The organism is Halosimplex carlsbadense 2-9-1 (genome assembly GCF_000337455.1).
Lineage (GTDB): Archaea > Halobacteriota > Halobacteria > Halobacteriales > Haloarculaceae > Halosimplex > Halosimplex carlsbadense.
Genome location: NZ_AOIU01000031.1, coordinates 55,462 through 112,046, shown reverse-complemented (window position 1 = coordinate 112,046; position 56,585 = coordinate 55,462). Strand labels below are relative to the sequence as shown.

Annotated in this window: 52 protein-coding genes (2 of these 52 only partly in view); 22 read left to right on the top strand and 30 right to left on the bottom strand. The window is 69.2% G+C overall.

Going from position 1 to position 56,585, the window contains the following annotated elements:
* Positions 1-270 carry the beginning of a hydroxypyruvate isomerase family protein gene (locus C475_RS12905; RefSeq protein ID WP_006884284.1) on the bottom strand. It extends 528 nt beyond the left edge of the window, so 270 of the gene's 798 nt are visible here — the first part of the coding sequence; the start codon lies at positions 268-270; its stop codon lies off the left edge, out of view.
* On the bottom strand, positions 270-392 hold the full coding sequence (locus tag C475_RS25160; protein ID WP_268869915.1) for a hypothetical protein: 123 nt from the start codon (positions 390-392) through the stop codon (positions 270-272). The genes C475_RS12905 and C475_RS25160 overlap by 1 nt, the downstream gene beginning before the upstream one ends.
* Before the next feature lie 102 nt (positions 393-494).
* Between C475_RS25160 and C475_RS12900 the strand changes: the two genes are divergently transcribed.
* The 4 genes from C475_RS12900 (at position 495) to gfo6 (ending at position 5,347) form a co-directional block, all read left to right on the top strand.
* Positions 495-1,580: a mannonate dehydratase gene (locus C475_RS12900; protein WP_006884283.1), complete on the top strand. Its 1,086-nt coding sequence runs from the start codon at positions 495-497 to the stop codon at positions 1,578-1,580.
* 385 nt (positions 1,581-1,965) lie between these two features.
* Complete coding sequence (locus C475_RS12895) at positions 1,966-2,739, top strand: IclR family transcriptional regulator (protein WP_006884282.1); 774 nt, start codon at positions 1,966-1,968, stop codon at positions 2,737-2,739.
* A gap of 84 nt (positions 2,740-2,823) precedes the next feature.
* Positions 2,824-4,191 carry a glucuronate isomerase gene (uxaC, locus tag C475_RS12890; protein ID WP_049930617.1) on the top strand — a complete coding sequence of 456 codons (1,368 nt, stop codon included), beginning with the start codon at positions 2,824-2,826 and terminating at the stop codon, positions 4,189-4,191.
* An 88-nt stretch (positions 4,192-4,279) separates the two neighbouring features.
* Complete coding sequence (gene gfo6, locus C475_RS12885; RefSeq protein WP_006884280.1) at positions 4,280-5,347, top strand: D-xylose 1-dehydrogenase Gfo6; 1,068 nt, start codon at positions 4,280-4,282, stop codon at positions 5,345-5,347.
* Between the two features lie 30 nt (positions 5,348-5,377).
* Here the strand turns inward: gfo6 and C475_RS12880 are convergent, their stop codons facing one another.
* Both C475_RS12880 and C475_RS12875 read right to left on the bottom strand, forming a co-directional pair.
* Positions 5,378-5,872: an immunoglobulin-like domain-containing protein gene (locus tag C475_RS12880; RefSeq protein ID WP_006884279.1), complete on the bottom strand. Its 495-nt coding sequence runs from the start codon at positions 5,870-5,872 to the stop codon at positions 5,378-5,380.
* Positions 5,873-5,933: 61 nt separating this feature from the next.
* Positions 5,934-6,917, bottom strand: a complete 984-nt coding sequence (locus tag C475_RS12875) for an endo-1,4-beta-xylanase (protein WP_006884278.1) — start codon at positions 6,915-6,917, stop codon at positions 5,934-5,936.
* 166 nt (positions 6,918-7,083) lie between these two features.
* Here C475_RS12875 and C475_RS12870 point away from each other — a divergent pair, with 166 nt between their 5' ends.
* Together C475_RS12870 and C475_RS12865 are read left to right on the top strand one after the other, a co-directional pair.
* On the top strand, positions 7,084-9,552 hold the full coding sequence (locus C475_RS12870) for a glycoside hydrolase family 31 protein (RefSeq protein WP_006884277.1): 2,469 nt from the start codon (positions 7,084-7,086) through the stop codon (positions 9,550-9,552).
* Positions 9,553-9,937: 385 nt separating this feature from the next.
* Positions 9,938-10,945 carry an LLM class flavin-dependent oxidoreductase gene (locus C475_RS12865; protein ID WP_049930558.1) on the top strand — a complete coding sequence of 336 codons (1,008 nt, stop codon included), beginning with the start codon at positions 9,938-9,940 and terminating at the stop codon, positions 10,943-10,945.
* Between the two features lie 28 nt (positions 10,946-10,973).
* Here the strand turns inward: C475_RS12865 and C475_RS12860 are convergent, their stop codons facing one another.
* On the bottom strand, positions 10,974-12,740 hold the full coding sequence (locus C475_RS12860) for a glycoside hydrolase family 9 protein (RefSeq protein WP_006884275.1): 1,767 nt from the start codon (positions 12,738-12,740) through the stop codon (positions 10,974-10,976).
* A gap of 201 nt (positions 12,741-12,941) precedes the next feature.
* Here C475_RS12860 and C475_RS12855 point away from each other — a divergent pair, with 201 nt between their 5' ends.
* On the top strand, positions 12,942-13,691 hold the full coding sequence (locus C475_RS12855; protein WP_006884274.1) for a ThuA domain-containing protein: 750 nt from the start codon (positions 12,942-12,944) through the stop codon (positions 13,689-13,691).
* Positions 13,692-13,724: 33 nt separating this feature from the next.
* On the opposite strand, the gene C475_RS12850 is transcribed toward C475_RS12855, so the two are convergent.
* Entirely contained in the window at positions 13,725-13,967 is a 243-nt protein-coding gene (locus tag C475_RS12850) for a hypothetical protein (protein ID WP_006884273.1), read from the bottom strand.
* A gap of 119 nt (positions 13,968-14,086) precedes the next feature.
* The gene (locus C475_RS12845; RefSeq protein ID WP_006884272.1) at positions 14,087-16,228 is read right to left on the bottom strand and encodes a periplasmic substrate-binding domain-containing protein; all 2,142 of its coding nucleotides are present in this window, start codon (positions 16,226-16,228) and stop codon (positions 14,087-14,089) included.
* 88 nt (positions 16,229-16,316) lie between these two features.
* On the opposite strand from C475_RS12845, the gene C475_RS12840 reads away from it, so the two are divergent.
* The gene (locus C475_RS12840) at positions 16,317-18,017 is read left to right on the top strand and encodes a glycoside hydrolase family 2 protein (RefSeq protein ID WP_006884271.1); all 1,701 of its coding nucleotides are present in this window, start codon (positions 16,317-16,319) and stop codon (positions 18,015-18,017) included.
* Positions 18,018-18,587: 570 nt separating this feature from the next.
* Here C475_RS12840 and C475_RS12835 read toward each other — a convergent pair.
* Entirely contained in the window at positions 18,588-19,742 is a 1,155-nt protein-coding gene (locus tag C475_RS12835) for a Gfo/Idh/MocA family protein (protein ID WP_006884270.1), read from the bottom strand.
* Positions 19,743-19,745: 3 nt separating this feature from the next.
* Positions 19,746-20,711 (bottom strand): sugar phosphate isomerase/epimerase family protein, encoded by a 966-nt coding sequence (locus C475_RS12830; protein ID WP_006884269.1) that lies wholly within the window; start codon positions 20,709-20,711, stop codon positions 19,746-19,748.
* A 233-nt stretch (positions 20,712-20,944) separates the two neighbouring features.
* Here C475_RS12830 and C475_RS12825 point away from each other — a divergent pair, with 233 nt between their 5' ends.
* The 4 genes from C475_RS12825 to C475_RS12810 all read left to right on the top strand — a co-directional run bounded on the left by C475_RS12825 (position 20,945) and on the right by C475_RS12810 (position 25,383).
* The gene (locus C475_RS12825; RefSeq protein WP_006884268.1) at positions 20,945-21,805 is read left to right on the top strand and encodes a fumarylacetoacetate hydrolase family protein; all 861 of its coding nucleotides are present in this window, start codon (positions 20,945-20,947) and stop codon (positions 21,803-21,805) included.
* A 106-nt stretch (positions 21,806-21,911) separates the two neighbouring features.
* The gene (locus C475_RS12820; RefSeq protein ID WP_006884267.1) at positions 21,912-22,676 is read left to right on the top strand and encodes an IclR family transcriptional regulator; all 765 of its coding nucleotides are present in this window, start codon (positions 21,912-21,914) and stop codon (positions 22,674-22,676) included.
* A 361-nt stretch (positions 22,677-23,037) separates the two neighbouring features.
* On the top strand, positions 23,038-25,005 hold the full coding sequence (locus C475_RS12815) for a DEAD/DEAH box helicase (protein ID WP_152436409.1): 1,968 nt from the start codon (positions 23,038-23,040) through the stop codon (positions 25,003-25,005).
* Between the two features lie 66 nt (positions 25,006-25,071).
* On the top strand, positions 25,072-25,383 hold the full coding sequence (locus tag C475_RS12810) for a CGCGG family putative rSAM-modified RiPP protein (protein ID WP_006884265.1): 312 nt from the start codon (positions 25,072-25,074) through the stop codon (positions 25,381-25,383).
* 44 nt (positions 25,384-25,427) lie between these two features.
* Here the strand turns inward: C475_RS12810 and C475_RS12805 are convergent, their stop codons facing one another.
* Positions 25,428-25,658 carry a hypothetical protein gene (locus C475_RS12805; protein ID WP_006884264.1) on the bottom strand — a complete coding sequence of 77 codons (231 nt, stop codon included), beginning with the start codon at positions 25,656-25,658 and terminating at the stop codon, positions 25,428-25,430.
* 137 nt (positions 25,659-25,795) lie between these two features.
* Here C475_RS12805 and C475_RS23155 point away from each other — a divergent pair, with 137 nt between their 5' ends.
* From C475_RS23155 to C475_RS23895, 3 genes are all read left to right on the top strand, one after another.
* Entirely contained in the window at positions 25,796-25,975 is a 180-nt protein-coding gene (locus C475_RS23155; protein WP_152436408.1) for a hypothetical protein, read from the top strand.
* Positions 25,976-26,333: 358 nt separating this feature from the next.
* Positions 26,334-26,642, top strand: a complete 309-nt coding sequence (locus C475_RS12800) for a hypothetical protein (protein ID WP_006884263.1) — start codon at positions 26,334-26,336, stop codon at positions 26,640-26,642.
* 131 nt (positions 26,643-26,773) lie between these two features.
* Positions 26,774-26,929 carry a hypothetical protein gene (locus C475_RS23895; protein WP_161625196.1) on the top strand — a complete coding sequence of 52 codons (156 nt, stop codon included), beginning with the start codon at positions 26,774-26,776 and terminating at the stop codon, positions 26,927-26,929.
* Between the two features lie 48 nt (positions 26,930-26,977).
* On the opposite strand, the gene C475_RS12795 is transcribed toward C475_RS23895, so the two are convergent.
* Positions 26,978-28,729 carry a MutS-related protein gene (locus tag C475_RS12795; RefSeq protein ID WP_006884262.1) on the bottom strand — a complete coding sequence of 584 codons (1,752 nt, stop codon included), beginning with the start codon at positions 28,727-28,729 and terminating at the stop codon, positions 26,978-26,980.
* A gap of 157 nt (positions 28,730-28,886) precedes the next feature.
* Here C475_RS12795 and C475_RS12790 point away from each other — a divergent pair, with 157 nt between their 5' ends.
* Positions 28,887-29,600, top strand: coding sequence for a zinc ribbon domain-containing protein (locus C475_RS12790; RefSeq protein WP_006884261.1), 714 nt, complete (start codon positions 28,887-28,889; stop codon positions 29,598-29,600).
* On the opposite strand, the gene C475_RS12785 is transcribed toward C475_RS12790, so the two are convergent.
* Positions 29,597-30,502, bottom strand: a complete 906-nt coding sequence (locus tag C475_RS12785) for a PLP-dependent cysteine synthase family protein (RefSeq protein WP_006884260.1) — start codon at positions 30,500-30,502, stop codon at positions 29,597-29,599. The genes C475_RS12790 and C475_RS12785 overlap by 4 nt on opposite strands.
* 1,589 nt (positions 30,503-32,091) lie before the next feature.
* Between C475_RS12785 and C475_RS25155 the strand changes: the two genes are divergently transcribed.
* Together C475_RS25155 and C475_RS12775 are read left to right on the top strand one after the other, a co-directional pair.
* Complete coding sequence (locus C475_RS25155) at positions 32,092-32,220, top strand: hypothetical protein (RefSeq protein WP_268869914.1); 129 nt, start codon at positions 32,092-32,094, stop codon at positions 32,218-32,220.
* Between the two features lie 73 nt (positions 32,221-32,293).
* Positions 32,294-32,680 (top strand): TlpA family protein disulfide reductase, encoded by a 387-nt coding sequence (locus C475_RS12775; RefSeq protein WP_049930548.1) that lies wholly within the window; start codon positions 32,294-32,296, stop codon positions 32,678-32,680.
* Positions 32,681-32,757: 77 nt separating this feature from the next.
* Here C475_RS12775 and C475_RS12770 read toward each other — a convergent pair whose 3' ends face one another.
* Positions 32,758-34,917, bottom strand: a complete 2,160-nt coding sequence (locus C475_RS12770) for a thioredoxin domain-containing protein (RefSeq protein ID WP_006884257.1) — start codon at positions 34,915-34,917, stop codon at positions 32,758-32,760.
* A gap of 274 nt (positions 34,918-35,191) precedes the next feature.
* On the opposite strand from C475_RS12770, the gene purD reads away from it, so the two are divergent.
* Positions 35,192-36,505 carry a phosphoribosylamine--glycine ligase gene (purD, locus tag C475_RS12765; RefSeq protein WP_006884256.1) on the top strand — a complete coding sequence of 438 codons (1,314 nt, stop codon included), beginning with the start codon at positions 35,192-35,194 and terminating at the stop codon, positions 36,503-36,505.
* Positions 36,506-36,539: 34 nt separating this feature from the next.
* Here purD and C475_RS12760 read toward each other — a convergent pair whose 3' ends face one another.
* From C475_RS12760 to C475_RS12750, 3 genes are all read right to left on the bottom strand, one after another.
* On the bottom strand, positions 36,540-37,055 hold the full coding sequence (locus C475_RS12760; RefSeq protein ID WP_049930545.1) for a plastocyanin/azurin family copper-binding protein: 516 nt from the start codon (positions 37,053-37,055) through the stop codon (positions 36,540-36,542).
* A 234-nt stretch (positions 37,056-37,289) separates the two neighbouring features.
* Positions 37,290-39,926, bottom strand: coding sequence for a heavy metal translocating P-type ATPase (locus C475_RS12755; RefSeq protein ID WP_006884254.1), 2,637 nt, complete (start codon positions 39,924-39,926; stop codon positions 37,290-37,292).
* 116 nt (positions 39,927-40,042) lie between these two features.
* Positions 40,043-40,507, bottom strand: a complete 465-nt coding sequence (locus C475_RS12750; RefSeq protein WP_006884253.1) for a GNAT family N-acetyltransferase — start codon at positions 40,505-40,507, stop codon at positions 40,043-40,045.
* Positions 40,508-41,018: 511 nt separating this feature from the next.
* On the opposite strand from C475_RS12750, the gene C475_RS12745 reads away from it, so the two are divergent.
* The gene (locus tag C475_RS12745; RefSeq protein ID WP_006884252.1) at positions 41,019-42,173 is read left to right on the top strand and encodes a methyltransferase; all 1,155 of its coding nucleotides are present in this window, start codon (positions 41,019-41,021) and stop codon (positions 42,171-42,173) included.
* Between the two features lie 21 nt (positions 42,174-42,194).
* Here the strand turns inward: C475_RS12745 and C475_RS12740 are convergent, their stop codons facing one another.
* The 3 genes from C475_RS12740 to C475_RS12730 form a co-directional block, all read right to left on the bottom strand.
* A complete protein-coding gene (locus C475_RS12740) occupies positions 42,195-42,791 on the bottom strand; it encodes an AsnC family transcriptional regulator (RefSeq protein WP_006884251.1) in 597 nt (198 codons plus the stop codon).
* Between the two features lie 73 nt (positions 42,792-42,864).
* Positions 42,865-43,560, bottom strand: a complete 696-nt coding sequence (locus tag C475_RS12735; RefSeq protein WP_049930615.1) for a metal-dependent transcriptional regulator — start codon at positions 43,558-43,560, stop codon at positions 42,865-42,867.
* Between the two features lie 94 nt (positions 43,561-43,654).
* Entirely contained in the window at positions 43,655-44,221 is a 567-nt protein-coding gene (locus C475_RS12730) for a peroxidase-related enzyme (RefSeq protein ID WP_049930542.1), read from the bottom strand.
* 91 nt (positions 44,222-44,312) lie between these two features.
* Between C475_RS12730 and C475_RS12725 the strand changes: the two genes are divergently transcribed.
* Entirely contained in the window at positions 44,313-44,834 is a 522-nt protein-coding gene (locus C475_RS12725) for a metal-dependent hydrolase (protein ID WP_006884248.1), read from the top strand.
* Here the strand turns inward: C475_RS12725 and C475_RS12720 are convergent.
* Positions 44,831-45,082, bottom strand: coding sequence for an MTH865 family protein (locus C475_RS12720; RefSeq protein WP_006884247.1), 252 nt, complete (start codon positions 45,080-45,082; stop codon positions 44,831-44,833). The two genes, C475_RS12725 and C475_RS12720, sit on opposite strands and share 4 nt — an antisense overlap.
* Positions 45,083-45,197: 115 nt before the next feature.
* On the opposite strand from C475_RS12720, the gene C475_RS12715 reads away from it, so the two are divergent.
* Positions 45,198-46,682, top strand: a complete 1,485-nt coding sequence (locus C475_RS12715) for a PQQ-dependent sugar dehydrogenase (protein WP_006884246.1) — start codon at positions 45,198-45,200, stop codon at positions 46,680-46,682.
* A gap of 28 nt (positions 46,683-46,710) precedes the next feature.
* Here C475_RS12715 and C475_RS12710 read toward each other — a convergent pair whose 3' ends face one another.
* The 10 genes from C475_RS12710 to C475_RS12665 form a co-directional block, all read right to left on the bottom strand.
* The gene (locus C475_RS12710; protein WP_006884245.1) at positions 46,711-47,301 is read right to left on the bottom strand and encodes a DJ-1/PfpI family protein; all 591 of its coding nucleotides are present in this window, start codon (positions 47,299-47,301) and stop codon (positions 46,711-46,713) included.
* A 122-nt stretch (positions 47,302-47,423) separates the two neighbouring features.
* Positions 47,424-48,236, bottom strand: coding sequence for an HAD-IIA family hydrolase (locus C475_RS12705; RefSeq protein ID WP_006884244.1), 813 nt, complete (start codon positions 48,234-48,236; stop codon positions 47,424-47,426).
* Positions 48,237-48,324: 88 nt separating this feature from the next.
* Positions 48,325-49,806 carry a hypothetical protein gene (locus tag C475_RS12700; protein ID WP_006884243.1) on the bottom strand — a complete coding sequence of 494 codons (1,482 nt, stop codon included), beginning with the start codon at positions 49,804-49,806 and terminating at the stop codon, positions 48,325-48,327.
* Positions 49,803-50,564, bottom strand: coding sequence for an ABC transporter ATP-binding protein (locus tag C475_RS12695; protein WP_006884242.1), 762 nt, complete (start codon positions 50,562-50,564; stop codon positions 49,803-49,805). Before C475_RS12695 ends, C475_RS12700 begins: the two co-directional genes overlap by 4 nt.
* Positions 50,565-50,669: 105 nt before the next feature.
* Positions 50,670-51,113 (bottom strand): hypothetical protein, encoded by a 444-nt coding sequence (locus tag C475_RS12690; protein ID WP_006884241.1) that lies wholly within the window; start codon positions 51,111-51,113, stop codon positions 50,670-50,672.
* A 106-nt stretch (positions 51,114-51,219) separates the two neighbouring features.
* The gene (locus tag C475_RS12685) at positions 51,220-52,974 is read right to left on the bottom strand and encodes a PH domain-containing protein (protein WP_006884240.1); all 1,755 of its coding nucleotides are present in this window, start codon (positions 52,972-52,974) and stop codon (positions 51,220-51,222) included.
* A 5-nt stretch (positions 52,975-52,979) separates the two neighbouring features.
* Positions 52,980-53,660: a PH domain-containing protein gene (locus C475_RS12680; RefSeq protein WP_006884239.1), complete on the bottom strand. Its 681-nt coding sequence runs from the start codon at positions 53,658-53,660 to the stop codon at positions 52,980-52,982.
* A 96-nt stretch (positions 53,661-53,756) separates the two neighbouring features.
* Positions 53,757-54,731: an aldo/keto reductase gene (locus tag C475_RS12675; protein ID WP_006884238.1), complete on the bottom strand. Its 975-nt coding sequence runs from the start codon at positions 54,729-54,731 to the stop codon at positions 53,757-53,759.
* Between the two features lie 101 nt (positions 54,732-54,832).
* Positions 54,833-56,008 carry an ABC transporter permease gene (locus C475_RS12670; protein ID WP_006884237.1) on the bottom strand — a complete coding sequence of 392 codons (1,176 nt, stop codon included), beginning with the start codon at positions 56,006-56,008 and terminating at the stop codon, positions 54,833-54,835.
* Positions 55,992-56,585: the final stretch of an ABC transporter permease subunit gene (locus C475_RS12665; RefSeq protein ID WP_006884236.1), read on the bottom strand. Its footprint extends 1,515 nt past the window's final position; only the last 594 of its 2,109 coding nucleotides appear in the window; the start codon falls outside the window, past its right edge — the gene reads right to left on this strand; the stop codon is at positions 55,992-55,994. The genes C475_RS12670 and C475_RS12665 overlap by 17 nt, the downstream gene beginning before the upstream one ends.

The window sequence follows — 56,585 nt, the reverse complement described above, 5'->3', positions numbered from 1 at the left end:
GATATCGTCGACGGTCGTCTCGCGGTCGTAGGGGTTGACCGCCGCGGGGGCGTCGCGGTCGTCGATGTTCGACCCCGCGCCGGCGGCGAGGATACCGGCGATCTCGACGCCGTGGTCGTCCGCCGCGGCGCGGACGGCGTTGAGGTCGGCGCTCTCCCAGTCGAAGAACTCGACGGCGTCGACGCCCAGATCGGCGGCCCGTTCGATCCCGTCGGCGACCGTCTCGCCCTCGTCGGCGACGATCCCGGCGTTAGCAGCGAACTCGACCATCAGGCGATCACCGCCTGCGTGCGACCGCCGGCGTCGGGGCGGTCGAGGGACGGTCCCGCGAGTACGGGCTGACTGGTCGATATCGACGACGTGCGAGCGCGGTGCGCGGTGATCTGTGGCATAGCCCGAGCAAGCCTCGGGTGCCCCTTCAATCCACGCGTCGCGGCGGTCCGGTCCGGGACTCGGGTGGCGAGATTTATAACGCCGTATCCGGTACGGGGCGTATGGCGACCGACAACGACGAGCCGAGTTCGTTCGAGGACTTGCCGCTGCGCGTCGGCGCGGGCCAGTTCATGGACCCGGCGCCCGAACGTCTGCGATACATCAAACAGCTCGGTGCCGACGACGTCTTGCTGAACATGTACCAGGTCGACGAACCGGACTACGAACACATGCCCGACGACGAGCGGGTGCCGCTGACCGGCGACGGCGAGTGGTCCGCCGAGAACCTCCGGGAACTCCGCGAACGCGTCGAAGCGGAGGGCATGCGGCTCAACGCCATCGAGAACGTCCCCGTCTCCTTCTACGAGGACGTCATGCTCGACGGGCCGAACCGCGACGAACAGATGGAGAAGCTGAAGCGGACGATCCGCAACATGGGCGAAGCGGGCATCCCCGTCTTCGGCTACCACTGGGCGCCCGCGGGCGTCTGGCGCACCGGCTGGGCGACCACCCGCGGCGGCGCCGAGGTCTCCGTGTTCGACGCCGACGAAGCGGACGTCGACGAACTCACCCACGACCGGGAGTACACCGAGGAAGAGCTGTGGGACAACTACGAGTACTTCCTCGACGAGATCCTGCCCGTGGCCGAGGAGGCCGGCGTCACGCTGTGTCTCCACCCGAGCGACCCGCCGATGGAGCGACTGGGCGGGGTCCCCCAGCTGTTCCGTAACTTCGAGAACTTCAAGCGGGCGATGAACTACCGCGACAGCGACCACCACGGCCTCGACCTCTGTCTCGGCTGCTGGTCGGAGATGGGCGAACCGCTCGACGAGGTGGTCCGCTACTTCGGCGAGCGCGACGAGATCGTCTACGTTCACTTCCGCGACGTCTCGGGGACCGTCCCGAACTTCTCCGAGGACTTCATCGACGAGGGCAACTACGACGAGTACGAACTCCTCTCGCTGCTCGACGAGGTCGGCTTCTCGGGCATGATGATCCCCGACCACACCCCTCACCTGGAAGGTGACACCGACTGGGAACACCGCGGTCGGGCGTACACCATCGGCTACCTCCGCGGGATGCTGAAAGCGATGCGCGCCGAGCAAGCCGCCCGCGACGCCGGCGTCGAAGCCGTCGCTCAAGACTGAACCGACCCCCTTCCTCTCCGTCGGTCCCACGACTCGCAGTCGGCGCCCGCTCCCACAGCGGCCGTTCCGACTCGCGGCGACTATCGGTCGCGCGTCCTCAGGGCGGCCCGTGCCAGGGATCGGACGCCACCGTCCGCCACACACCTGTAAAACGAACGTCACGACATCCGTACACAATCGGTTCCACTATCGATGGAACGCCACTGGCACTAACGATCATTATATACAGCCCCGCTACGGGCCGGCGAACCCCTCCAGAAACCGGCCACGTGCGTGCTGATAACACACCATCTCCCCGAGATCGGAATACAGGTATACGACTGTAATGAGGGGGAGTCGTTCCACCATCAGTGGATTTTATCATCTGAGAGCCCAACAGTAACCTATGGGAATCACCGAACCGGGTGCGGGCGACACCGCGATCGGGGCCGTCGAGCGGGCCTTCGAAGTCGTCGGCGTCGTGCGCGAGCGGGGGACCGTGCGGATCGACGACGTGGCGACGGCGCTGGACATCCCCACGAGCACGGCCCATTCACATCTCGCGACGCTCGAATCCGTGGGGTACGTCGTTCAGGGCGAAGACGGCTATCGGCTGAGCTGTCGGTTCCTCCGCGACGGCGTCGCGGTCAGACAGCGGCGGAACGTCTTCCGCGCGACCAGGGCCGAGATCGAGGCGCTCGCCGAGTCCACGGGCGAGGTCGCCAATCTCGGGATGGAGGAGAACGGCCAGCGGGTCATCCTCTATCAGGCCGAGGGGACGGAGGCCGTCTACGACAACGCCCCGATCGGCGAACACACCGAGATGCACTGGACCGCCCTCGGCAAGGCTATCCTCGCGCACCTCCCCGCCGACTACGTCGACGAGGTCGTCGACACCTACGGCGTGCCGCGGGCCACCCGGCACACGATAACCGACCGCGACCGGCTGGACCGCGAACTCGCCAGGATCGAGGACCGCGGCTACGCGATCGAGGACGAGGAGCGCCGCGAGGGGATCCGGTCGATCGCCTCGCCCGTCGTCGTCGACGGGCGCGTGGTCGGTTCGATCTCCGTCTCCGGCCCGAAAGAACGGCTCGACGACGAGCGGATCGAGTCGGAGATCCTGCCCGAACTCCGCAACACCGTCAACGTCGTCGAGGTGAAGTACGCCTACGAGTAGGAACCGGGCGACGGGGGCCGCCCCACCAGCGGTCGCGCCCGGACAGCTACCTTTATGGCCGAATCGCCGGTTGGTCCGATCGACATGAGCTTCCTCGACGACGAAACCTATCTGCTCGAGACCGACGCCGCACGCGACCTGTACGAGACGATCGAGGGCCGGCCGATCCTCGACCCGCACAACCACGCCGACATCGTCGAGATCGTGGAAAACGACGGCTGGTCGGACATCTGGGAGGTACAGGGCGCGACCGACCACTACGTCTGGTCGATGATGCGAAAGCGCGGCGTCGACGAGGAACTGATCACCGGCGACGCCTCGAATCGCGAGAAGTGGGAGGCCTTCGCCGAGGTCGTCCCCGAGATGGCGGCCAATCCCGTCTACGAGTGGCTCCACCTCGATCTCAAGCGGCGCTTCGGCATCGAGCAGCCGGTCTCCGCCGAGACGGCCGACGAGATCTGGACGGAGACGAAATCGCAACTCGAGGACGACGACATGCGCCCGCAGGAGCTCTTGCGGGAGATGAACGTCGAGGTCCTCGCGACCACGGACAACCCCACGTCGCAGCTCGAATACCACGAGCGGGCGGTCGAGGAGGTCGAGGGCGTCGACATCCGCCCCACCTGGCGCGCGGACCCCGCGGTGAACGTCCAGAAGGCCGGCTTCCTCGACTTCGCCGACGACCTCGCGGACGCGACCGACTACGACACCGACGACTTCGCGGGCTACCTCGACGCGCTGGCGGCCACCCACGAGTACTTCGAGCACCACGGCTGCGCCGCGAGCGACCTGGGCGTTCTCGAACCCGTCTCGCGGCCGGTCAGCGAGGAGCGGGCGGCCGAAATCTACGCCAAGCGCCGCGCCGGTGAGTCGCTGTCCGAGCGGGAGATCGGCGACCTCCAGGCCTACCTCCTGGAGTTCATCGGCGAGCTGAACAGCGATGCCGGATGGGTCTCCCAGCTGCACATCGGCGCGCTGCGTGACTACCGCGAGCAGCTGTACGACGAACTCGGCGCCGCGTCGGGCGGCGACGTGTCGATGGGCGACCTGAATATCGCCGAGGGCCTGGACTACTACCTCGACCGCTTCGACGGGGAGGGCGAGATTATCCTCTACTGCGTCGACCCGAGCCACTACCCGACGCTGACGACACTCGCGCGGGCCTATTCGAACGTCAGCGTCGGCCCGGCGTGGTGGTTCAACGACAGCCCGTTCGGAATGGACCACCAGCTCGACTACGTCGGCAGCGTCGATCTCCTGGCCAACCACGCCGGCATGGTCAGCGACTCGCGGAAACTGCTCTCGTTCGACTCCCGGTTCGAGATGTTCCGGCGCACCCTCGCCAACGTCGTCGGGAAGAAGGTCGAACGCGGCCAGATCCCGCTCGACGTGGCCGAGGACCTGGTCGACCACGTCGCCTACGAGCGCCCGAAGGAACTGTACGGGTTCTGAGCCGCCCCTCCGCCGCGGACCGGTGTGATTATCGCGTTCGATTCCGCGACCGGTTCACTTTTTGTCGGTGGCTCTGCTGAGTCGTGGTATGGATATCGACGTACCGAGTTCGTTCGACGAGCGCGACTGGGGCCGCCCGGTCGACGGCGGTCCCGTCCGGTTCGCCGTCCTCGGCCTGGGCTGGTTCGCGCCGGACGTGGCGATCCCGGCGATCGAGGAGTCCGACTACTGCGAGACGACGGTCGTCGTCAGCGGCGGTCGTGAGAAGGCCGAGCGCGTCGCCGAGGAGAAGGGCGTGGCTCACGCGCTGACATACGACGACTACGCCGACGGCGAGGCCAGCGACGCTTACGACGCCGTCTACGTCTGCACCCCGAACGCTCTCCATCTCCCCCACGTCGAGACCGCGGCGGAACTCGGCAAGGACGTGCTCTGCGAGAAACCCCTGGAGGCAAACGGCGAGCGCGCCCGCAAGTGCGTCGAGGCCTGCGAGGCGGGCGGCGTGGAACTGATGACCGCCTACCGGATGCACACGACCCGGTCGATTCGCTGGGTTCGCGACGTAGTGCAGGACGGCGCCATCGGCGACCCAGTCCACGCCCGCGGCGCCTTCTCCTACAACCTGATCGCCGCCGGCGAGGACATGGACCAGTGGCGCCTGAACCCGGACCTCGCGGGCGGCGGTCCACTGATGGATCTGGGCGTCTACCCGATGAACACCTCGCGGTTCGTCCTCGACGCCGACCCCGAAGCGGTCCACGCGACCACCGTCGAGGGACCGCCCGAGTTCGACGGCCTGGAGAAGTACGTCGCGTTCACGATGGAGTTCCCCGACGGCCAGGTCGCCGAGTGCGACAGCGGCTACGAGGTCGCCGGCGACAACTACTTCGAGGTCGGCGGCACCCACGGCCGCATCCGCGTCGACGTGCCGTTCAACGTCGACGCCGACCGGACGATCACTGTCAGCAAGGGTGGCGAGGAGCAGGTCGTCGAGGTCGAGGAACCCTCCGAGATGGTCGAGGAGTTCGACTACTTCGCCACCGGCGTCCTCACCGACATGGAGATCGAACCCGACGGCCGGCACGGCTACGAGGACATGCGGATCGCCGACGCCATCTACGAGTCCGGGGAGAGCGGCGGTCGGATCGAGCTGTAACATCCGCACGGCCGTTCCCGTCCGAAGCGCTCAGACGAGTCGAAAATCCGTCGCGAGGAACGGGTTCACTCCGAGCAGCACGAACCGGTACCGTCCAGGGTTCAACGCCAGTTCGACGGTCCCGTGGTCGTCGAGCGCGGCCTGGGACATCGTGACCGTCTCCGAGGTCGTACCCCCGGGCGCCAGTTCGGTGCTACACTGCGCGAACGCGTCCGCGTCGGTCCACAGCACGTCGCTCCACTCGCCGTCCCCGCGTCGCTGGACCGTCCAGGGGACCTGACAGCCCAGTCCGACGGGCGACGGGCCCGTGTTCCTGATCTCGAACCGCGCCGGCTCGCCGAGCTCGACCGTCTCCGTCGCGCTGACGAGTTCGAGTCGCTCGTGGGAGTACGCGACCCGGTTCCCGCCGTGAGCCTCTCTCAGCGGCCGGGGTCTGTCGTTTGCTGACCGCCCGAATCCGGCCCAGTACAGCCCCGCCGCACCGACACCCGAGGCCGCGACACCGAGGAGGTGGCGTCGGTTCATGAATCCAACGAGGGACAGGGTTCGGAAAAAGTTCCCTCCGGAAGTTCGAACTACCCGCTCGTCAGGCCTCGTAGTTCGCGAGCGTGTCCTTGATCGCGTCGTAGGCGGGCTTGGGGTCGTTGCCCGAATCGAACAGGAGCGGGTCGCCGGTGAGGTTCTCGAACCAGTTGGGGATCCACGAGTCGGAGTCCCGAACCCCCCAGACGATCATGGTGTCGACGCCCTCGTCGAGACAGACCTCGGTGATGTCGCGGTAGAACTCGGCCTGTTTCTCCCAGCGGGCCTCCTGGTCGCCGGGGTCGTCACCGGGCAGGTAGGCCACGTCCATCTCCGTGATCTCCACGTCCAGACCCAGGTCCTTGAACCGGCGGATGTTCTCCGCCACGGAGTCGATACCGGGCTTCTCGTGGAGCGCGTGCATCTGGAGGCCGACGCCGTCGATGGGGACGCCCCGATCGAGCATCCGTTCGACGAGGTCGTAGATGGCGTCGGATTTGACGTTGACGCCGTCGGCGCCGTAGTCGTTGTAGTACAGGTCGGTGTCGGGGGCGACCTCGTTGGCCCAGCGGAAGGCGTCGTCGAGGTACTCCTCACCGAACGTCTCGTACCAGAGGTTCTCGCGCATGGTGCCGTCGTCGGCGACGGCCTCGTTGACCACGTCCCAGGTATCGACGGTGTCGCGATACCGGCCCGCGGCCGTGTGGACGTGCTCGCGCGTGAACTCTTCGAGCTGTTCGGGTGTGTAGTCCCACTCCTGGAACCACTCGGGCGTCTGGTTGTGCCAGACGAGCGTGTGGGCCCGGACGGACTGGTCGTGCGCGCGGGCGTAGTCGACGACCGCGTCCGCGTCGTTGAAGTCGTAGACGCCGGGGTCGGGCCGGAGCGGTCCCATCTTCAGGGCGTTCTCGGCGGTGACGTAGTTGAACTCGTTGCGCAGGATCTTCTTGTAGGCGGGGTCGGTCCGGAGCGGCTGTGCCGCCACGGCCGCACCGATCTCGAAGTCCCGGTCCTCGGCCACGTCGCGCAGCCTGTCGTTGTCTGCCATACCCCGAACAGGCGAGCACTCCGGAATAAAGATACCGGGGACATTCTCGCTCGTGATTCCAGCCCTGCTCCGGGCCCGTCCCGGTTTCGTCGTGATACGTTCGGGGGGTTCCGGATCGGCCCGCCGTGAGAGGTATCCTCAAGAGGGACCCGTCTGAGGGTCCGGCATGCACGTAACGGCCCTCCGACGGGACGCCGACGGCCCGCTGTTCGACGCGGGCGACCACCGACTGAAGCTGCAGGTCCTCGCCGACGACATCGTTCGACTCGTCTACACCGCCGGCGACGAGGTTCCAGACCCCGAAAGTCCGATGATCGTCGAGCAGGACCCCAGCGGCGAGTGGGACCTGGTCCAGCGCGAGAGCGAGTTCGAACTGGTCACCTCCGCCATGCGGGTCGAACTCGACCGGGAGACCGGCGCGCTGACCTGGCGTGACGCCGACGGCGACCTGCTCGTCCGCGAGCCCGCCGACGGCGGGAAGTCGCTCGTCCCCGTCTCCCCCGAAGACCTGTCCGTGGGCGACCACGAGGTCGCCAGTCCCCGCGACAGTCTCGACCGCGAGGCGTACTCGACGCGGCTGGACCTGGAGTTCGACGACAGCGAGGCGATCCTCGGCCTCGGCCAGCACGAGGGCGGCGTCGCCGACTACAGCGGGGAGAGCCAGACCCTCTACCAGGGCAATACCAAGGTCGCGATGCCGGCGATCCTGTCGACCGGCGGCTACGGGATGCTCTGGAACACCGGCTCGCTGACGACGTTCCACGACGACCACGAGGGGTCGTACGTCTGGACGGAGTGCGACGACGCGCTGGACGTGTTCGTCGTCGCCGGCGACCCCGACGACGTGATCGCGGGCTTTCGCGAGCTGACCGGCGAGGCGACGATGCTGCCGAAGTGGTCCTACGGCTACGTCCAGTCCAAGGAACGCTACGAGACGGGCGAACAACTGGTCGACGTGGTCGACGAGTACCGCGACCGCGAGGTGCCCATCGACTGCGTCGTCCAGGACTGGCAGTACTGGCCCGACACCGAGGAGGGCCACCCGAACTTCGAGGAGTGGGGCGGCCCCGCCGGCGACTGGGGCCAGTGGGGCCAGAAGTCGTTCCACCCCGGACGATACCCCGACCCGTCGGCGACGATGGACGCCCTCCACGACCGGAACGTCCGACTGATGGTCTCGATCTGGCCGAACATGCTCGCCGGCGAGAACTACGACGAGATGCGCGACGCCGGCCACGTCCTCGACGACGCGGACGTGCCGGCGCCCGGCAACGAGCAACGGTACTACGACGCCTTCTCCGAGGAGGCCCGGGACATCTACTGGAACCAGGCGAAGGAGGGGCTGTTCGACCACGGCGTCGACGCGTGGTGGTGCGACTCGACGGAGCCGTACGACCCCACCTGGACCCTGCCCACGGCGCCGGACCCGTTCGCGCTCGCCAAGCACACCACCGACGCGTTCAAGCGCGTATTCGACCCGGGCTACGTCAACACCTACTCGCTCCACCAGGCGAAGGGGATGTACGAGGGCCAACGCGCGACCACCGACGACAAACGGGTCATCAACCTCACGCGCTCGGGCTATCCCGGCCAGCAGCGCTACGGCGCGATCACCTGGTCCGGGGACATCGAGGCGACCTGGGAGCGCTACCGCACACAGATCGCCGACGGCCTGCAGTTCACCGCCGCCGGGAATCCGAAGTGGACGCTGGACGTGGGCGCGTTCTTCGTCGGCGACGGTCCGTCGTGGATCACCGACGGCGACTTCGACGACGGCGTCGACGACCTTGGCTACCGGGAGCTGTACGTCCGCTGGTTCCAGTACGGCGCCTTCCTGCCGATGTTCCGCTCGCACGGCACCGACACGCCTCGCGAGATGTGGCGCTTCGGCGAGCCCGGCGACCGCACCTACGACACGCTCGTGACGTTCGACCGACTCCGTTACCGCCTCCTGCCGTACCTCTACTCGCTGGCCGGCTGGGAGACCCACCGCGACTACACGATGTATCGCCACCTCGCGCTGGCGTTCCCGGACGACGAAGACGCCCACGACGTGGGCGACCAGTTCATGTTCGGCCCCTCTCTGCTCGTTTGCCCCGTCACCGAACCGATGTACTACGGCCCCGACTCCGAGGAACTGGATGGGAAGGCCGAAGCCCGCGAAGTGTATCTCCCCGAGGGAACGGAGTGGTACGACTTCTGGACCGGCGAGCGCTACGAGGGCGGCCAAACGATACTGGCCGACGCGCCCCTGGAGAAGCTGCCGCTGTTCGTGAAAGCCGGCAGTGTCCTCCCGATGGGGCCCGAAGTCCAGCACACGGGGGAGAAGCCCGACGCGCCGTGGCAACTGCGCGTCTACCCGGGTCGCGACGGGGAATTCGACGCCTACGAGGACGCCGGCGACGGCTACGACTACGAGGACGGCGACTACGCGTTCACCCCTATCCGCTGGGACGACACCGCCGACGAACTCACTGTCGAAGACCGGGAGGGGTCGTTCCCGGAACTGGTCGAGCACCGCGAGTTCGAGGTCGTCGTGGTCGGTGAGGGTGAGGGCGTCAGCGTCGACCCCGCAGACCCCGACGCGACGCTCGAATACGACGGCAGTGAGACGAGCGTCGACGTGGAACGATAGAGGGGGCGGTTCCTTCCGGTAAATCCACGGGACGAGGGCAACGCAGACGAAAGCGGTGCGGTCGGCGCGTGCTGTCGAGCGTGCCCGCCTCCTGGCGGGCCGCTCGAAACAGTCGCGCGAGGGATGAGCGACAACAGGAGTGAATCGGCTGGGGTGGTTCGTGGCCGTCTGCGGTTGCTGTGCGGGGCGGTTGCTGTCGCGGTGCCGTTCCTGGCGGACTGAAAGGGCGAGGGCTTTCATCGCTCGCCGTCGATTACGGTCGCTGTCGTTCGACTTTGTTTCAAAACACGCACACTCGAATCCACCACTCAACTCGCAACCCGAACGGTCCGCGACCTATCACGTCGACCCCGACACTCAAGTCGCTCGCACACCCCGTGCCACTATGCAATTCGACTGGATGGTCGGCTGTTACGCGGGCGCGGGCGTCCACCGGGACACCCCACTCCTCGAACACGTCGACCGCGAGACGGTGATGGCGGGGGTCGACGCGGCCGTCGACGCGGGGCTCGACGGCCTGTGGGCGCCGGACCACTTCATGCTCGGGCCGAACCACGAGGAGTTCGAGGTGTGGACGCTCCTCTCCGCGCTCGCCGAGCGGACCCACGGAACCGACCTGGATATCGGGCCGCTCGTCGGCTCGATCACCTACCGCAACCCCGCCCTGCTGGCGAAGATGGCGACGACCGTCGACCACCTCTCCGACGGCCGGGTCCGCCTCGGCCTCGGCTGTGGCTGGCACCGCGAGGAACACGAGGCCTACGGCTATGACTTCCCGCCGGTGAACGAACGCATCGACATGCTGGACGAGGGGATCCGCGTGGTGAAGGCGATGTTCACCGAGGCCGAGCCCGACTTCTCGGGCGACCACTACGAGATCGACGACGCCTACAACGAGCCGAAACCGCTCCAGGACCCCCACCCGCCGATCGTCGTCGGCGGCGCTGGCCCGCGGATGCTCAGACTCGCCGCCCGTCACGCCGACGAGTGGAACGTCGAGATATCCGGGCGAGCCCGTGGCAAGCCGATCGAGTTCAAAGCTCGAAAGTTCGACGAGTATCTCGAAGCGGAGGGGCGCGACCCCGACGAGGTCGAGCGGTCGTGGCTCGCCCACTGCATCGTCCGCGAGGACCCCGACGAACTCGACCGGCTGTGCGAGGAGATCTTCCCGCTGCCGTGGGGCGAAGAGGAAGACGTGGACGACCAGCTCACGACGCCCGAGGAGGCCCGCGAGAAAGGCGATTTCCTGATCGGGACGCCCGCGGAAGTGGCCGAGCAGATCGAACCGATCCGCGAGCTGGGCTTCGGGAAACTGCAGCTAATATTCCCGGACTTCCCGAGCACCCGGGGGATCGAGCTGTTCGGTGACGAGATCGCGCCGCGGGTCGACTGAACGGGCGATTCGGGCGGTTTCCGCCCTCTCACTCTCCCATCGTGGTGGCGTGGCCGAGCAGCAGGAAGACCGGCGCCGTGTAGTCGATGGCCCACTCGTTGACCGAGTACGACGCCGTGGCGTCGACGTAGCACTTCGCCGGCGGCGCGTCGGTCTCGGCGATGTACGCCGCGAGGGTCTCGTCGTCGCCGTTGCGGTTGGCGCCGCCGACGACCATCCCCGGGATGGACGTTCCAGTCCCCTCGACCAGGCGGTCGTGGGGGTTTCTCGGTGGGTGGGTCCCCTGGCCGGTCACGTAGCTGTACCCGGTCGGTGTCCGCCCGAGCGCGTAGTGCAACTGGTCGAGCGCGCCCGTCACGTAGCGGTCGTCCGAGTCGATCGCGTTCGCGAGCAGGAGCATCCCGCCTTTCGAGAGGGCGAGCTTCGTCGACGCCCAGTGGTAGTCCTCGGTGTCGAGCGCGCAGCCGTAGCCATCGGCCTCGATATCGGCGACGAGGTCGTCGGCGTAGTCGAGGAAGGCCGACGCGAGCCGCTCGGCGCGGGCGTCGTCGGCCGCGTCCGCGGAGAGATACGCCCACTGGCCGAGCGAGAGCGCGTCCGTCCAGACCGGCGCCCGGGGTGGGGCGTCGAAGCGGTCGACGAACCGGACTTCGAGGTAGTCGGCGTAGCGCGTGTCGCCGGTCGTCTTCAGCAACTCCGCGGCGGCCCAGAACCGCTCCTCTCGGTCGGTGTCCTTTCGGTAGGGGCCGGAGCCGTCGTCCTGGCCCGCGTCGAAGCGGAACTCGGGGTCGGGATTGTCTTCGAGGTAGTCGTGGGCCGCTCGGGCGTTGTCGAGCGCGCGCTCGGCGAACGCCGGCGCGTCGTCGGCGTACACCCGCGCGGCCATCGCCATCGCGGCCGCGTACTGCGCGGTGCCGAACGTCGACAGCCCGTAGACGTACCGCTCGCGGTCGTCGTCGGTCGGCGCCTCGTCGACGGCGGGCCATTCGCTGGCGGCCACCTTGTGATAGACGGCGCCGTCCTCCCGCTGCATCCGTTCGAGCCACTCCAGCTCGAACGCCGCCTCGACGAGCAGATCGGGCAGTTCGGATTCGCGCTCCCCGTCGGCCGCCGACCGCTCGACACCAAGCCGCTCGACGGGCAGGTCGCACTGCCCGGCCTCGAACGCCGCCGGATAGCGCTCGTACGCCAGCAGCATCTGTCCCACGGTCACCGCGGCCGGCGGGACGTACTTGCCGTAGTCGCCGGCGTCGTACCAGCCGCCGGCAACGTCGAGTTCCTGCCCTTCCTCGCGGAACGCGTCGCCGAAATACATGCGCGCCTCGGCGTCCTGGGTGTGACCCGGCGGCACGTCGAGCCCGGTGACCGGGTCGTCGATCGCGGTGTTCGACCGCTTGAGCGTGTACAGGCGGACGGCGTCGGCCAGCACCCCGTCGTACACGCCCGTGCCGACGCGGACGGGGACCGATTCGTCGGCCGTCTCGCGAAGGTCGCCGTCGGCCGTCTCGCCCCGGCCGACCGCGACCCGGTACTCGCCAGGCTCCGAGAGCGTCGAGAAGTCGGCCCGCCGGACCGTCTCGCCCGCGTCCGGACTGTCGATCGGGTTCGAGAGTGCCCCCGCGAGGGCGACCGTCCCGTCCCCAGCGTCGCGGACGGCGAACCGTTCGGCCTCGACAGTGGAGCCGTCGGATTCGACGGCGACGACCGCCCGTTTCGGCGCCGACGGAAGGTAGCCGACCTGGTCGACGCGGACCCGCTCTGTGGGTCGCTCGGACCCTCGTTCGAGGTCGCTCATTCGTTGCCCGTCGTTGCCGGCCCCCGACAAAAAGCGCGCGGTTGGTCGGCTAACTCTCCGGTTCCGGCGGTCGAGTCGGCGGGGCGCCCGCTCGGGCGACCGCCGGTAGCGACGCGCCGGGGCCACCCGATAAGTCACCCGTCACCGAACAGTCTCTCCGGAACCCGAACGGGCATGCGTGCGGGCGGCGAGCGATCGAACATGCCCGACACGCGCGTCACGGTCTGGAACGAGTTCGTCCACGAGCAGGAGTCGGAGACGGTCGCGGAGATCTATCCCGACGGGATCCACGGCGCCATCGCCGACGCGCTCGAAGAACGCGGGTTCGACACCGAGACCGCGACACTGCAGGAGCCCGAACACGGGCTGACCGAAGACGTGCTCGCCGAGACCGACGTGCTGACCTGGTGGGGCCACACCGCCCACGACGAGGTCGACGACGCGGTCGCCGAGCGGGTCGTCGAGGCCGTCCGCGACGGAATGGGGCTGCTCGTCCTCCACTCGGCGCACTTCTCGAAGGTGTTCAAGCGGCTGATGGGCACGAGCTGTTCGCTGAAGTGGCGCGAGGCCGCCGAGCGCGAGCGGCTGTGGGTCATCGAGCCGAGCCACCCGATCGCCGACGGGATCGACGACTGCATCGAACTCGACGAGGCGGAGATGTACGGCGAGCGCTTCGACATCCCACAACCCGAGACCCTCGTCTTCAACTCCTGGTTCGAGGGCGGCGAAGTGTTCCGCTCGGGCTGTACCTACCGCCGCGGCAGCGGCCGCATCTTCTACTTCCGACCCGGCCACGAGACCTACCCCGTCTATCACAACGAAGAGATCCGGAACGTCCTCGCCAACGCCGTCGAGTGGGCCGCGCCGAGCGACGACCGCGCCACCTCCAGCGGCGGCAACACCGACCCCCGCGAGGACATCGACACGTCCGACGAGCGGACCGTCCACTGACCGGTCGGTCTCGTTCGAAGCGGTCGAGGAGCGTTACTCCTCGACGGTCGGCGGCCGCGGCGTCTCCGGTTCCTCCTCTTCCTCGTCCTCGTCGGGGATGAACTGCGGCGCGATCTGCCACTTGAAGTAGGCGGTCCACCCCAGCGAGACGACCGCGAACAGTGCGAAGATGAAGAGGTTCAGCGGCGGCGTCCCGGGCGTCGAGAGCCAGAGAGCGCTGAACATCACCCCGAAGGTGTAGATGAACACCGCCCCGTCGACCGGTTCGATTTCCATACCCGGTGTCTGAGGCGGGCGTGCATAGAACTGGCGTTCGACGCGTTCGGGTGTGTCCGCTCCCGATCGGGTGCCCCGCTAGCGTTCGGGCGTCCTCGCCTGACTCGGCGGGAGCGCCGTCACTCCCCGGCGTCCGACCGCCGGAGCGTCCCCGCCTGGACGTGGTAGTGGACGGGCGCCGCCGGCTCCCCCCGACTCATCCCGAGCGAGCGGTCCGCGTCGGCCGACACGGAGAACTCGCTCAGTTCCGCCCAGAGCCCGGTTCGGTCCTGGGCGAACACGAAGTTCGGGACCGCGTAGTTGTACCAGCGGGCGCAGCGTCGGGCCGCCTCGCGGAAACCTTCGGCGTCGGTCCCGCCGTCGCGCAGGCGGTCGACCGCCTCGCAGAGCGCGACCGTCTCGCCGGCGTCGTGTTCGTAGGTCGCGCCGCCGTCGCCGTAGTCGGCGCCGTCGACCGCCAGCGAGCCGGGTTCGGACGGGAGCGTCACCGACGCCGGGACCGACGCCAGCGGCGGGTCCTCGCGGCAGCTTCCCAGCGGGTTGCCCGCCACGGCGATCGGCGGCATCGACATCCCGCTCTCCCAGACGGAGAACCAGTCGCCGTAGTACGGCAGCACCGACCGGCCGGCGGGCGCGTTCGAGACGAGCAGATCGAATCCGCCCGCCTCGACGTTGCCCTCGTAGGAAATGCCGCCGGCGAGCAGCTGCTCTGTCTCGACGGCAATCCCGAAGGATTTCAGGCGGGCGACCAGCGTCTGCACGTCGCCGATCTCCGACGAGAAGACCGAGAGCAGCAGGGAGAGCTCCTCCCCGTCCGGACCCGTCCACAGGCCGTCGACGCGCTCGTAGCCGGCCCGGCGCAGCCACCGCGCCGCCAGGTCGGTGTCCGATTCGAGCGGATAGGTGTACAGCGACTCGACGAACGACTCGCCGAGCGCGCGCTCGGCGATCGACCCGAGCGTCCCGGCGTCGGACGAGGGCGCCATCGACCCGCGGCCGTACTGGTTCGAGCGCATGCGCCCGAACGGCGCGGCGGCGACGATGGCTCGGCGTACCCACAGCCGCCGGAGGTGGTCGTTGGCCCAGTTGAACGTGAGCTGGCGCCCGCCGCCGGCGGGGTTGGGCCAGGTCCTCAGCTGCTCGATGTCGTCGGGCACCTGTTTTCGGAAGAAGTCGGCTTTCGACTCGGCGATCACGCCCCGCCCGAAGTCGATCTCGTCGCCGTTGACGAAGTCCCGCGGATCGTACAACGAGCCCGACGGGCGACCGCCGCCCCCGCCGCCCCTGAGTCCCGACATCGCCGGCGCGCCCATCCCCGCCCCGCAGACGATCCGGAGCGTCGGTCGGTCTGTGGGGCCGGGATACTCCGACCGGGGTTCGGCGTAGACGAACTCCGTGTTGGTGCGCAGGCCGTGGGGGAGTTCGACCAGTTCGCTGGTCACGTCGTCGGCCGACCGGACCTCGTAGCGCCCGGTTCCGTAGCCCTCCTCGGCGAACGTCTCCACGGACAGCTTCCCCTGGTGGTAGTCGAGGTACGTCTGTCGGACCGCCTCCTCCGTCGTCGCGTCCGCGAACTGTTCGACCCAGGGCTCGCTGTAGGCGGGCGGCAGCGGCGCCATGCCGGGGTGGGCGTTCGCCCGCGCGGCCACCGGGTTCGTCGGCCCGGCGAGTGGCTCCCGCCGGTAGACGGTGTCGCTCTCCAGCTCGCTCCCGAACGACTCCTCGCGGAAGGCGCCGTTCGTCTCCAGCCACCCGATCCGGTCGCGGAGGTAGTACGCCCGGCCGTCGAGGGGCTCGCCCGACCAGTAGGTCAACCGGTCGTCGAACCGATACCGGATCGACCCCCCGTCGGTACCCTCGAACGACTCGACGGCGCAGGGGACCGACAGGGTCGACCCGTCGACCGTCCAGGTGTGGCCGCTCGTGAGCGACTCACCGGTCGGCGCGTGCGTCGGGAGGACGAGGCTCTGGAGAAACCCCTCGAAGTGCGGCCGCCCGGCGGGGGTGTTCATGCTCGGCCCCATGTCGAGCGTGCTCGGTTGGGCGCCCGTCATCACCGACACCACCGGCCCGTCCACCTCGCGTTGCCGACCGGCCGTCGTCGAGTCGCCGTCGGACTCGTTCGAACAGCCCGACAGCGCCGCTGCGGCGGCCGTCCCGGCGATCGAAATGAACGCTCGTCTGTCCACTGTCCCGGAACCGGTCCGTCCACTGTCCGCGCCACCGTCGATGTCGCCGCGGTCGTGAGGGTCGCCAGCCATCGATACCGGCACCTAGTGACAGTTGATGTTAACGTTTCGCCCGACCGGGTAGCAACGTTTATTCGAGCCCGGTGACCGAAAGACAGGCATGCACAGGACCTTCGAGACGACGACGGAACGGCGCCAGCGGACCCTCGACGGACAGTGGGAGTTCCTCACCGACCCCGGAAACGAGGGGTACGAAGCCGACTACGGCGAGTCGTTTCCGACCGAGGAAGCGGATCGACTCAGCGTTCCGAGCTCCTGGAACGCCCACCGGGAGTACGCCGACTACGTCGGCCCGGCGTGGTATCGACGGACGTTCGAGACCCGGGCCGAGGGGTCCCAACTGTTCACTTTCCACGGGGTCGCCCGCGACGCGACGGTCTATCTCGACGGCGAGGAGATCGCGAGTCACGAGGGGTCCTACACGCCGTTCACCGGGCTCGCCCGAAACCTCGACGCGGGCGAACACGAACTGGTCGTCCGCGCCGACAACACCCGCAGGGAGGCGACGCTCCCCCACGACGACGCCGACTGGTTTCCCCACGGCGGTATCCACCGCGAGGTGGTCGTCGAGCGCGTGCCCGACGTGTACGTTCGGAACCTCGCCGTCGACTACGACCTCTACGGGGACGAAGCGACCGTCGCAGCGGAGGTGACGCTCCACAACGTGGGCCCGCGACCGGCCGAACCCGACCTGACCGTCTCGGTCGGCGACGCATCGGTCACCGACTCCGTCGAAGTGGACGGGATGGACGCCGCCACGGCGACGCTCGCTCTCGACGTCGAGGACGTGGACCGCTGGACGCCCGACGACCCGATGCTCTACGACGTCGAAGCGCGACTGCACGGCGAGCGGGCCGAGCGCGAGGGTGGCGCCTTCGTCGACGACCTGCGCGACCGGATCGGCTTTCGCACCGTCTCGACGGGCGGCCGCGAGATCCTCGTCAACGGCGAGCCGGTCGATATCGCCGGCGTCAACCGCCACGAGGACCACCCGGAGTGGGGATCCGCCCAGCCGCTGCGGGTCCAGGAACGGGACCTCGACCTGATACGGCGGGCCGGCTGTAACGCGGTCAGGTGCTCGCACTACCCGAACCATCCGCGTTTTCTCGACCTCTGTGACGAGGCGGGCGTGCTCGTGGTCGAGGAGATCCCGCTGTGGCAGGTCGACGAGTCGACGATGGTGTCCACTCAGGAGCGCGCCCAGCGCACGCTCCTGGAGGCGATCGAGCGGGACCGCCACCACCCCTCGATCTTCGCCTGGAGCCTCTCGAACGAGTGCGCGAACGACGAGGCGACAGTCGTCGAAGGCACCCGCAAGCTGAAGTGGACCGCCGACGGCGTCGACGGCTCGCGGCTGATCACGGTCGCCTCGAACAGCGACTGGGAGGGCGAGACCGACGGGGTCTTCGAGTTCTGTGACTTCCTGTCGGTCAACGCCTACTGGGGCTGGTACCGCGACGGCGACTGGGGCGAGTTCCTCGACGGTATCGAGGCCGACTACGGCGAGAAACCGATCGTCGTCACGGAGTTCGGCGCCGGCGCCGTCCCCGGCGACCGCACCCACGAGGGCCGCAAGTGGTCCGAGTCCTACCAGGCGGACCTGCTCGCCGACTGCGTCGACCTGTTCCGCGAGCGCGAGAGCGTCGCCGGGTTCACCGTCTGGCAGTTCTGCGACACGCTCACGGATCCCGACCGGGCGATGACGCGACCGCGGACCCGCAACAACAAGGGCGTCCTCGACGAGTATCGCCGGCCCAAAGAAGCCTATCGCGTCCTCCGCGACCGCCTTACCGACGAGTAGCCACGGCGAACGCCGTTCTCGATTCGATTGTTTACTCGATACCGAGTATGGGGGCCTTACACTCGTAATTATGTAATCCGGACGCGGCTCAGTACTGTATATCGGGCGTGCGATACGGCGTACCGTTCCGTGAGTTGGCTCGTCTCGCCTCTGAACCTCAGTGTCGGCGTCTCGATATCGTTCTATTTGAGAAGGGCACAGTTCTGTCTGTGTATAGGGCCGCTTCCCGAGATATCCGGTCCAGACTGCATCACTGGCGGCTTCGACGAGATATTCGGCGCATATCTCCGGATGTATTTACAGAACGATCTCCATCTTTAGAGAACAACTTTCTCGGCAGAAGAGGCGGAGTTCGTACCGACGAGACGGTCGGTCGTGGAGGGTGGATCGACGTTCACGGTCGTCGTCCGTCGGACCGGACCGTTCACAGGCCGTCCAGGCCGAAGGGAGGTCGGGGGCGAAGCGACCGGTCGATCGGTGAGGTGGGCCACCGCAGAGGCCGCTGGCACTGGCGGCCGAAGCGGTCGGGAGGGTGGTGGCCGAACGGTGCTGAGGAGAAAACAGGTCGAGTTAGACGTCGACCCACTCGCCGGCGTCGTCGGACGCCTCGATCGCGGCGAGCAGTTCCTGCACGCGATAGCCGTCCTCGAAGGAAGGGCTGTGGGCCTCGCCGGCGGCGGCCGCCGAGAGGAACTCGAAGTTCTCGTGGACGAACGTGTGTTCCCAGCCGATGACGTGGCCCTCGGGCCACCAGTGGTCGATGTAGGGGTCGTCGGGGGCGGTGACGTTGATCGTCTGGAAGCCCCGATCACCTTCGGTGAGCAGTTCGAGTTCGTTCAGGCGTTCGAGCGAGAACGAGAGGCTGCCTTTCGACCCCTCGATGGCGATCGTGTGGTCGTTCTTGCGGCCGTTGGCGAACCGCGACGCCTCGAAGGTCGCCATCGCGCCGTTCTCGAACTCGGCCTGTGCGGTGTAGGCGTCGTCGACGGTCACCTCGCGCGTCTCCGTCGAGTCGCCACCGCCCCCCTCCAGCGATCCCTCGTCGCCGCCGGGGACCGGCCGTTCGTCGACGAACGTCTGGAGATGCCCCGACAGCCGCGAGATGTCGCCGGCGCGGTCGCCGACGAGGAAACGCGCCAGGTCGATGGTGTGGGCGCCGAGGTCACCGAGCGCGCCCGACCCCGCGTGTTCCTTCGAGTTGCGCCAGGACCACGGCGCCTCGGGGTCGACCAGCCAGTCCTGGAGGTACCGCCCGCGGACGTGGTGGATATCGCCGAGTTCGCCCGCGTCGATCAGGTTCTTCGCGTACCGGATCGCGGGGATGAACCGGTAGTTGAAGGCGATGCCCGCGGTCGCCGCCGAGTCGCGGGCGGCGTCGCGCATGCGCTCGGCGTCGTCGAGCGTGTGCGCGAGCGGCTTCTCGCAGAAGACGTGCGTGTCGGCCTCCAGCGCCGCGATCGAGGGGTCGGCGTGGATGTTGTTCGGTCCGAGGTTGTAGAACACGTCCACCTCCTCGACCACGTCTTCCCAGTCGGTCGCGTACCTGTTGAAGCCCAGCTGGTCGGCGGCGTCCGCGAGCGCCTCCTCGTCGCGCCCGACGATGACCTCCCGCTCGACCGCGGGCGCCTCCGGGAAGAACATCGGCAGGCGCGCCAGCGCGTTCGCGTGGGCTTTGCCCATGAAGCGATAGCCGAGGACGCCGACGGAGAGTGATTCCTCCGTCATGGTTCAGGCCCAGTAGGCGTCGCCGGGGGTGGTCTCGAAGACGGAACGCTGGAGCACGTCGATGGCCTTCTCCAGGCCCTCGTTCGGGGAGGTCAGCGAGTCCTCGTGCTCGATGGAGAGGGCGCCGTCGTAGTCGATCATCCGCAGGGTCGAGACCACGTCCTTCCAGAACTCCTCGCCGTGGCCGTAGCCGATCGACCTGAACAGCCACGAGCGGTCCGGTTCCTCCGTGTAGGGCTCGGTGTCCAGCACGCCCTTGACGCGGGAGTTCGACTCGTAGACCTTCGTGTCCTTGGCGTGGAAGTGATGGATGGCGTCTTCCTCGCCGAGGAAGCGGATGGCCTCGGTGATGTCGATGCCCTGCCAGAACAGGTGCGACGGGTCGAAGTTCGCGCCGATGTACTCGTTGGTCCGCTCGCGCAGTTCGAGCATTCCCGTGGGTTCGTACACCAGCATGTTCGGGTGCATCTCGATGCCGACGTACACGTCGTGGGCTTTCGCGTGTTCGGCCAGATCCGACCAGTACTCCTCGGCGACCTCCCACTGGTACTCGTGGGCCTCGTGGTGCTCGTTCGGCCACGGCGCCGTGATCCAGTTGGGCGTCTCGTCGTTCGGACCGCCCGCCGGGAGGCCGGAGAAGCAGGTCACCGCGTCGACGCCGAGCTGGTCGGCCAGCTCGATGGCCTCCCGGAGTTCGGTGTCGGCTCGAGCCGCCCGCTCGTCGTCGGGGTGGAGCGGGTTGTTGTGCGTCGCCAGGGCCGAGACGTACAGGTCGTGCTCATCGAGGCTGGCCTGCAGGTCGGCCTGGGCGTCCTCGTCGTCGAGATACTCCTCGCGCGGGAGGTGGTCGTCGCCGACGAACCCGCCACAGCCCAGTTCGACGGCGTCGACGCCCTGGTCGGCCAGGTACGCGAACGCGTCGTCGAGCGATTCGCCGCCGAGTGCCACTGTCAGCACACCTACGTCCATGTGTGTTCACCTCTCTCGAACGCTCAAAAACTCTTGCGGTGGCGGTACCCCTCGCCGCGGCTTCGGGCGATTCTCGGCGCGTCGACGCGCCGAATCGCGGGGGTTCGCCGGGTCCCGGGAGCCACCCGACGTCGAAACCGCCACCGTCGCCCGCGGGGGCGCGGCCACGCGATTCGGGTTCGCGTCCGTGGCCCGGCAAAACTAAATACTGGCTGTCCATCACAGTGAGTAGCATGAGATACTTCCGAGTGACGCGCGGGGACGACGAGCGGTTGGTAGTGTCCGACGGAGACGACTCCTACGACCTGACGAGCGCGCCCGACGGCCCGTCGACGGTCGTCGAGTTGCTCGCGGCCGACGAGACGCGCCAGGGCCTCGACGAGGCCGCCGAGGCCTACCTCGACGACGCCGAGGAGATCGAGTTCGACGACGACGACCTCGTGCTTCCCGTCGAGCCGCCCGAGGTGTGGGCGTCGGGCGTCACCTACCAGATCAGCGAGGAGGCCCGCCAGGAGGAGAGCGACAAGCCGGACGTGTACATCGACGTCTACGAGAGCGAGCGGCCCGAAGTCTTCTTCAAGGCGACGCCGAGCCGGACGGTCGGTCCGAACGAGTCGGTCGGTATCCGCGGCGACTCCGACTGGGACACGCCCGAGCCCGAACTCGCCATCGTCCTCTACCAGGGCGAGATCGTCGGGTTCACCATCGGCAACGACATGTCCAGCCGCTCGATCGAGGGCGAGAACCCGCTGTACCTCCCGCAGGCGAAGGTGTACGACCGCTGTGCGGCGCTCGGTCCCAGCGTTACCTCCGCCGGCGAAGTCGACGACCCCCACGACCTGGAGATGACGATGCAGATCCACCGCGACGGCGAGGTCGTCTACGAGGGCCAGACCAACACCGGCGAGATGGTCCGCACCTGCGAGGAGCTGTCCTCCTACCTCACCCGCCACAACGTCGTCCCCGACCTCACCGTTCTGATGACCGGAACGGCCCTGGTCCCCGAGGGCGACTTCACGCTCCACGAGGACGACCTCGTCGAGATCGAGATCGAGGACATCGGAACCCTGACGAACCCCGTAACGACGGTCTGACCTGTCTTCCACCTCCCTCGACAATTGGCTCGGTCCCGAGTGAACTTCTGAACGACCGTTTGCGATTGCGGAACGGTTATTACGGGCCAGTGTATTGAGTCGGAGTATGGCGCAGACCGCGCGGAACACGGTGAAATCGGTCGAACGCACGTTCCGGATCATCGGTGGGCTTCAGGAGCTGGGGGGCGCGGGCGTGACGGAGCTGTCGACGCACCTGGACCTCCCGAAGAGCACGGTCCACAACTACCTGAGCACGCTCGAACAGGAGGCCTACGTCGTCAAAGCCGACGACGAGTACCGCATCGGCCTCCGATTCCTCGAACACGGCGCGTACGCCCGCAACCAGTCGCAGATCTTCGAGATCGCTCGTCCCGAACTCGACCGGCTGGCCAACGAGACCGGCGAGCTCTGTAACCTGCTCGTCGAGGAGCACGGCAAAGGCACGTACCTCTACCGGACCCGCGGCGAGAACGCCGTCCGCGTGAAAGAACACGTCGGCAACCGCGTCTGTCTCCACAGCACGGCGCTGGGCAAGGCGATCCTCGCCCACTGCTCCGAGGAGCGCGTCGACGAGATCATCGACCGCCACGGCCTCCCCGAGACCACCGACCGCACCGTCACCGACCGGGACGAACTGTTCGAGACCCTCGCCGAGATCCGCGAGCGCGGCGTCGCGTTCGACGACGAGGAACGCCTCTCGGGCCTCCGCTGCGTCGCCGCGCCCGTCCTCAGCAACGACGACCGCGTCCTCGGTGCCATCTCCGTCTCCGGCCCCTCCCACCGCTTCGAGGACCAGCGCTTCCGCGAGGAACTTCCCAAGCGCGTCCTCGAAACCGCCAACGTCCTCGAACTGAACGTTACCTACTCGTAGTCGATAGTTTAGTCGAACTTCAGGTACGACCTCGTTCTCATACTATTCTTGTCTTTTTCTCCCACGAAGAGAGGCGAATCGGCGTATACACTGAATACGCCGTATCGGCGGCCAAGTAGCGCCCTGGACAGAGTTGCCTTCGACGGAATCGGTTTTACCATTCTCACCTTCGGTTCGTCGATGGGGGTTACCAATCGGCGTAAATTCGCGTTTCTACGGCCATTTCACGGAAATCACGGATCGAGTCCCGTCGGAACCGATACGTGTATGCCACCTACCATATAACATCGAACATGCCGTCTAATCTGTCAATTCCGAGTACGTCCGGTCCCCGAGCGACGGGCCAGGAGACGAAACCCCCTTGTCGCGGCGTCGCCAACCGGAGAGCGTGACAGACGACCAGGGGGAGCCGTCGCTGGAGCGGTTCCACGAGGCGGTCGAAGCGGCGGGCAACCCCGTGTTGACGACCGGGGAGATCGCGCGCCACGTCGACGAACCGCGCGAGGAGATCGAGACGTGGCTCGCCGCGCTCGAACGCGAGCGATCGGTCGTGAGCCGGGACGTGTCCCAGGACCCGACGGTGTGGTACCCCGCCGAGTGGACCGACTACGCCGACCGCGAGCGGTTCGTCGTCTTCCCCGACCGACGCCAGATCGTCGTCGACCGGCCCGCGCAGTTCACCCGCGCGCAGCTCTCGCAGTTCGCCCGGCTGGTCGACACCAACGGCGAGCAGGGCTACGTCTACGAGATCGACGACTCGGACGTGTGGCAGGCTCCCTACGAGGATCTGGACGGGCTGCTCGGGACGGTCCGGGACGTACTCCCACAGCGCTACCCGGCGTTAGAGGAGTGGATCGGCGACCAGTGGAAGCGCGCCCACCAGTTCACGCTGAAGACCCACGAGGACGGCTACGTCGTCCTCGAAGCGGCGACGGAGAACCTGATGGGCAACGTCGCCCGGCAGAAACTCGACGACGACCACCTCCGGGCACCCATCTCCGACACCGAGAGCTGGGTCGCCGAGGAGGCCACCGCCGAAGTCAAACGGATCCTCTACGAGGCGGGCTACCCCGTCCAGGACGAGCGGGACCTCGACTCGGGCGAACCGCTCGATCTGGACATGAACCTGGAACTCCGCCAGTACCAGCACGACTGGGTCGAGCGGTTCATGGAGACGAAATCCGGCGTCCTCGTCGGCCCGCCGGGCAGCGGCAAGACCGTCGCCGCGATGGGCATCGTCGAGCGCGTCGGCGGCGAGACCCTGATCCTCGTCCCCAGCCGCGAACTCGTCCGGCAGTGGCGCGACGAGTTGCTCGCCCACACGACGCTGGACGAGTCCCAGGTGGGCGAGTACCACGGCGGGACCAAGGACGTGCGGCCGGTCACGATCGCCACCTACCAGACCGCCGGGATGGACCGCCATCGCCACCTGTTCGACTCACGCGAATGGGGACTGATCGTCTACGACGAGGTCCAGCACGTCCCCAGCGACGTGTACCGCCGGAGCGCGAACCTCCAGACGCGCCACCGCCTCGGCCTGTCGGCCTCGCCCGTCCGTGAGGACGACCTGCAGGAGGAGATTTTCACGCTGATCGGCCCGCCGATCGGCACCGACTGGGACGCGCTGTTCGACGAGGGATTCGTCGCCGAGCCGACCGTCGAGATTCGCTACGTCCCCTGGACCGACGACGACCACCGCAACGAGTACGTCGGCAGCGAGGGCCACGAACGCCGTCAGATCGCCGCCTCGAACCCCGCGAAGGTCGAGGAGACGCGGCGGATCCTCCGGGAGCACCCCGAGCAGAAAGCCCTGATCTTCGTCGACTACCTCGACCAGGGCCGCGAACTCGCCGCGGCGCTCGACGCGCCCTTTATCAGCGGCGACACGCCCCACCACGAGCGCGCGCGGAAGTTCGAGCAGTTCCGCGACGGCTCGCTGGATACGCTGGTCGTCTCCCGCGTCGGCGACGAGGGGATCGACTTGCCCGACGCGTCGCTCGCGATCGTCGCGTCGGGACTCGGCGGCTCTCGACGCCAGGGCACCCAGCGCGCAGGCCGGACCATGCGGCCCGCCGGCCGCGCGCTGATGTACGTCCTCGCAACGCAGGGCGCCCGAGAAGAGGAGTTCGCCCGCCGGCAGATGCGCTATCTCGCCGGCAAGGGCGTCCAGGTCCGAGAGCGCACCGTCGAGGACCCTGACGACGAGAGCGACGATCCAGCGGACGACGAGTCCGCTGGGGGTTCCGGATCCGACGGCGAGGCCGACGGAGCGTCAGGATCCGACGAGGGAGCCGACGGCGAGGACGAGGACGGCGCCGGCGTCGCCTGACGAGCCAGCTACGGGGCGAACATGTTCGGCACCAACGATTCTCGCGTGTGGCCCCTACGATCAGGTATGTCTGTCAGCCACGACGACGTGGAGCCGGTGACCGACCACGTCCACGACAACTCCTGGTCGGCGAACCTGGAGAAGCCCCACCACGGGGAGGACCGCGACCTCGTCGTATCGCAGGCGCTCGACGCCATCGAGTACACGGCACCGGGCAACCACGTCAATCTCGTGACCCACGGTGACCACGGTCACCCCGAGGAATACCTCTACGAGGCGCTGGAGAAGACCTACGGCGACGCCGTCCGGTACGAGTACGTCGAACAGTGTGGCTGTGGCGGACACGTCACCCGCGCCCACGTCGAAGAAGCCGTCTGAGGGGCCGTCGAGCCGTTACGATGCCGTTCGTACTGTCGCCGGGGTCACTCCTCGGCGACGAGTTCGTCCCGCTCGGCCCGTTTCTCCTTGACGTCGTCGATGAACGAGTCGACGGTGACGCGCTTCTCGCCGATGGTCGCGCCGACGATGGCGCCGAGCGCGCCGCCGGTGCTGGCGGCGTTGCGGCCGACCAGGCCGCCGATCCCGGCACCGACCGCGGCGCCGATAGCTGCGTAGCGAGCACGACTCAGGACCCGTTTGATGCGTTTCTGCATACCCCGTAGTTCGCCTATCCGATGCATAAATGTGACCCTCCCGAGAGGTCCAGTGTGTCAATCTCTCCCATACGTGCAAAAAATTTAATATAAATCCGTGTAGACGTAACGAGTACGCTTCACCCACGAGGTGAGCGGTGATCCCGATGATGACCGAACTAAGCGCGTATCCGGCACACAAGGGGGCCGAGGCCCTCGTCTGCGGCAGTGCCGGATCCGCCGTGTCCGCCGGTGCGCCGGTGGGCGACGGCGAGCGGATTCCTGCGCGCGTTCGGTTCGGCGGGGTCGGCCGCAATCTCGAATCGATCGCCGCGTGAAGATCCGCAGGCCGTCCGGGCTCCCAGTCCGGTGACGGCCGTCGATTCGAGCCACCTCGGCTCTTCCTGTGACACCCCGTCGTGGCCACGGGTCCGTCCCGCCTGACGGCAGGCCCCGACCTCCCCACGGTCCCGTTTCCGCGACACCCCGGTCACGGTACGCTCAGTCCCCCAGACCCGCGCCCGTCCGGCCGCGCATCGCTCGGTCGGTCCCCGTCGCGAGCCGGCGTCCGTCGGCTCCGGCGTCCGGGCGCGGTCGGTGAACCAGCGCCAGCTGTGTCGGCCAGAGGCATCACTGCGCGCCCCGGACGCCCCTCGGAGGCAGCGGGCGGCGCGTTCGACTCGCGCCGGGCGTCGTATGGCAGTCCATGCCACGAACCAGGTGGAAGCGACGGCGGAGATAGATCTGTGGGTCCCCCGAGACACGATGGCGGACTTGGAGAGCGGCGTCCGAACGGTCGTCGGCGACGCCGACGGCGTCGAGACGGCGGAGGTCACCGGCGTGACCGACGTGACGCCGCGCGCGACCGACATCCGCGTCACCGCGACGGTCTGGGTCGTCCTCCCCGACCACGAGGTCGACCCCGAGCCCGTCCGGGAGACCCTCGAAGACGGCTTCGGCATCATGGGGGCGAACGTCCTCGTGGCCGAGGCGGCCGAGGCGTGAACGGCGGCAACTACCGACGGCGGCCCCGCGGCGGGGTCGTCCCGGTTCTTCGCTCTCCGCGGTCACAGCGGTGTGACGCCGGTCGGCGACCGGAGCGGCGGGTTCGATCCCCGCCGGAGGGCCTGCAAGCCATGTTGTGCATCATCGCGCCCGAGTACGAGTCGCGGGACGACGAGACACGGCACCGATCGGACGAGGGCGACGCGAGCGGCGACACCGAGGACGGCGAGTCGACTGGTGAAGACGACCCGTCCGAAGGTGAACTACTGGCGGCCGGCCCGGTCTGAGAACGGACTGCGCGGACGACCACGCGAACGGACGGGCGACGGTCGCGGTCAGGCCGACCAGCGAGCGTCCGAAAGCGTCCGTTGGACGGCCTCCTCGCCGACGGCCTCGGCGAGCGTCTCGAAGCCGGCGCGTTCGCCCCGGTCGCCGGCGTTAGCGACGAGCCGCGAGACGATGAACTCCGGCGTCGAGCGGCCGACCGTCTCGAAGCGGGGCTGGTAGTCGACCTCCAGATCCAGATCCGGCGTCAGCCCCTCGGCGAAGATGCCGTCGACGCGCGCCTCGGGGGGCAGGGGTTCGAGGTCGTCGGCGAGGTGGGTGACGAACACGCCCAGCGCGCCGCGGTCGACGCTGAGGCGGACGAGTCCGTGCAGCAGGTCGGCGGCGCTGCCCGGCTCGGTGATCGCCTCGAACTCGTCGACGAGCATCAGCGTCCGGCCCTCGTCGGTCAGCGGCGGGACTACGGAGCGCAGCGTCGATTCGAGAACGCCCGCGTTGAAGCTAGCGTGGCGGCGGTGGAAGACGACCGCGTCGACGACGCCGACCTCCGCGCTGTCGGCTGGGACCGGCAACCCCATCTGGGCGAGCAGTTGCACCTGACAGAGCGTCTCCAGCAGCGTCGTCTTCCCGCCGGAGTTCGCCCCGGTGAGGACGGCGACGCGGTGGTCCCGCGGCGGCGCGTTCGGCGTCGCCGGATCCAGTTCGTGGTCACCGATGCCGTAAGTGACCGACTGGACCGCCAGGCCGCCGGCCACGAGCGAGAGGTTGCGCGCGTTCTCGACGGCGACCGTCTCGCGGTCGACGAACGTCGGCCGCTGCAAGTCGAACTCGGCGGCGAACCGGGCGAGCGAGACGTACAGCGCCACGTCGTCGACCGCGGCGACGGCCGCGTCGACCTCCCCGCGAGCCGATTCGAGCGTGTCTTCGAGTCGGTCGGCCACCTCGACCTCGCGCTCTTCGACGGCGCTCCGCAGGTCGCCCGCGAGCGCCCGGAGCGTCTCGGCCACGAAGTCGCCGGCGTCGGTCGCCTCGCCCGGCATCGCCTCGCGGACGCGGGCCACGTCCACGTCGGTCTCGCTCGTCACGTGGCGCACCAGTGTCTCCCGGAAGTCGTCCGCACCGCGGGCGCCGGACTGGACGTCCTCGGCGACACTCTCGGGGGTGGCGGCCATGTCCTCGACGCTGGCGAGCGTCGCGCGTAGCGAATCCAGCCGGTCGTCCGCGCCCTCGCCGATGCGGTCGTCGTCGCCGCCGAGGCCCGCGAGCGCGGCCGCGGCGTCGTCCAGCACCGCGTCGTCCAAGTCGGCGATCGGTTCGAAGACGCCCTCGGAGACGCCGGCCTCGGAGAGCGCGAGCGCGGTCCTGACCGCGGCGAGTTCGCCGCCCGCGACGCCCTCCTCGAAGGCCGTTTCGACGGCCGCGCGGGTCTCGTCGTCGAGCGCCGTCCACGCCTCGCGAGCTTCGAGGATCCGGTCGATGCGCTCGGCCATCTCCTCGCGGGAGCCCAGCGGCGTGAGGATGCGGATCCGGCTGGCGGCGTCCTCGGTGAGGGCGTACTCGCCGGCGAGGTCGAGGATCTCCTTGTACACCTCGCGGGTGTCCCGCGTGGCGAGCACGTCCAGCGCCTCGCCGCCCTGCGCCCGTCGGAGGATGCGCGTCGCCCGTCCCTGCGAGAGGCCGGCCGCGACCAGCGAGCGGGTGTCGGCGGTCTCGATGGCCTCGACCGCCCGCTCGACGCCCAGTTCGTCGGCCAGCAGGTCTCGGGTTTTCGGCCCGATACCCCAGTAGTCCTCCAGTCGCATGCCCGGTGGGTGGCTCCCCGCCGGTAAAGTCGTTTCTCGTCCGCTCGCGGTCGGCCCACCGCGTCTCTCGCCTCGACCACGGCCCGTCAGCCGGCCGGCGACGACGAGCCCGCGACGGTGACCGGGATTCTTGACGGGCGAGCGCGTAGCCGGTGTCATGGCGGATTCAGGGGACAGCGAGGGGAGTGGCGACGGCGAGGCGGCCGACGGCGACTCGGGGACCGCGGACGCCGGAGCGCCGTCCGTCGCCGACGGCGAGACGTTCCCCTGTCCCGACTGCGGCGACCCGCTGCCGGCGGACGCCCGCTTTTGTCCCCGCTGTGCGACGCCCATCGGCGAGGGCGGCGAGGCCGTCGACCTCTCTGAGTTCGACGACCGCTTCGACGAGGACCCGACGGAGCTGCTGTCGGTCGAGGCCGGCGAGCGGCGCGCCTCCGGGCGCGTCATGGTCGTCGCCGGTCTGGCGGTCGCGCTCCCGCTCGCGCCGCTGACGCTCTTCCTCGTCAACACGGTCCGAGTGCAGTCGGTGTGGAGCGCGGTACTCGTCTTCCTCGGTGGGTGGCTCGCCCCGGCCGCGTACCTCGCACGCGCCCGCGTCCCCGCGGAAGCGTTCGCGCGGAGTTGCTACCTCGTCGCCGCCGGGACCGCGCTGATCCCGGTCGGTCTGCACTTCGGCGGGAACGGCCTCGCCGCGGGCGACCTCTCGGTGTCGATCGCGACCGTCACCGCCGTCGCCATCCTCATCGCGGGCCTGGCCCTCGTGCTCGGACGGTTCGTGCATCGCCAGGCCACCCGGCGAGTCACCGGGGACCTGCGGGCCTTCGAGGACGCGCGCCCCGATTCGGACGAGGCCGGCGAGAAGGGGGGTTAGTCGAACATCCCGGTCGACATGTAGCGCTCGCCGCTGTCCCAGTAGACGGTGACGACCAGCGGGTCCGCGACGCCCTCCGCGAGGAGGCGCTCGGCCACCCGTTTCGCTGCGAGGTTCGTCCCGCCGGAGGACTGGCCGACGAAGATGCCCTCCTCGCGGGCGAGGCGGCGACACTCCGCCTCGGCGGCGCCGATGTCGACGGTCTCCACGTCGTCGAGCAACTCGCGGTCGAGGTTGTCGCTGACGAAGCCCGGGCCCATCCCCTGGAAGTCGTCGTCACCGGCTTCACCCGTCGAGAGGACGGCGTTCTCGGCCGGCTCGACGGCGACGACCTCCATGTCGGGGAACGACTCGCGCAGCCGGCGGCCGATCCCGGAGAGCGTTCCACCAGTGCCGACGCCGGCGACGAGCGCGTCGATCTCGCGGTCGCCGACCTGGTCGAGGATCTCCGGGCCGGTCGTCCGGTAGTGCGCGTCGGGGTTGGCGGGGTTGTCGAACTGCCGGAGCTGGACGTAGTCGCCCTCGGCCTCCAGTTCGTCGGCCCGGTCTTTCGCGGTAGAGATATCGCCGTCCACGAGTTCGATCTCGGCGCCGTAGGCGCGCATGATCTGCCGGCGCTCGGGGGACTTCGAAGCGGGCATGACGAGGGTCACGTCGTAGCCCTTCGCGGCGCCCACCATGGCCAGCCCGATCCCGGTGTTGCCGCTCGTCGGCTCGACGATGGTGTCGCCCGCCGCGAGGGTCCCGTCGCGCTCGGCGGCTTCGACCATCCCCTTCGCCGGTCGGTCCTTCGCCGACCCGCCCGGGTTGAACGATTCGACCTTCGCCGCGACCGTGGCGCCCTCCGGGGCGTCGACTTCGACCAGCGGCGACCCGATCGTGTCCAGGATGCTCGATTTCACTGGGCGGACGTACGACAGCGTCACTTAAATGGGCCGTGACAGCGGCAGGGAGTGCGGTTGTCGGTGACGGTGCGGAAATCTGTCGCTTCAACCACTGTATGTCGGGATTCTTCGGGTTTCCTATGCAGGCCGAACGGCCATTCGACGGCGATTCCAACGACCGATGAGCCGCTCGACGGGCGACTGTCGGCGGTGACAGCACCGCGGTCTACCTGACCAACCATGTCTTACAACGATCCCAACGACCGACGACAGCAGAGCCAGCACGACCAGCAGCAGTCCGGCGGGCAGCAGGGTCGCTCGATCGGCGGCCAGCACTCGGCCCACTCCCAGCAGCGCGACGCTCAGGGCCACTTCACCGGCCATCAGGGCCAGCAGACCCAGCANGGCGGCCAGCACTCGGCCCACTCCCAGCAGCGCGACGCTCAGGGCCACTTCACCGGCCATCAGGGCCAGCAGACCCAGCACCAGCAGGGACAGCAGCCCCGGCAACGACAGTCCCAGCCCCAGCAACAGCAGCAGGCCCGGCAGCCCCAGCAGCGACAGTCCCAGCCCCAGCAACAGCAGCACCAGCAGGGCCAGATCCCGTCCGGCCAGCAGCACAGCGGGCACCAGTCCGGCTTCTCCGGCCAGCAGGGTCGTCAGCAGTTCGGCGGCCGGCAGGGCCGCTCGATCGGCGGCCAGCACTCCGCTCAGTCCCAGCAGCGTGACGCTCAGGGGCAATTCACAGGCCACCAAGGCCAGCAGAGCCACCAGCAGGGACAGAACCAGCAGTTCGGCGGCGGCCAGCAGAGTCGCCAGGGAGGCGGCCAGCAGTTCGGCGGCCAGCAGGGCCAACAGACCCAGCGCCAGCAGAGACAGCAGCCCCAGCAGAACTACCAGCGGCAGGGACAACAGCCCCAGCAGCGCCAGCAGCACCAGCAGCGGGGCGCCCAGCAGACTCACCAGCAGCAGGGCGGCCAGCAGTTCGGCGGTCAACAGGGCCGCTCGATCGGCGGCCAGCACTCGGCCCACTCCCAGCAGCGCGACGCTCAGGGCCACTTCACCGGCCATCAGGGCCAGCAGACCCAGCANGGCGGCCAGCACTCGGCCCACTCCCAGCAGCGCGACGCTCAGGGCCACTTCACCGGCCATCAGGGCCAGCAGACCCAGCACCAGCAGGGCGGCCAGCAGCATCAGCAGGGCCAGCAGCAGCGAGGCGGCCAGCAGTTCGGCGGTCAACAGGGCCGCTCGATCGGCGGCCAGCACTCGGCCCACTCCCGGCAGCGCGACGCCCAGGGGCAGTTCACCGGTTATCAGAGTCAGCAGCACTCCCAGCAGGGCCAGCAGTCTCGGCAGCAAAGCCAGGGGAGTCAGTACGGGCAGCGGAGCAGCGGGAGCGACAGCCAGAGCAGCGGCGGCAACACCCAGGGACTGACCCAGGAGGCCCGCCGCCGCGGCGGCAAGCACTCCGCCCGGGAGCAGGAGCGCGACGATAGCGGGCAGTTCACTGGCGACAACAGCTAAGATCGGACGCTCCGAGTCGCCGCGGTCGCTCGTCAGCGCCCGGCGACGCAACGTTTTCCGCGGTATCGCACGTAGCGAGACGCGTGTCCGGAACCGTCACGGAGACGTACGCCGCCGCGCTCCGGCACGACATCGCCGACCTGGCCGATCGGGTCGCGGCGGGTGAGACGCTCGCGCTCGCCTGTTTCGAGGGTGATTCAAAGCGATCGTAGCCGGGACGAACGCCCGGGGAACGAGCGTGAACGGAGCGCCGTCGTTAAGCCGCCCGGCCTGTAAGAAGCTGGTATGTCACTGGAGACCATGGATCCGAACCCTGTGTGGACCGAAGAGGCCTACGGTGAGACGGTGGACGTCCTCGCGGCGCTGGCCGACGACGTCACGTTCAAAGTCTGGGGCGGCGACTGGTGTATCGACTGCCGGTCGCAGCTCCCGGACTTCGGCGCGGCGCTCGACGCCGCCGGCGTCCCCGACCACCGGATCGAGGAGTACGCCGTCGAGAAGGAAGAGGACGGCACGAAGATCGGCCCGAACGTCGACGAGTACGACATCGAGTACATCCCGACCGTCGTCGTCGAGCGGAACGGCGAGGAGGTCGCCCGCTTCGTCGAGGAGGAACCGGTCCCGATCGCCGTCTACCTCGCTCGCGAACTCGAACACCTGACCTCCGCCTGATCGCTCCCGGTCTCGCCGACGAGTCCCGGTCCCACCGCCCCTCCGTTTTCTCCGCCTCCCTGTCCGAGTCGTCCAGATCAGTCCTCGAACCAGTCCAGCGCCTCGTCTAGATCCTGTGTCGGCGGCGAGCAGGTACGCGACCGGCAGGCGTACACCGTCGGCTCGCCGTCGCGAGCCTCGCGACTCGCCCAGATCGGCGGTGCGTCCGCCAGTTCGAGCGCGTCGAGCCACGCCGCGAGCGCGTCGTCGGTCGGCGGTCGGGGTGCGAGCAGCCGTCGCGGGATATAGGTCTCGGCCAGCGTCTCGCGCCAGGACTCGGGGAGCGGGTCGGCGGCCAGCGTGAGTTCGTGCGCGCCCGAGCGGTACGCGTCGGCAGCGAGCGCGAGCGACGGGTGTTGCTGGGGGTTGGACTCGACGCGGCCGCCGTGGGTGGCGAGGACGCCGCTCGCGACCGTCTCGAAGCGGTCGTGGTCGACGAAGTGGTCGAGCGCGAGCAGGAGTTCGGCGGCCACCCCAGCGCTGGAGGGCGTCGACTGGTCGGCCAGTTCCTGGGGCCGCGCGACCAGCGACTCGCCGCTCTGGGGCGTGAAGTACAGCGTTTCTTCCTCGGCGTCCCAGAACTCCGTCTCGATGGTCCGCGCGAGCTCCAGCGCGAACGCGAGGTGTTCGACCTCACCGGTCGCCTGATAGGTGTCGAACGCGCCGCGAGCGAGGAAGGCGTAGTCCTCCAGATACCCTCGGATGTCCACGTCCCCGTCCTTGAACCGCCGGGAGAGCCGGCCCGAATCGGCGTCCCAGAGGTGATCGCGAGCGAAGTCGAGGGCTTCGGTCGCCGTCCCCGCCCAGGACTCGTCGTCGACGACGGCGGCCTCGGCGAACGCCGAGACCATCAGCCCGTTCCAGCCGGCCAGCACCTTCTCGTCGCGGGGCGGGCGCGGGCGCTCCTCGCGGGCCGCGAAGACGGCCGTCGTCGCGGCGTCGAGCAAGTCCTCGGCGTCCCCGAGCGAGAGCCCGTAGTCGTCGGCGAGGGACTCGACGCTGGCGCTGCGCGTCAGGACCGTCTCGCCGCCCTCGAAGTTGCCGGTCGCGGTGACGCCGTAGCGTTCGCGGAAGATCTCTGCCGCCAGCGACGCCTGTTCGCCGGGGACGCCGTGTTCGGGGCCGTACTCGGCGACCGCGTCGTCGACACCGTCGGGCGTCCAGGCGTAGAACGCGCCCTCCTCGCGTTCGCCCTCCTCGCCCTCGCTCTCCGCGTCCAGCGTGCTGTAGAATCCGCCGTCGGGATGCGTGAGTTCGCGCTCGACGAATTCGAGTGTCTCACGCGCGGTCTCGCGATAGCGCTCGCGGCCGGTGAACTGGTAGCCGGTCAGGAAGACGCGGGCGAGTTCGGCGTTGTCGTACAGCATCTTCTCGAAGTGGGGGACGACCCACTCGCGGTCGGTGGTGTAGCGGTGGAAGCCGCCCCCGACGTGGTCGTAGAGGCCGCCGTCGCCCATCGCGTCGAGGGTCTCCCCGACGACCTCGCGGTAGGCGTCGCGGCCGCCCGAGCGGTGGGCACGCATCAGCACGCGCAGGCGACCGGGCTGGGGGAACTTCTGGCCCTTGCCCCAGCCGCCGAACTCCCGGTCGGCGCCTCGGAGCGCGGCGCTCGCGGTCGTATCGAGCACGTCCTCGCCGGGCGCGTCGCCCGGTTGGTCGGGCGTCGTCTCCAGATCGTTGGCGATGGCATCGGTCCACTGGCGAGCCCGGTCTTCCATCTCCGCGCGATCCTCGGAGTCGGCCCACGACTCGGAGATGTCGTCGAGCAGCTGTCGGAAGCCGGGCGCGCCGCGCTTTGGCTCCGGTGGGAAGTAGGTGCCGACGTAGAAGGGGTCGCCGTCGGGCGTGAGCCAGGCGTTGAGCGGCCAGCCCCCGCGACCGCTGACCTGCTGGCAGATACTCATGTAGATCGAATCGATGTCCGGCCGCTCCTCGCGGTCGACCTTGATCGGGACGAAGTTTTCGTTGAGCAGTTCGGCGATATCCTCGTCCGCGAAGCTCTCCTCCTCCATGACGTGACACCAGTGGCAGGCGGCGTACCCGATGGAGAGGAAGATCGGCTTGTCCTGCTCCTCGGCGGCCGCCAGCGCCGCCTCGTCCCAGGGCTGCCAGTTGACGGGGTTGTCGGCGTGCTGGCGGAGGTAGGGGCTCTCCTCCTCGTCGAGACGGTTGCGCGACGTGGGGTCCGGATCGGTCATAGACACACGTACGCCACAGACACCGAAAAGCGACGGGGAACGCGACGAGGGGAACGCCGATAGCGGGACTCCCCGACCGAGGATCGAGCGAGCGGACCGACTCGATCCGGACGGTCTTGCGGTTGACGACCTCCATCGCTGGTCGGGTATCGGCCGCGACGCACTCATTTCGCCCCCCGACCCCCTCGTCGCCGGCGACCGAGATCCGGCGCTCGCGCGGATCGCGTCGCCCGAAAGGCAAGCTTTAGGCTCCCACCGCGTCGGATATCCGGGTATGACAGAGACAGTCCTGCTAGTGGGCGGCGGCGGTCGCGAGCACGCGGTCGCTCGCGCGCTCGCCGACTCGGACGCGGACCTCTACGCCTGCGCGGGCAACCGCAACCCGGGTATCGCCCGGCTCGCCGACGGCTTCGAATCGCTGGACACCACGAACCCCTCGGCGGTCACCGCCTACGCCCGCGAGGTCGACGCCACCCTGGCGGTCGTCGGCCCCGAAGCCCCCCTCGCGGCGGGCGTCGCCGACGCGCTGGACGAGGCGGGCGTCTACGCGTTCGGCCCGCGGGAGGCCGAGGCCCGCATCGAGACGGACAAGGCGTTCCAGCGCCGGTTCATGGAGCGCCACGACGTCCCCGGCTGTCCGGTCTTCGAGACGTTCGAGGACATGGACGCCGCCTGCGACTTTATCGACGAGTTCGACGGCGACCTCGCGGTCAAGCCCGCTGGCCTCACCGGCGGCAAGGGCGTCCGCGTGACGGGCGACCAGATCACTAAGGCGGAGGCCAAGGAGTACGTCCGCGACTCCGACTACGAGCGGATCGTCCTCGAAGAGCGGCTCGTCGGCGAGGAGTTCACCGTTCAGGCGCTGGTCGCCAACGGCGACGTGCGCGTCACGCCGGCCGTTCAGGACCACAAGCGCGCCTACGAGGGCGACGAGGGCCCCAACACCGGTGGGATGGGCAGTTACTCCGACGCGACCCTGGAGCTGCCGTTCATGAACGAGGACGACTACATGGAGGCCGTCGACGTGATCGAGGCCGTCGTCGACGCGCTGGACGGCTACAAGGGCGTCCTCTACGGACAGTTCATGCTCACCAGCGAGGGCATCAAGGTCGTCGAGTTCAACGCCCGCTTCGGCGACCCCGAGGCGATGAACACGCTGCCCGTTCTGAACACCGCCTTCCTCGACGTGCTGACGGCCGCTCGCGACGGCGACGCGCTCCCGCAGCTTTCGTTCGCCCCGCAGGCGACCGTCTGCAAGTACGCCGTTCCCGACGGCTACCCGACCGACCCCGACAGCGGCGCGAAGGTCACCGTCGACGAGGAGAGCGCGGCGGCCGCCGCCGAGGGGACCGACGGCGAGGCGCTGCTGTTCTACGCGAGCGTCGACGAGCGCGACGACGGCATCTACACGACGACCTCGCGGTCGTTCGCGGTCGTCGGCCTCGCCGACACGATCGACGCCGCCGAGGGGATCGCCGAGGACGCGCTCGAAGCCGCCGGCGACGGCGTCCGTATCCGCCACGATATCGGTAAACCCGATCTCGTCCAGCAGCGCATCGACCACGTAAAAGAACTCCGCGGCGAGTGACACCGACCGAAACGTAGCCGCAAAGAGCGCCGCGCTACTCGACGGAGATGCCGCCTTTCATGCCGGTTCCCTCGTGGGGGCCACAGTAGTACGCGTAGATACCTGTCGTCTCCAGGGTGACCGAATAGGTCTCACCCTGGTCGACGACATCCAGCTCGCCGCCCTCGGTCCCGTCGAGGGAGCCGCCGTCGGGCTGGCTCTCGGGCTTGACGTTGTGACTGGCGGACTCGAACTCGAAGTTGATCGTCGTCCCGGAGTCGACGCGCAGGTACACCGGATCGAACGCGAGGCTCCCGTCCGGTCCGACCGCGACCGTGACCTCGCTCTGGCCCCGGGCGTCCTGGCTGGTGTCGCCCATCGCGTCGTCGAGGTAGGAGGGCCACTCCGGCGGGGCCGCCGTCTCGTCACCGCCGTCGCTGCCGTCTCCGTCGTCACCGCCGTCGCCTCCGTCACTGCCGGATGTCTCCGTCGAGCACCCCGCGAGTACGCCAGCAGTCGCCATCGCTCCGATACCACCGAGCAGCCGTCGACGTCGGATTCCGTCGTTCATGTCGCAACCGAACACTTGGTAGCCCACGAAAAAGAGGGTTTGCAATACAGACCGTGATAGACCGCCTCGGTGCAGTCAATCGGTCGAATACGCCCGATCCGGCCGAACCGGTTCGGCCGGATCGGCACGGGTATCGGACCGGTCGCCCTCAGCGCAGGAACCCGAGCAGTTCGTAGTCGTGGTCCGGCGTGTACCGCCGTCTGACGAGTCAGACGAGGCACACGCCGCCTCGGATTACCGCCACAGCAGGCGGTAATCCTCGTCCGGCGTGTACCTGCGGAACAGCAGGCTGTTGGTCAGCACCGAGACGCTGGAGATCGCCATCGCGCCGGCCGCCAGCACCGGCTGGAGCAGGCCCAGCGAGGCCAGCGGGATCATCGCGGTGTTGTACCCCAGCGCCCAGAAGAGGTTCTGCTTGATCTTCGAGAGGGTCCCCTCCGAGACGCGGACGGCTTTCACCACGTCCAGCGGGTCCGACCGCATCAGCGTCACGTCGGCCGCTTCGATGGCCACGTCGGTACCGCTCCCGATGGCGCAGCCGACGAACGCCGTGGCGAGCGCCGGCGCGTCGTTGACGCCGTCGCCGACCATCATCGCGCGGCGGCCGTCGGACTGGATGTCCTCGACGGCGTCGGCCTTGTCCTCGGGCAGGACGCCGGCCATCACGTTGTCGGGGTCGATCCCGACACGCTCGGCGACGGCCTCGGCGGTCCGCTCGTTGTCGCCGGTGATCATCCACACGTCGGTGTCGCGCTCGCGGAGTTCGGTGACGGCGGCCTCGGCCGACTCCTTGACAGTGTCGGCGTCGGCGACGACGCCGAGCAGGCGGTACTCGCCGTCGGCGTCCTCCCCGTCGGCCAGTGCGACGAGCATCGCGGTCTTGCCCTCGCGTTCGAGGCGGTCCATCGCGTCGGCGGCGGGCGCAACGTCCACGCCTTCGTCGGCCAGGAGCTTCCGGTTGCCCACGAGCACGCGCCCGTGGCTCGTCGTCGCCTTCACGCCCTGGCCGGGGACGTTCTCGAAGTCCTCGGGGTCGGCCACGTCGATACCGCGCTCGCGGGCGCCCTCGACGATGGCCTCGGCGAGCGGGTGTTCGCTCCCGGACTCGGCGCTCGCGGCGACTTCGAGGACGAACGCCTCGGTGACTTCGGGCTCCGCGAGGGCGCCACCGTCGGTGGCCGCTTCGCCCTCGACCGCGCCGCCGTCCGTCGCCGGAAGCGCGACCACGTCGGTCAGCTCCATCTCGCCTTTCGTCAGGGTGCCGGTCTTGTCGAAGACGACGGTATCGACGTCGCGGACCCGTTCGAGGATGTCGCCGCCCTTGAAGAGAACGCCGTTCTGCGCGCCGATGGTCGTCCCGACCATCGTCGCCGCGGGCGTCGCCAGCCCGAGCGCGCAGGGACAGGCGATCAGCACCGCCGAGGCGAAGACGACGACCGCGAACTCGAAGACGCCCACGGCCGCGGGACCGCCCGCCGCGAGCCCCCACACCGACAGCGCCCCGACGAACCCGGCCAGCGCGTCGGGGAACGCGTACCAGACGCCGCCCCAGAACAGGGCGTTGACGATGACCGCGGGGACGAAATACGACGAGATGCGGTCGGCGACGTTCTGGATCTCCGGCTGGCGGCTCTGGGCGTCCTTCACGCGGGCGACGATCTGCTGGATCGCCGTCTCCTCGCCGACCTTCGTCGCCTCGACGACGAGCACGCCGTTCCGGTTGACCGTCGCGCCGATCACCTCGTCACCCGGCTCCTTCGAGACGGGCACGGACTCGCCGGTGACCATCGACTCGTCGACCGCGCTGTCGCCGTCGACCACTTCGGCGTCGGTCGGAATCTTCTCACCGGGCCGGACCTTCAGGCGGTCGCCGACCGCGACGTCCGAGAGCGGGACCTCCTCTTCGGTCCCGTCCTCCCGCACCAGCGTCGCCGTATCGGCCTCCATCTCCAGCAGCGAGCGGATCGCCTCGGAGGCCTGACCCTTCGAGCGCGCTTCGAGGAAGTTGCCCAGAGTGATGAACACGAGGATCAGCGCCGCGGTGTCGAAGTAGAGCCCTTCCCCGGGGAACCCCAGCAGTCGAGCCACGGAGTAGACGTACGCCGTCGACGACCCGAGCGCGATCAGCACGTCCATGTTCGCCGTCCGATTCCTGACGACCGCCGTGTAGGAGTTCTCGTAGAACTCCTTGCCCAGCGCGTACTGGACCGGCGTCGCGAGCGCGAACGCGGCCCAGCCCAGGGGGATTCCCTCGAAGGTGGTGTCCATCCACCCGGGGGCGAAGAGGTGGCCGGCCATCATCGCCAGCAGCGGCAGCGACAGCACCGCGCCGAAGATCGTCAGATTGCGCTGGCGGCGAATCTCCGCGTCTCGCGCGGCCTGTTGGGGATCGGCCGACGACCCCCCACCCTCGTCGCTCTCCCCGCCCGCCCCGTCGGCACCGCCCACGTCTTCGCGGACGGGCGAATAGCCCGCATCTTCGATGGCGTCGTAGATATCCGAAAGCGACGCCGCGGCGGGGTTGTACGTCACCGTCCCCTCGTCAGTCGCGTAGTTCACGTCGGCGTCGATCACGCCGGGGGTATCCAGCAGCGCCGACTCGTTGGTCTCGGCGCAGTTCGCACAGGACATGTCCGTGATGCCCACGGAGACCGTCTCGCTGGCCGCCTCGTAGCCCGAATTCTCGATCGCGTCGTAGACCGCCCGCAAACTCGTCTCCGCCGGGTCGTACGTGACGCTCCCCTCGTCGGTCGCGTAGTTCGCGTCCACCGACGACACCCCGTCCAGCGACCCCACCCGCTCCTCGATGGTTTGCGAGCAGTTCGCGCAGCTCATCCCGTGGAGCTGGAGTCGTATCGTGCGCTCGCTCATGGTGTCTCTAGATAGGGGCTACCCGTTCATGCGGTTTGCCCCTGTGTTTCGAAAGTCCCAGCGCCGACTGTTTTCGGATATGAAACTGCACCCAGTTCCAGAGTAGAATTCGAGCGTCAGTCCACCCGTCGAGTGTACGTCACTTGTTTGGGTTCGAAGCCGTTGTCCTCGTAGAACCGGCGGGCGCCGTCGTTGTGCCACTCGCAGGAGACCTCGACGTAGTCGGCGCCGAGGTCGCGAGCGATCCGCTCGACGGCGTCGATGGCATCGCTGCCGTGGCCGCTGGCCCGGTGTTCGGGAGCGACGTACAGGTCGACGATATCGAGGTACGCAGAGTGAGTCCGCGAGGGGTGGTCCCCCTCGCGGAGGACGAGCAAGCCGATCGATTCCTCGGCGGGTTCAAGCAGGTAGACCGTCGTATCCTCGCCGTCGAGCAGTCCCTCGAACCCGTCTTCGGCGGGCTCGGCGTCGTCGTACGCGACCTCGTTCAGTTCGTCGTACTGCTCCATCTCGGTCGCCAGGGCGTACCAGTACTCGGCGAGCGTCGCCACGTCCTCGCGTGTCGCCTCGACCAGTTCCATACCGGCCGGACAGACGGGGCAGCCATACGTGTTGTCCCGGTCCGGGACGCCCCCGCACGGCACGGAAACGCCTTTGTGGGGCGCTCGAATACTCGCGAACAGGATGGACAACGGCCCGAGGTCGGGCCGCGCCCTCCGACTCGCGTAGGTCGCCGACGGCAGCGGCGGTCGCGCGGGCGGGGCGGGCTCGACCGGCTCGCCGGCTGTGGGCCGGGCGGACGCGTGTTCGAGTCGCTGTCGGACGCGTCACTTCTCCGCCCGGTCGCGCTTTCGGCACCCGAAGTCGCGCTTCGCGGACAGCGGCAGCTGACTTCTCGTTACAGCACGTCCGCGAGGCGCGGCTCCGAGTCGGTCGATAACCGCCAGCCCTGCCGACCATCCGAATGCCACGCCACGCACGCCCACGACCGCACAGTCACGACGACCACCCCGACACCCACCGACGGACCGCACACCGCTCGGCCCCCCTCCGCTCGCCCGCTCGCGACCGGTCTCGAACGGAGGGTCCCCGATGACACCGAGACGGGACCCGCTCGTCCTCGGGTCTAGGACCGACGCCGGGCCGGACCGCTTCGAGTTCCACACCGCCGAGGGCGTCCCGGACGCCGACGCGTTCTGTCCCGGCGAACTGCTCGCGCTCGAACGCCTCTGGGACCGCGACTGCGGCCGACTGCGAACGGTCGGTGCGCGGTACGGCGTCGTCGGCGTCGTCCTCGCCGGCCGCGCCGCGAGCGTCCGGATGGCCACACCGAGCGCCCGGGCGGCCGCCCTCTGCGAGCGCAATGCGACCGAGAACGGCGTCGACGCGACCGTCGAACTCGCGACCGGTCTCGCAGGTATCGACGGACCGCCCGCCGAACCGGTCGACACTGCCGTCTACGTTCCCGAACCGTACACCCCTCTCGAACTCGGCACCCGTCGGCTCCGCTCGGCCCTCGACTCGCTGGCCAGCGACGGCGCGCTCTATCTCGCCGCGAAGCCCGAAACGGGACTGGGCCGCTACGAGGACGCGCTCACCGCGGCCGCGGCCGAAGTCTCGACGGTCGCCGAGCGCGACGGCTGGTCGCTCCTGCGCGCTATCGGGTCGGCGACCGCCGACGGCGGCCGCCCGGGCTACGGTCCCGAGCCACCCTTCGACCGCGTCGGGGCAACCGTCGACGGGGTCGACTTCGAACTGGTGACCGCACCGGGCCTGTTCGCTGCCGGCGGTCTCGACCACGGGACGCGCCTGCTCGCCGAGACGGCGACCGTCACGGGCGGAGACAGGGTGCTGGACCTCTGTTGCGGGTACGGGCCGCTCGCGGCCTACGCCGGGCGTTCCGCCGACTGCGACGTGTGGGCGACCGACGACGACGCGCTCGCGACGGCGGCCGCCGAGCGGACGCTGGCCGAAACCGACGTCGACGCCCGCGTCGTCACCGCCGACTGCACCGCCGGCGTCGCCGACCGGTCGTTCGACGCGGTCCTCTGCAATCCGCCGACCCACGCCGGCAGTGGCGTGCTCGCGGATCTCTTCCGCGGCGCCGCCGACGCCCTCGCGCCGGACGGCCGCTGCTGGGTCGTCCACCACCGCGCGCTCGACCTCTCCGACTCGCTCGCCGCGTTCGGCCGCGTCGAGACGGTCGCGACCGGGACCGAACACGTCGTCCGATCGGCGCGCCGCTGAGAGCCGTCGACCGCTTCGGGCTCAGCCCTCGGCGCCCTCCCGCAACTCCTCGTACATATCGACGAACGAGGCCTCGCAGGACTCACAGCAGAAGTGGTAGGTCTCGCCGTCCATCTTACGGGTCTCGCCTTCGGCGGTGACGGTGTTGCCGCACTCGTCGCAGGTCAGCGCGAGTTCGGCCTCGGCGACGGCGGGGTTCCACGACCGGTCGGCGAGCAGCGACACCTCGTAGTCGCGCACGTCCTCCATCACGACCGCCGATTCGAGCAGCGAGAGCACGTCGCCCTCGGGGACGGTCGCGGTGAAGACGACGCGCTCCTCGGCGGTGGTGAAGACGTGTTCGACGGCGTCGGCCTCGCCGAGCGCGTCGGCGACCGCCGAGGCCGCCCGCGGGGTGACGTTCACGGTCACCAGGACGGGCGCGCCCTCGCGGAGCTTGGAGCGGTCGACGTCGAGGGTGAACCCGCGGATGACGCCCAGGTCTTCGAGGCGTTCGACGCGGTCGGCGACCGCCGGCGGCGAGAGATCCACGGCGTCGGCGATGTCGCGCCAGGAACGCCGCGCGTCGTCGAGGAGGAGTCCGAGGATCGTCCGGTCGGTGTCGTCGAGGTCGCGCATACGGGAGACGAGCGGTCCCCGGGTGAAACTGGTTTCGGCCGTTGGAGACCTCCGGACTGCGGACGACTCCGCGTCAGGCCGCGCCGCTCGCGCTCTCGGTGGCCCCCTCCGGCGCGCCGACGAAGATGGTCCCGGCGACACCGTCGGGCAGCGAGACGGTCTCGCCGGCCTCGACGAGCGCGACGGTGACCATTCCGATGGGCGCGACCTCCTCGACGACGAGTTCGGTGCCGGGCGTGATGCCGGCCTCGTCGAGGTAGGCCAGCTCCTCCGAATCGCGGTCGCGGACCCGGCGGACGACGACGGTCTCGCCCTCGGCGCACTCCTCGAGCGTGTGGCCGGCGGTCTCGTCGACCGGGTCGAGCGCGTCGGTCGGGATCGGGTCGCCGTGGGGGTCGACGGCCGGGTCGTCGAGCATCGCCGCGACCCGGCGCTCGAACTCCTCGCTGATGTGGTGTTCGAGCCGGTCGGCCTCGTCGTGGACCTCCGCCCAGTCGTATCCCAGTTCCTCGGTGAGGTAGGTCTCCAGCAGCCGGTGGTGGCGGACGACCTCCAGCGCCACGGTCTCCCCCTCGGGCGTCAGCCGGACGCCCTTGTACTTCTCGCGCTCCACGAGCTCGCGCTCTTCGAGCTTCTCCATCATGCTGGTCGCCGTCGGAGCCGTCACGTCCAGCAGCTCCGCGATGCGCGAGGTGGCAACGGGCTCGTCGCCCTCGCGCTGGAGCTCGTAGATCGCCTTCAGGTAATCCTCCATCTTGGCGCTGAGCATCATCCGAGTTTAGACCCATCTAATCCTTAAGGGTGTTGCACCGGACGACCGCACTATCGATCGGATCGGCAACGACTGCGACGACGAGCGGTCTTCAGCGACCGAGTCCGTAAAACTCGTCGTTCGGTCGCATGTCCGCGAGGTGGGCCATCCGGTTCGAGAGGTTGAAGAAGGCGGCCACGCTGCCGATGTCCCAGATCGCCCGCCGGGAGTAGCCGTGCTCGCGCAGGCGTTCGAAGTCGTCTTCGCCGATCTCGGCTTGATTCTCGGTCAGCTTCACGGCGAAATCGAGCATCGCGCGGCGTTCCTCGGAGACGTTCGCGGTACGGTGGTTGCTGATCAGCTGTTCGGCGATCTGCGGGTCGTCGGCGTAGATCCGGGCGAGCGCCCCGTGGGCGACGTTGCAGTACAGACAGTCGTTGGCGCCGCTGACGGCGACGATTATCATCTCGATCTCGGCGCGGTCGAGTTCGGTGTCCTCGACCAGCGCGTCGTAGTACTGGAAAAAGGCCCGGAACTGCGACGGCCGGTAGGCCATCGCCAGGAACACGTTGGCGATGAATCCGGCGTCGGCCTCCTCCTGAACGATGCGCTCCTGGATGTCCTCGGGGAGGTCCTCGACGTCCGGTACCGGGAACCGCGTCATCGCTGGGTCGCTCATACCGGATCCCCGTCCGGGACGGGCTTGAGTGCTCGGGCGCCGGGCCGGCCCGAGGGCGTAAGTACGGTGACGGTCACAGCTACGAACGACGATGTACAAGACGGGTCACTACGGGGCCGCGCTGCTCGTCTACGCGCCGGTCGGCGGCGCGCTGCTGGCCGCCGGATTCGACGCCGCGGCGCTGATCGGCGGCGCCGTCGTCGTCGGCCTCTCGGGGCTGCCCGACGTGGACCAGCGGATCCCGTTCGTCGAACACCGCGGGCCCACGCACACCGTGGGGTTCCTGATCGCCGTCGGTCTCGCCGTCGGTGCGGTCGGCGTCGCGGTCGGGGAAACGGTCGCGACCGAGGCGGCGGTCACGTCGGGGGTGGCGGTCGCGTCCGGTGAGACAGTGGTACTGGGCGCGTTCGGTTTCCTCCTCGGGTCACTCACGGTCGGTTCGCACCTACTGGCCGACGCGCTGACGCCGATGGGGATCACGCCGTTCCGGCCGCTCTCGGACGCTCACTACACGATATCGCTGACCCGTGCGGACAACGCGGTGGCGAACTACCTGCTGCTGGGGGTCGGTGTGGCGGTGACGGTCGCGACGGCGCTGGTCGCCGGCGGTTAGAGCAGGTCCTGGTCGTCGAGCTGGTCCATGACGTCGTCGACGAACGCGTCGACGTTGTCGTAGGGGAAGTTCCCGCTCCCGAGCTTCGTGTTGAGCTCCATCGCGGTCATCGAGAAGTCGCCCGACTCGAACTTCGTCCCCGGGCCGTTCGGCAGCGCCGGCACCAGGTCCATCGGGCTGGAGATCGGGTAGTCCGCGCCTTCGAACGCCTCGGTGAACTGCTCGCGGAGGTCTTGCCTGTCAACCATACCTCTAGATGTCCGCATGGCAGTAAAAAAGGTTCGAGATTCACATCTCCAAACGAGTTGCTCGTTTATTCGACCGGAACCCAAAGTTCCTTTCACTGGAGAACGAAATCGGTCCATGACCGACGAGGGACTCACGCGGCGGCGCGCGCTCGCGATGAGCGGACTGGCACTGACAGGCGGTCTCGCGGGCTGTGGAAGCGACTCGGACGGCGACGGGCCGGGGGGCGAGCCGTCGAGTCCCGGCGACACGGCGACCCGGGGCTCCGGGGGCGACACGCCGACGGACGGGTCGACGGAGTCGACCGGCGGGGCCGACACCGGGGGTGACGGGACGCCCGCCGGCACGGCGGCGTTCGAAGACCTGACGGTTCGCGCCGAGCGCGTCGCCTCCGGGTTCACCTCGCCGCTGGCGCTCTCGATCCCGGAGCCGGGTCGGCGGTTCGTCGTCGACCAGTCGGGTCAGATACACCTGTACGAGGACGGGCGCCTCCGCGAGGAACCATTCCTCGACGTGTCCGACCGGATGGTCGACGTGGGCGGCTACAGCGAGCAGGGACTGCTCGGGCTCGCCTTCCACCCCGAGTTCGCCGAGAACGGCCGCTTTTTCGTTCGCTACAGCGCGCCGGCCCGCGAGTGGGTGCCCGACGACTACTCCCACACGTTCGTCTGCTCGGAGTTCCGCGCCGACCCGGGCGCGGCGACCGCCGACCCAGGGTCCGAGCGAGTGGTCGTGGAGATCGCCCAGCCGCAGAGCAACCACAACGCCGGCGCCATCGCGTTCGGTCCGGACGGCTACCTCTACGTCGCGACCGGCGACGGGGGGCGGGCCAACGACCAGGGCGTCGGCCACGTCGACGACTGGTACGACGCCGTCGGCGGCGGCAACGGCCAGGACGTCACCGAGAATCTCCTGGGAAGCATGCTCCGGATCGACGTGGACGGCGAGGCGTCGGGGACGCCGAGCGGCGGCGGTGGGGGTACCACGGCCGGTTCCGACGGGCCGGTCCGGGACTACGCGGTGCCCGAGGACAACCCGCTCGTGGGGAGCGACGGCCTCGACGAGCAGTACGCCTGGGGCTTTCGCAACCCCTGGCGCTTCTCGTTCGGCCCCGACGACCGGCTGTTCGTCGGCGACGTGGGCCAGGGCGCCTGGGAGGAAGTGTCGGTCGTCGAACGCGGCGGTAACTACGGCTGGAACGTCAAAGAGGGGACCCACTGCTTCCAGGCCGAGGACTGTCCGTCGGAGAGCCCGCGCGGCCGGCCGCTCCGCGACCCGGTGATCGAGTATCCTCACGGCGGCGCGGACGTGAGCGGCATCGCGGTGATCGGGGGGTACCGCTACGGCGGCGACGCGATCCCGGACCTCCGAGGTCGCTACCTCTTCGCCGACTGGCGGGCCGGCGGACGGCTGTTCGCCGCCCGCGAGACCGACGAGGGGCTGTGGCCGACGACCACGGTCTCCGTCGATTCGAACGAGCAGTTCGGGCCGATGGTGCTGTCGTTCGGCCGGAATCCCGCGGGCGAACTGTTCGTCTGCACGACCGCGAGCGGGCAGGTCTCGGGCGAGAGCGGCGCGGTGTTCCGACTGACGGGGGCGTAGCGGCCGAAAATGGCGGGCGGGTCTCCGTTCAGTCTGCCGTCACGGGCTGGCCGTGCTGGATATCGGTGCCGAGCACGTCGAGGAACGCGGCGATCCACTCGGGGTGGTCCGGCCAGGCCTGGGCGGTGACGAGGTTGCCGTCGGTGACGACGCCCTCGCCCCACTCGCCACCGTTGGCGCGCACGTCGGCCTCCAGTGCGGGGTAAGCGGTGCAGGTCCGCCCCTCGACGGCGTCGGCGGCGACGAGGATCTGCGTCGCGTGGCAGATGGCCGCCACGGGCTTGTCCTCGGCGAAGAAGTGCTCGACAGCGTCGATCACGGCGTCGTAGTTCCGGATGTACTCCGGGGCGCGGCCGCCCGGGAGAACGAGCGCGTCGTAGTCCGCCGGGTCGACCTCCGACAGGGTGGCCGTCAGCTCGAAGTCGTGACCGCGCTCTTCCAGATACGTCTGGTCCCCGCGGAAGTCGTGGACCGCGGTCTTGACCGTCTCGCCGGCCTCCTTGTCCGGACAGACGGCGTCGACCTCGTGGCCGACCGCCTGCAGCGCCTGGAACGGTACCATTACCTCGTAGTCCTCCCCGAAGTCGCCGGTGATGAGCAGTAGCTTCTTGCCAGTCATGGTTGTCTGAACCCCCTCTGAGTTCGTCTACATCTTAGTATCGCGACAGTATAAGCGTATCTCGACCTGTCGGAATCGGGACCCGAGAGGCACCGTTCCGGCATCGAGAGCGCCGCTCGCGGTCAGTCCAGCAGCGCGGGCAGATCCGCGAGCGAGTCGAGGACGGCGTCGGGGTCGACGTCGCTCCCGGCGGCGTCGGCCCGCGCCGAGACGCCGGTGAGGACCAGCGCGGTCGCCATCCCGTGGTCGGCACCCATCCGGAGGTCGGTGTCGAGGCGGTCGCCGACGACGAGACAGTTCTCGGCCGGGACACCGAGCCGAGCGAGCGCGTCCTCGGCGGCCTCCGCTGAGGGCTTGCCGAGCACCCGCTCGGGCTCCCGTCCCACGGTCCGGGCGACGGCGCCGATCACCGCGCCCGAGCCGGGGACGAGCCCGTCGGCGGTCGGGATCGTCCGGTCGGGGTCGGTCCCGAGGAAGGTCGTCCCGTCGTCGATCCCCGCGAGCGCCTCGGACATGTCGCCGTAGTCGAACCGCTCGTCCCACGAAGCGACGAACACCGACGCCGCCCGCGGGTCGCCGACGAGGCGCTGGCCGCTGTCCCGGAGGTAGTCGCCCAGCGAGTCCGAGCCGAGGAGGTACGTCGGCTCGTCGGCGTGGTGGTCGCGGAGGTAGTCGCGGGTGACGGTCGACGCGGGGAGGATCTCCGATTCGTCGGCCTCGATGCCCATGCCGGCGAGGCGGTCGACGTACTCGGCGGGCGTCTTCGTCGGGTTGTTCGAGCAGAAGCAGACGGCGATCCCTCGGTCTCGGAGGGCCGCGACCGCCTCGGCGGCGCCGGGGAGGACGCCGTCGCCGCGGTAGACCGTCCCGTCGAGGTCGACGACGACGCCGCGGACGTCGTCGAAGGCCCGCTCGGAGTCGGATGCTGTGGACATTCGGTTCTCGGCCGGCGGTACGGACCGTCGCGGCAAAAGGGGGGCGGTCGGGACGGGCACGAGAGCGGGACTCCCTGGGACGACCCGCTCACCGGAGTTTCCGCTGCCAGCGCGGGCCCGCCCGGTTCGAGAGGGCGAACCCGACGGCCGCGGCCACGACGGAGACGCCGACGGACACCCCGACAGCGAGCGCGGGCGCCTCGGTGTAGGCGAGCGCGGCGACGACCAGCGGGACGGCGACCGCGGCCAGCGCGGCGCCGAAGGCGACGAACAGCGGCGTGTCGAACAGCAGTTCGTTCGGCGCGAAGCCGGTGACGTAGGCGGTGACGCCGAAGACGTAGACGGCGACCAGCGGGAAGACGACCGCGCCCACCGCGACCTGGACCGGGGGGAGCCACACCAGCGAGCCGACGAGGTAAACCAGCCCGGCGGGCACGGAGAGGGCGAGGAACGCGGTCCGTTTGCCCGCGAAGGCGGCCGACAGCGACAGCGGCAGGCGCAGGTACTCCTCGGCGGAGTCGAACTGCGTCACCCAGCTGTAGGTGGTGAACGCGCCCAGGCCGAGCAGCGTCCCGACGGCGATACCGTACGACGGTGTGAGCGTCGTCGCCCGCGCGACTTCGCGGACGAGCAGGACCGTGACGCCGAACAGCACGCCCATCGAGAACAGGACCTTCCAGACGGATCCCGACGACCGGGTCACTTCCAACAGCGTCCGCGTGGCGACGCCGCCGTCGTCGCGGATCACCGAGCGGACTCGCTCGTACCGCTGGGGCGCCGACCGCGCCCCGCCGCTCTCGACCGGCTGGAAGGCCAGCGGCCCGGCGACGGCGAGCGCGAGCGCGGGGCCGAACCCGAGGGCCGCCGACCGGAGCGACGGATCGAGGTAGAAGCCGTACGGTGAGAGCGCGACGACGTCGAGCCGTCCCGTGAGTATCCCCGCGGCTACCGCGAGGACGAGCGCGAGGACCGCCGCCCTGCTCCGGGTCCCGACGCCGGTGAGCGTGAGACTCGTCCCGACGCCGAGGGCGAACGCGCCGGTCGTCGTCAGCCACAGCAGCGCGACGCCGCCGGCCGGCTGGCCCGCCGAGAGCGCGACGGCGGCGTAGCCGACCGCCATCGGCACGAGGAAGAGGCCGGAGTAGTACAGCAGGTCCTTGACGACGAAGACCCCGAGCAGGCGCCGCCAGGTGACCGGGAGCGTCCGCGCCGAGAACACGAGCAGCGTCACGTCGCCCAGCACGTCCCGCAGCGCGTCCCGACCGACGAGGCCGATGGTGCCGACCTGCAGGCCGAAGAAGAACACGAGGCCGTGTAGCCCCGCGGCGACGGCGTCGAGCGAGGTGCCGGCGACGGTCAACAGCCAGACGCCGAGCCCCCCGAAGACGGCGATCACGAGCGGGAAGAGGGCGAAGCGGTCGCCGAACAGCTCCGCCTGCAGGCGCCACTCCTCGCGGATCATCCGGACGAGCAGCCGCGTCGAGAGCCCACCTCCCGGCCGGTCGTCGCCCGTTCCGTCGCGTTCCGGTCCGCCGCGGTCGCCCGACGCCGTCGCGTCCGCCCCGTTCATCGCTCGGACTCGCCGGCGGCTCTCCCGGCCGGAATCTCGCCGGTCGCTCCCTCGGGCTCGACCTCACGGCGGAAGTAGTCGAGCAGTTGCTCGTCGGGGTCGAGGTCGCGGGGGTCGCGCTCGGCGACGAATTCGCCGTCGCGGACGATGCCGACCGAGGTACACAGCTGTTCGGCCACCTCCAGGAAGTGCGTCGAGAGGAAGAGGGTGTTGCCCCGGTCGCAGTAGTCGCGCATGTGGTCTTTGACCTCGGCCTGCATGATCGGGTCGAGGTTGACCAGCGGCTCGTCGATGAAGACGAGGTCTGGCTCGTGGATGAACGTCTGGGCGAGCATCACGCGCTGGCGCTCGCCCTCCGACAGGTCCGTCGAGATGGTGTCGAGCGTGTCGACGAACCCGAGCCGGTCGGCCCACTCGGCGATGCGGTCGTCGACGCCCGACAGGTCGCGCACGTCGCCGACGAACTGGAGGTACTCCCGCGGCGTGAGGAAGCTCGGCGGGTCCTCCCGTTCGGGGAGGATCCCGACCGCCTCGCGGACGGCGAGCGGATCGGCCACCGGGTCGTGGCCCAGCACGCTCGCGGTCCCCTCCGTCGGGTCGAGCTGTCCCGTGAGGATCTCGATAGTCGTCGTCTTCCCGGAGCCGTTGGGGCCGAGCAGGCCGAACAGCTCGCCCTCCGGGACGGACAGTGAGAGCGACGACAGCGCCGTCACGTCGCCGTACCGCTTGGTCAGGTCCTCGGTCTCGATAGCAGGCATGTGTGTCTCCGTCGGGCCACTCGCGCCCGATAGCTGTCCAGTATCGACCGCCTGCCCGTATAGTGATTTGGACTTTCGGAACGACTGTCAGAAAGCGGTGCGGCGCTACTCGTCGGGCTCGTCGTCGGCCGTCTCGGCTCCCCGGTCGGTCGCGTCGTCGGCCGCCGTGTCGTCGCCGGTCTCGTCGTCGCCGGTCTCGTCGTCGGTGTCGATGTCGACGCTCAGGTCGGCGGCGTCGCCGTCGTCGTCGGTGTCGATCCGGTCGATGCCGTCGAAGGTCGCCTCGGTCGAGTCCTCGTCGTCCGCGTCCGCGGCTTCGGCGCGACTCTCGAGCAGAAGCGCGGTGCCGCCGGCGGCGAGCATGCCGACGCCGGTCGCCCGGACCGCGCGGACGTACCAGTCGGTCGGCTCCAGTTCACCGACGTTCTCGAAGCCCGGCAGCGACATCGTCGCCGCGATGCGGGCGCTCAGACGGGGCGCGACCGTCGCGAACAGTCCTTTGAGGGCGATCGACGCGTAGGCTACCTTTCGGAGTCCTGCGGGGATCATCTCTCGGAGGTTCGGCTCGGTGATCCGTCAATGCACGAGAAGCGGCAATCCCCGTCGGCGGCCGGCCGTCGGGTGCGTCGGAACCGCATTCGGCGCGGCCGGCCCCTCAGTCGCCCGGTGAACCGCTCCCGTCGCCCAGCGACCCCGGACCGGCACGACTGGAGCCGCCGGTCTCGCCCGCGCCCGAGCGGGTTCGGCCGTCCCGCCGCCGACGCGCCAGCGCCCCGTAGAGCTCGTCGGAGACCGCCTCGCGGATTCGTTCGGCCGTCTCGGCGTCGATGTCGACGGCCTGGGCGTCCTGGCCGGTGATGCTCTGGGAGCCCGCGGTGTCGACGGTGACCGTCGCCAGATCGCGGCGGCGCTGGAAGACCGTCTGCGAGCTGAACACGGTCTGAACCCGGTGGTACGGCACGACCTTCTGCCGGCGGACCCAGAAGCCGTTGCGAGTGACCACGTGGTCTTCGCCGAGCGCGTACCCGAGGTGTTTCCACTTGTAATGGGCGGCGACGGGCACGAGCGGCGCGGCGACCAGCGGGACGTACCAGTACAGCTGGAAGTCCGTGAACGCAGTCCCGGCGTACAGCAGGGCGACGATCACCGCGAGACCGATGGCGTAGCGGAAGCCGTAGCGCAGCCGCGCCCGTTTGGGCGGGCGTTCGAGCGTCGAGTCGTCGAACGGCTCCAGCGAGCGAGCCAGCGTGACGACGCGGTCGCGCTCGGCGACTGGGATCGCCGACTGGGAGCCGTTCGACTCCCCGCTCGTCGGCGTGTATCCCGCCGTCTCGATGGTCAGGGCGGCGTAGTCCAGCGCCCGCGCGAGGACGTTCTCCTCCAGGGTCAGCGTCTGGACCTTCGACAGGGGGATCGTACCGCGATACTTCTGGAGGAGCCCGCGCTCGTAGCGCAGTTCGTCCTCGCCGCGGTCGAGGGTGAAACCGTAGTAGCGCGCCGCGTTGAGTACGCCGGAGACGAGCGCGAGCGCAGCGATAGCCCCCAGTGCGGCCAGCGGCCCCAGGAACGCGCCGACGAGGCTGTCGAGCCCGAAGCCGTACTCCCACCAGTTGTCCGGCTGGGCCATCGAGGCCGCCGACGGCGCGAAGATGGACGCGCCGAAGAAGAGGAACGACGCGATCCGGAGGTCGACGGAGATCAGCGCGAGGACCCCCAGCTCGCGCTCGGTGATCGAGAACACCGTGTCGAAGCGCTCCTCGTCGGTCGCGGCCGTCTCGCCGTCCTCGGTCTTCGCGACGCGGCTCAGCCGGCTGATCTCCGACTGGAGCGCCTCGGCCTCGTCGACGCCGACGTACCGGAGCTGTGCCTCCGTGCCGCCGCCGCCGGCCGTCTCCAGGCCGACCTCGGCGATCCCGAGGGCGCGCTGGACGACGTTCTGGCTGATGTCGACGTTCTGGATGCGCCGCAGCGGGATCTCCCGGTTGCGCCGCGAGAGCACGCCCGACCTGATGTCGAAGGTGTCGGCGGTGAGCTCGTACTCGAAGCGCCGATAGCGGGCGACGAAGTAGCCGACGAACGCCGCGATTCCGAGGAAGATGGCCACGATCGCGCCGATCGCCAGCAAACTCCGCCCCGAGCCGAACAGCGCCGAGGCGCTGCCGCCACCGAAGACGAAGATAGCGATCGCGATGCTGACTCCCTGCTGTGCGATCTGGTAGGGGATCGTCAGCACGTTCAGCTTCTGTGGGCCCGCGATACGCGGCGTCGTCGGCGAGGCGCCCCCGCTCTCGACGTCCTCGGCCGCCGCTTCGCTGACGGTCTCCCGATCGTGGCGGTCGGCCGGCGGGTCGCCGGTCGAGCGGTCGTCCGCGTCCGGCGTCGGGTCGTCCCCTGTGGAGTCGTCGCTCATAGGAGTCACACCGCGTCTTCGTCCTCGGAGGCGATCGCGAGCCGTTCGAGCCGGGACTGGAGGTCCTCAGCCGTGTCGGGCGTGAGTCCGGGGATCGTCACGTCGGCGCCCCTGGAGCCGGCGGTGTAGACGACCAGCGTCGAGAGCCCGAGGACGCGCTCGAACGCCGAGCGGCGCGTGTCGATGTGCTGGACGCGAACGTAGGGAACCACCGTCTGGACGCGCGTGAGGACGCCGCGTGTGAGATACAGCGACTCCTCGCGGACGACGTAACGCCACGACCGGTAGAGGAAGACGGCGCGGACGGCGCCGTACACCGCGAACAGGACGAACAGGCCGCCACCGACGGCGACCGCGCTCGTCGTCCGGTCGTAGGGGATGTACTCGGCGGCGACCGCCCAGGTGATGAACCCGGCGACCGCCGCCGTCAGCAGGGCGCCGAACAGCGGGCCGACGATCCACTCGACCCGGACCGTGGGGTCGAGCGTCCGCGGTTCGCCCGGCGTCTCGACGGACTCCGCGACCGGGCGGTCGTCGGCGTCGGTCGCCGGGTCCTCGGCGACCGGGGTGTCGTCCGACGGCGACCGGTCGGCGCCGACCCGGGGCTCGCCGTCCGACTCCGCGTCGGCAGCGACGCCCTCTGTGGACGGGTCGGCGCCGTCGCCGTCGTCACGGGGATCTGTCATCGAATCACCCGTGGGCCGGGCGCGGTTTAGTGGTATCGGCACCGCGCGCGGATACGGCCAGTTCCGGTCGCCGGGCTGGGTGTCACTCCCCGAGCCTCAATCGTGACCGGACACCCGGACCGGCTCGTAGGGCGCTTCGAGGTACTCCGTGTCGGACGCCGAGAGCGAGATATCCAGCGCCTCGACGGCGTCTTCGAGGTGTTCGATGCTGGTCGTGCCGACGATTGGCGCGTCGACCCAGTCCTTGTCGAGCAGCCACGCCAGCCCGATCTGGGCCATCGTCGCGCCGTACTCCTCGGCCAACTCCTCGCAGCGCTCGTTGATCTCTTTCCCGCCGCCCTCGAAGTAGGGGTGTTCGCGAGCGTAGTCGTCGGTTTCGCCGCGGGTCGTCGCGTCGTACTCCTCGTGGGGTCGGGTGAGATACCCGCGTGCCAGCGGGGACCACGGGATGACACCAACGTCTTCCTGCTCGCAGTAGGGAAGCATCTCCCGCTCTTCCTCGCGATAGAGGAGGTTGTAGTGGTTCTGCATCGTCTGAAACCGCTCCAGACCCAGCCGGTCGCTGGCGTGCAACGCGTCGGCGAACTGGCGGGTCCACATCGACGAGGCGCCGATGTAGCGGACCTTTTCGCGGCGGACGGCGTCGTCGAGCGCTCGAAGCGTCTCCTCGATAGGCGTGTCGTAGTCCCAGCGGTGGATCTGATACAGGTCGATGGTGTCCATGCCCAGCCGCTCCAGGGAGTTGTCGAGTTCCTGCTCGATGGCCTTCCGCGAGAGCCCGCCGGAGTTGGGGTCGTCGTCGTCCATCTGGAAGAAGCCCTTGGTGGCGACGACGCTCTCCTCACGGTGGCCCTCCAGGGCCTCCCCGAGGACCCGTTCGGACTCGCCGAGCGAGTACATGTTGGCGGTGTCGAAGAAGTTGATACCCAGGTCGCGGGCGCGCTCGACGAGTTCGACGCCTTCCTCCTCGTCTAAGACCCACTCGCGCCAGTCCGAGGAACCGAAGCTCATGCAACCGAGACAGATGCGGCTGACCTCGACGCCGGTCGATCCGAGTGTCGTGTACTCCATGCTCACCGGTGGGCCGCGCGGCGCAAAAAGGTGCGTTCCCCGGGTGCTGTCGCCGGCTCTGTGCGCTCCGGCGTCGAGCGGAGGCCGTCGCCGTCGACGGCTCAGAGCCCTTCGGGGTCGGTCCGGGCGACGAGCCTGCGGGCGCCGACGAACAGGACGACCGCCGCGACGGCGTAGGCGGCGACGTGGAGCGTCGTCGTCGTGGTCGGGCTGTCGACGGCGAGTTTCGCGACGGTCGTCGCCGGGTGTTCGGGGGCGAACGTCAGCAGACCGAACCCGAAGATCACGAGCACCGAGTACAGCAGCTGTGCCTGCCGGCGCTTGGCAGTGAGGACGCCCAGCGAGAGCCCCAGCGTGACCACCAGCGTCGTCAGCGCGGTCACGACGAGCAGGATCTGCGGGACGTTCGCGACGCCGATGCCGTTGGTGCTCAACAGCGCGATCCACAGCACGGCCTGGGCGGGCGCGATGAGCACCATCGCCAGGGCTTTGCCGTCGACGATGTCGACCAGCGACAGCGGCGCGACCCGCAGGAGTTCCAGCGTCCCGCGCTCGATCTCCTCGGTCAGCGCGTCGACGGCGACCGACCCGCTGATGAACGGCGGGAGAAAGAGGAGCAGCGGGACGAGCACCGTGTAGGTGAACCCGAAGTAGGGGCTGGCGTCCACGTTCTCGGGCAGCGGGACCGGAGGGGTGTCGAGGTGGTCCGTGCGGGCGATCCGCTCGGTGCGCTCGACGGACTCCAGCAGCGTGCGCACCTGGTCGACGATCAGCGTCGTCTCGATGCTCCCGGTCGGCGCGATCACCTCCACCCCGATCCGCCCGGCCGAGTCGCCGGCGAGCAGCGTCGCGTGGACGTTCCCGTCGTGGTAGGCCTCGCGGGCGGCCTCGGGGTTCGGATAGACGACCGCGCGAACCCCCTGCTGGTTCTCGGCCGCCCGGACCAGCGCGTCGTCGTGTTCGCCGGCGACACCGACGACCACCTCGCCCGCCGACACGGATCCGGGACTGTACAGCGACGTGAGCCCGACGACGAGGAACGACGAGAACGCAGCGACGAACAGCTGGATCAGCAGTGCGAGAACGATCGTCTTCTCGCTTCTGAGCGACGCCAAGTCCCGCTTGGCGATCGTGAGTCGTGGGTCGGCGAGCAGCGACCGCTCGGAGGACCCGCCGCCGTCGCTCGGTCCGCTGGCATCGCCGTTCGGTCCGTCCCCCGACTCGGCGGCCGTCGACCCCGGCTGGGGCGCGGGCGACGAATCACCCGACAAGGGCACTCACCACCGTGAGGTTGTAGGCGACGTGAACCGCGACGGCGACCACCAGCGCTATGACGTACGAGCGCCGGCCGCGTCTGGCGCCGAGCGCGGAGATCGACGCGGTGACGACGTGCAGCGCCAGCGGCGCAAGCAGGAGCGCGACGAGCAGTATCGCGAGCGGGACGCCCGTCCCGACGGCCGCCTGCTCGCCCACGAGGGTCTGACCTACGGGCAGCGTCTGCAGGTCGGCGAGGCGGACGATCAGCGTGAGCTTCTCGGCGAGGAAAAAGCCCAGACCGCTGAAGGCGCCGACGACCAGCGCCGTCCGCAGCCGGTCGTCGAACAGCGAGTGGGCGTAGCCGGCGTAGACGTGCAGGCTCTTGGCCAGCTCCTCGACGACCGCGAGCCCGATCAGGACCGCGACGACGATGGCCCCGACCGGGATCTCCGCCTGCCAGAGCGGGTACGCGAACGCCGCGACCACCAGTTCCGCCACGAGGACGAACGGCAGGAGGACGGCGGTCACGAGCGCGACGCTCCGGCGGCGTTCGATCGGCCCCGCCAGCGCGTCGAGCACCTTGTAGGGGATCGGCCG

Coding starts and splice junctions, on each gene's coding strand:
- C475_RS12800 (WP_006884263.1), top strand. CDS start 26,334: ATGGCAGTCCATGCCACGAACCAGGTGGAAGCGACGGCGGAGATAGAT.
- C475_RS12825 (WP_006884268.1), top strand. CDS start 20,945: ATGAGATACTTCCGAGTGACGCGCGGGGACGACGAGCGGTTGGTAGTG.
- C475_RS12770 (WP_006884257.1), bottom strand. CDS start 34,917: ATGACCGATCCGGACCCCACGTCGCGCAACCGTCTCGACGAGGAGGAG.
- C475_RS12745 (WP_006884252.1), top strand. CDS start 41,019: ATGACACCGAGACGGGACCCGCTCGTCCTCGGGTCTAGGACCGACGCC.
- C475_RS23895 (WP_161625196.1), top strand. CDS start 26,774: ATGTTGTGCATCATCGCGCCCGAGTACGAGTCGCGGGACGACGAGACA.
- C475_RS12865 (WP_049930558.1), top strand. CDS start 9,938: ATGCAATTCGACTGGATGGTCGGCTGTTACGCGGGCGCGGGCGTCCAC.
- gfo6 (WP_006884280.1), top strand. CDS start 4,280: ATGGATATCGACGTACCGAGTTCGTTCGACGAGCGCGACTGGGGCCGC.
- C475_RS12700 (WP_006884243.1), bottom strand. CDS start 49,806: ATGAACGGGGCGGACGCGACGGCGTCGGGCGACCGCGGCGGACCGGAA.
- C475_RS12675 (WP_006884238.1), bottom strand. CDS start 54,731: ATGGAGTACACGACACTCGGATCGACCGGCGTCGAGGTCAGCCGCATC.
- C475_RS12795 (WP_006884262.1), bottom strand. CDS start 28,729: ATGCGACTGGAGGACTACTGGGGTATCGGGCCGAAAACCCGAGACCTG.
- C475_RS12705 (WP_006884244.1), bottom strand. CDS start 48,236: ATGTCCACAGCATCCGACTCCGAGCGGGCCTTCGACGACGTCCGCGGC.
- C475_RS12695 (WP_006884242.1), bottom strand. CDS start 50,564: ATGCCTGCTATCGAGACCGAGGACCTGACCAAGCGGTACGGCGACGTG.
- C475_RS12735 (WP_049930615.1), bottom strand. CDS start 43,560: ATGCTCAGCGCCAAGATGGAGGATTACCTGAAGGCGATCTACGAGCTC.
- C475_RS12750 (WP_006884253.1), bottom strand. CDS start 40,507: ATGGAACTGGTCGAGGCGACACGCGAGGACGTGGCGACGCTCGCCGAG.
- C475_RS12875 (WP_006884278.1), bottom strand. CDS start 6,917: ATGGCAGACAACGACAGGCTGCGCGACGTGGCCGAGGACCGGGACTTC.
- C475_RS12900 (WP_006884283.1), top strand. CDS start 495: ATGGCGACCGACAACGACGAGCCGAGTTCGTTCGAGGACTTGCCGCTG.
- C475_RS12820 (WP_006884267.1), top strand. CDS start 21,912: ATGGCGCAGACCGCGCGGAACACGGTGAAATCGGTCGAACGCACGTTC.
- C475_RS12720 (WP_006884247.1), bottom strand. CDS start 45,082: ATGGTTGACAGGCAAGACCTCCGCGAGCAGTTCACCGAGGCGTTCGAA.
- C475_RS12860 (WP_006884275.1), bottom strand. CDS start 12,740: ATGAGCGACCTCGAACGAGGGTCCGAGCGACCCACAGAGCGGGTCCGC.
- C475_RS12845 (WP_006884272.1), bottom strand. CDS start 16,228: ATGGCTGGCGACCCTCACGACCGCGGCGACATCGACGGTGGCGCGGAC.
- purD (WP_006884256.1), top strand. CDS start 35,192: ATGACAGAGACAGTCCTGCTAGTGGGCGGCGGCGGTCGCGAGCACGCG.
- C475_RS12830 (WP_006884269.1), bottom strand. CDS start 20,711: ATGGACGTAGGTGTGCTGACAGTGGCACTCGGCGGCGAATCGCTCGAC.
- C475_RS12835 (WP_006884270.1), bottom strand. CDS start 19,742: ATGACGGAGGAATCACTCTCCGTCGGCGTCCTCGGCTATCGCTTCATG.
- C475_RS25160 (WP_268869915.1), bottom strand. CDS start 392: ATGCCACAGATCACCGCGCACCGCGCTCGCACGTCGTCGATATCGACC.
- C475_RS12730 (WP_049930542.1), bottom strand. CDS start 44,221: ATGAGCGACCCAGCGATGACGCGGTTCCCGGTACCGGACGTCGAGGAC.
- C475_RS12775 (WP_049930548.1), top strand. CDS start 32,294: ATGTCACTGGAGACCATGGATCCGAACCCTGTGTGGACCGAAGAGGCC.
- C475_RS12790 (WP_006884261.1), top strand. CDS start 28,887: ATGGCGGATTCAGGGGACAGCGAGGGGAGTGGCGACGGCGAGGCGGCC.
- C475_RS12805 (WP_006884264.1), bottom strand. CDS start 25,658: ATGCAGAAACGCATCAAACGGGTCCTGAGTCGTGCTCGCTACGCAGCT.
- C475_RS12855 (WP_006884274.1), top strand. CDS start 12,942: ATGCCCGACACGCGCGTCACGGTCTGGAACGAGTTCGTCCACGAGCAG.
- C475_RS12760 (WP_049930545.1), bottom strand. CDS start 37,055: ATGAACGACGGAATCCGACGTCGACGGCTGCTCGGTGGTATCGGAGCG.
- C475_RS12895 (WP_006884282.1), top strand. CDS start 1,966: ATGGGAATCACCGAACCGGGTGCGGGCGACACCGCGATCGGGGCCGTC.
- C475_RS12810 (WP_006884265.1), top strand. CDS start 25,072: ATGTCTGTCAGCCACGACGACGTGGAGCCGGTGACCGACCACGTCCAC.
- C475_RS12740 (WP_006884251.1), bottom strand. CDS start 42,791: ATGCGCGACCTCGACGACACCGACCGGACGATCCTCGGACTCCTCCTC.
- C475_RS12680 (WP_006884239.1), bottom strand. CDS start 53,660: ATGACAGATCCCCGTGACGACGGCGACGGCGCCGACCCGTCCACAGAG.
- C475_RS12870 (WP_006884277.1), top strand. CDS start 7,084: ATGCACGTAACGGCCCTCCGACGGGACGCCGACGGCCCGCTGTTCGAC.
- C475_RS12725 (WP_006884248.1), top strand. CDS start 44,313: ATGTACAAGACGGGTCACTACGGGGCCGCGCTGCTCGTCTACGCGCCG.
- uxaC (WP_049930617.1), top strand. CDS start 2,824: ATGAGCTTCCTCGACGACGAAACCTATCTGCTCGAGACCGACGCCGCA.
- C475_RS12840 (WP_006884271.1), top strand. CDS start 16,317: ATGCACAGGACCTTCGAGACGACGACGGAACGGCGCCAGCGGACCCTC.
- C475_RS12715 (WP_006884246.1), top strand. CDS start 45,198: ATGACCGACGAGGGACTCACGCGGCGGCGCGCGCTCGCGATGAGCGGA.
- C475_RS12710 (WP_006884245.1), bottom strand. CDS start 47,301: ATGACTGGCAAGAAGCTACTGCTCATCACCGGCGACTTCGGGGAGGAC.
- C475_RS12755 (WP_006884254.1), bottom strand. CDS start 39,926: ATGAGCGAGCGCACGATACGACTCCAGCTCCACGGGATGAGCTGCGCG.
- C475_RS12880 (WP_006884279.1), bottom strand. CDS start 5,872: ATGAACCGACGCCACCTCCTCGGTGTCGCGGCCTCGGGTGTCGGTGCG.
- C475_RS12690 (WP_006884241.1), bottom strand. CDS start 51,113: ATGATCCCCGCAGGACTCCGAAAGGTAGCCTACGCGTCGATCGCCCTC.
- C475_RS12850 (WP_006884273.1), bottom strand. CDS start 13,967: ATGGAAATCGAACCGGTCGACGGGGCGGTGTTCATCTACACCTTCGGG.
- C475_RS12685 (WP_006884240.1), bottom strand. CDS start 52,974: ATGAGCGACGACTCCACAGGGGACGACCCGACGCCGGACGCGGACGAC.